The sequence below is a fragment of the uncultured Algoriphagus sp. genome, assembly GCF_963974835.1.
In the GTDB taxonomy this organism is placed as follows: domain Bacteria; phylum Bacteroidota; class Bacteroidia; order Cytophagales; family Cyclobacteriaceae; genus Algoriphagus.
In genome coordinates, this window is sequence record NZ_CAXBET010000007.1 from 173014 (window position 1) to 230684 (window position 57671).

Annotated in this window: 55 protein-coding genes (1 of these 55 running past the window's edge); 54 read left to right on the forward strand and 1 reads right to left on the reverse strand. The window is 35.8% G+C overall.

Features of this window, described 5'->3' with window-relative positions; genetic code table 11:
• The 27 genes from AACZ73_RS14750 to AACZ73_RS14880 form a co-directional block, all read left to right on the forward strand.
• A protein-coding gene (locus AACZ73_RS14750) for a penicillin acylase family protein (RefSeq protein ID WP_339878982.1) crosses the window boundary here: on the forward strand, positions 1 to 2160 show its 3' portion. It extends 252 nt beyond the left edge of the window; the window shows 2160 of its 2412 coding nt (coding positions 253-2412); its start codon lies beyond the left edge, outside the window; it ends in the stop codon at positions 2158 to 2160.
• Between the two features lie 4 nt (positions 2161 to 2164).
• Positions 2165 to 2539: a hypothetical protein gene (locus tag AACZ73_RS14755; protein WP_339878983.1), complete on the forward strand. Its 375-nt coding sequence runs from the start codon at positions 2165 to 2167 to the stop codon at positions 2537 to 2539.
• Positions 2540 to 2648: 109 nt separating this feature from the next.
• Positions 2649 to 3167 (forward strand): ArsR family transcriptional regulator, encoded by a 519-nt coding sequence (locus AACZ73_RS14760; RefSeq protein ID WP_339878984.1) that lies wholly within the window; start codon positions 2649 to 2651, stop codon positions 3165 to 3167.
• A 153-nt stretch (positions 3168 to 3320) separates the two neighbouring features.
• Positions 3321 to 5942, forward strand: a complete 2622-nt coding sequence (locus AACZ73_RS14765) for an SLBB domain-containing protein (RefSeq protein WP_339878985.1) — start codon at positions 3321 to 3323, stop codon at positions 5940 to 5942.
• A 482-nt stretch (positions 5943 to 6424) separates the two neighbouring features.
• A complete protein-coding gene (locus AACZ73_RS14770; protein WP_339878987.1) occupies positions 6425 to 7528 on the forward strand; it encodes a Wzz/FepE/Etk N-terminal domain-containing protein in 1104 nt (367 codons plus the stop codon).
• A 26-nt stretch (positions 7529 to 7554) separates the two neighbouring features.
• Positions 7555 to 7962: an FdtA/QdtA family cupin domain-containing protein gene (locus AACZ73_RS14775; protein WP_339878988.1), complete on the forward strand. Its 408-nt coding sequence runs from the start codon at positions 7555 to 7557 to the stop codon at positions 7960 to 7962.
• 2 nt (positions 7963 to 7964) lie between these two features.
• The gene (locus AACZ73_RS14780) at positions 7965 to 8384 is read left to right on the forward strand and encodes an FdtA/QdtA family cupin domain-containing protein (protein ID WP_339878990.1); all 420 of its coding nucleotides are present in this window, start codon (positions 7965 to 7967) and stop codon (positions 8382 to 8384) included.
• Positions 8385 to 8505: 121 nt separating this feature from the next.
• Positions 8506 to 9561: a DegT/DnrJ/EryC1/StrS family aminotransferase gene (locus tag AACZ73_RS14785; protein WP_339878992.1), complete on the forward strand. Its 1056-nt coding sequence runs from the start codon at positions 8506 to 8508 to the stop codon at positions 9559 to 9561.
• Complete coding sequence (locus AACZ73_RS14790) at positions 9562 to 11046, forward strand: oligosaccharide flippase family protein (protein ID WP_339878994.1); 1485 nt, start codon at positions 9562 to 9564, stop codon at positions 11044 to 11046.
• 31 nt (positions 11047 to 11077) lie between these two features.
• Positions 11078 to 12049 (forward strand): glycosyltransferase family 2 protein, encoded by a 972-nt coding sequence (locus AACZ73_RS14795; RefSeq protein ID WP_339878996.1) that lies wholly within the window; start codon positions 11078 to 11080, stop codon positions 12047 to 12049.
• A 19-nt stretch (positions 12050 to 12068) separates the two neighbouring features.
• Positions 12069 to 13061 (forward strand): glycosyltransferase family 2 protein, encoded by a 993-nt coding sequence (locus AACZ73_RS14800; RefSeq protein WP_339878998.1) that lies wholly within the window; start codon positions 12069 to 12071, stop codon positions 13059 to 13061.
• On the forward strand, positions 13058 to 14047 hold the full coding sequence (locus AACZ73_RS14805) for a glycosyltransferase (RefSeq protein ID WP_339879000.1): 990 nt from the start codon (positions 13058 to 13060) through the stop codon (positions 14045 to 14047). The genes AACZ73_RS14800 and AACZ73_RS14805 overlap by 4 nt, the downstream gene beginning before the upstream one ends.
• Before the next feature lie 15 nt (positions 14048 to 14062).
• Entirely contained in the window at positions 14063 to 14800 is a 738-nt protein-coding gene (locus AACZ73_RS14810) for a glycosyltransferase domain-containing protein (RefSeq protein ID WP_339879002.1), read from the forward strand.
• Positions 14797 to 15783 carry an EpsG family protein gene (locus AACZ73_RS14815; protein ID WP_339879004.1) on the forward strand — a complete coding sequence of 329 codons (987 nt, stop codon included), beginning with the start codon at positions 14797 to 14799 and terminating at the stop codon, positions 15781 to 15783. Before AACZ73_RS14810 ends, AACZ73_RS14815 begins: the two co-directional genes overlap by 4 nt.
• Positions 15784 to 15787: 4 nt before the next feature.
• Positions 15788 to 16672 (forward strand): glycosyltransferase family 2 protein, encoded by an 885-nt coding sequence (locus tag AACZ73_RS14820; protein WP_339879006.1) that lies wholly within the window; start codon positions 15788 to 15790, stop codon positions 16670 to 16672.
• A 9-nt stretch (positions 16673 to 16681) separates the two neighbouring features.
• Positions 16682 to 17509 carry a glycosyltransferase family 2 protein gene (locus AACZ73_RS14825; RefSeq protein ID WP_339879008.1) on the forward strand — a complete coding sequence of 276 codons (828 nt, stop codon included), beginning with the start codon at positions 16682 to 16684 and terminating at the stop codon, positions 17507 to 17509.
• On the forward strand, positions 17502 to 18590 hold the full coding sequence (locus AACZ73_RS14830) for a DUF1972 domain-containing protein (protein ID WP_339879010.1): 1089 nt from the start codon (positions 17502 to 17504) through the stop codon (positions 18588 to 18590). Before AACZ73_RS14825 ends, AACZ73_RS14830 begins: the two co-directional genes overlap by 8 nt.
• A gap of 2 nt (positions 18591 to 18592) precedes the next feature.
• Positions 18593 to 20272 (forward strand): capsule assembly Wzi family protein, encoded by a 1680-nt coding sequence (locus tag AACZ73_RS14835; RefSeq protein WP_339879012.1) that lies wholly within the window; start codon positions 18593 to 18595, stop codon positions 20270 to 20272.
• 357 nt (positions 20273 to 20629) lie between these two features.
• Positions 20630 to 21934 (forward strand): nucleotide sugar dehydrogenase, encoded by a 1305-nt coding sequence (locus AACZ73_RS14840; RefSeq protein ID WP_339879014.1) that lies wholly within the window; start codon positions 20630 to 20632, stop codon positions 21932 to 21934.
• A gap of 314 nt (positions 21935 to 22248) precedes the next feature.
• Positions 22249 to 22440, forward strand: coding sequence for a hypothetical protein (locus AACZ73_RS14845; protein WP_339879016.1), 192 nt, complete (start codon positions 22249 to 22251; stop codon positions 22438 to 22440).
• Positions 22441 to 22932: 492 nt separating this feature from the next.
• On the forward strand, positions 22933 to 23403 hold the full coding sequence (locus AACZ73_RS14850) for a nucleoid-structuring protein H-NS (protein WP_339879018.1): 471 nt from the start codon (positions 22933 to 22935) through the stop codon (positions 23401 to 23403).
• A gap of 27 nt (positions 23404 to 23430) precedes the next feature.
• On the forward strand, positions 23431 to 24009 hold the full coding sequence (locus AACZ73_RS14855) for a hypothetical protein (protein WP_339879020.1): 579 nt from the start codon (positions 23431 to 23433) through the stop codon (positions 24007 to 24009).
• Positions 24006 to 24848: a hypothetical protein gene (locus tag AACZ73_RS14860; protein ID WP_339879021.1), complete on the forward strand. Its 843-nt coding sequence runs from the start codon at positions 24006 to 24008 to the stop codon at positions 24846 to 24848. Before AACZ73_RS14855 ends, AACZ73_RS14860 begins: the two co-directional genes overlap by 4 nt.
• Positions 24835 to 27285 (forward strand): leucine-rich repeat domain-containing protein, encoded by a 2451-nt coding sequence (locus AACZ73_RS14865; protein ID WP_339879023.1) that lies wholly within the window; start codon positions 24835 to 24837, stop codon positions 27283 to 27285. Before AACZ73_RS14860 ends, AACZ73_RS14865 begins: the two co-directional genes overlap by 14 nt.
• A gap of 261 nt (positions 27286 to 27546) precedes the next feature.
• On the forward strand, positions 27547 to 29070 hold the full coding sequence (locus AACZ73_RS14870; protein WP_339879025.1) for a hypothetical protein: 1524 nt from the start codon (positions 27547 to 27549) through the stop codon (positions 29068 to 29070).
• Positions 29058 to 30536 carry a hypothetical protein gene (locus tag AACZ73_RS14875; protein ID WP_339879026.1) on the forward strand — a complete coding sequence of 493 codons (1479 nt, stop codon included), beginning with the start codon at positions 29058 to 29060 and terminating at the stop codon, positions 30534 to 30536. The genes AACZ73_RS14870 and AACZ73_RS14875 overlap by 13 nt, the downstream gene beginning before the upstream one ends.
• 2 nt (positions 30537 to 30538) lie before the next feature.
• On the forward strand, positions 30539 to 31693 hold the full coding sequence (locus tag AACZ73_RS14880; protein WP_339879028.1) for a hypothetical protein: 1155 nt from the start codon (positions 30539 to 30541) through the stop codon (positions 31691 to 31693).
• On the opposite strand, the gene AACZ73_RS14885 is transcribed toward AACZ73_RS14880, so the two are convergent.
• Positions 31654 to 33027, reverse strand: coding sequence for a hypothetical protein (locus AACZ73_RS14885; protein WP_339879030.1), 1374 nt, complete (start codon positions 33025 to 33027; stop codon positions 31654 to 31656). The two genes, AACZ73_RS14880 and AACZ73_RS14885, sit on opposite strands and share 40 nt — an antisense overlap.
• A 347-nt stretch (positions 33028 to 33374) precedes the next feature.
• On the opposite strand from AACZ73_RS14885, the gene AACZ73_RS14890 reads away from it, so the two are divergent.
• The 27 genes from AACZ73_RS14890 to AACZ73_RS15020 all read left to right on the forward strand — a co-directional run bounded on the left by AACZ73_RS14890 (position 33375) and on the right by AACZ73_RS15020 (position 57563).
• Complete coding sequence (locus tag AACZ73_RS14890) at positions 33375 to 33728, forward strand: four helix bundle protein (RefSeq protein WP_339879032.1); 354 nt, start codon at positions 33375 to 33377, stop codon at positions 33726 to 33728.
• Between the two features lie 120 nt (positions 33729 to 33848).
• On the forward strand, positions 33849 to 34355 hold the full coding sequence (locus tag AACZ73_RS14895) for an ArsR family transcriptional regulator (protein WP_339879034.1): 507 nt from the start codon (positions 33849 to 33851) through the stop codon (positions 34353 to 34355).
• Between the two features lie 111 nt (positions 34356 to 34466).
• Positions 34467 to 35294, forward strand: coding sequence for an ABC transporter permease (locus AACZ73_RS14900; RefSeq protein WP_339879036.1), 828 nt, complete (start codon positions 34467 to 34469; stop codon positions 35292 to 35294).
• Between the two features lie 135 nt (positions 35295 to 35429).
• Positions 35430 to 36338, forward strand: coding sequence for a glycosyltransferase family 2 protein (locus AACZ73_RS14905; RefSeq protein WP_339879038.1), 909 nt, complete (start codon positions 35430 to 35432; stop codon positions 36336 to 36338).
• Positions 36339 to 36446: 108 nt separating this feature from the next.
• Complete coding sequence (locus AACZ73_RS14910) at positions 36447 to 37049, forward strand: GNAT family N-acetyltransferase (RefSeq protein WP_339879040.1); 603 nt, start codon at positions 36447 to 36449, stop codon at positions 37047 to 37049.
• A gap of 170 nt (positions 37050 to 37219) precedes the next feature.
• Complete coding sequence (gene rffA, locus AACZ73_RS14915; RefSeq protein ID WP_339879108.1) at positions 37220 to 38452, forward strand: dTDP-4-amino-4,6-dideoxygalactose transaminase; 1233 nt, start codon at positions 37220 to 37222, stop codon at positions 38450 to 38452.
• Positions 38453 to 39017: 565 nt separating this feature from the next.
• The gene (locus AACZ73_RS14920; protein ID WP_339879042.1) at positions 39018 to 40088 is read left to right on the forward strand and encodes a hypothetical protein; all 1071 of its coding nucleotides are present in this window, start codon (positions 39018 to 39020) and stop codon (positions 40086 to 40088) included.
• On the forward strand, positions 40085 to 40975 hold the full coding sequence (locus AACZ73_RS14925; protein ID WP_339879044.1) for an NAD-dependent epimerase/dehydratase family protein: 891 nt from the start codon (positions 40085 to 40087) through the stop codon (positions 40973 to 40975). Before AACZ73_RS14920 ends, AACZ73_RS14925 begins: the two co-directional genes overlap by 4 nt.
• Positions 40972 to 41583, forward strand: coding sequence for an HAD hydrolase-like protein (locus tag AACZ73_RS14930; protein WP_339879046.1), 612 nt, complete (start codon positions 40972 to 40974; stop codon positions 41581 to 41583). Before AACZ73_RS14925 ends, AACZ73_RS14930 begins: the two co-directional genes overlap by 4 nt.
• Positions 41584 to 41587: 4 nt before the next feature.
• The gene (locus tag AACZ73_RS14935) at positions 41588 to 41983 is read left to right on the forward strand and encodes a methyltransferase domain-containing protein (protein ID WP_339879048.1); all 396 of its coding nucleotides are present in this window, start codon (positions 41588 to 41590) and stop codon (positions 41981 to 41983) included.
• A 56-nt stretch (positions 41984 to 42039) separates the two neighbouring features.
• Positions 42040 to 42297, forward strand: a complete 258-nt coding sequence (locus AACZ73_RS14940) for a hypothetical protein (RefSeq protein WP_339879050.1) — start codon at positions 42040 to 42042, stop codon at positions 42295 to 42297.
• A 92-nt stretch (positions 42298 to 42389) separates the two neighbouring features.
• Complete coding sequence (locus AACZ73_RS14945; RefSeq protein WP_339879052.1) at positions 42390 to 42914, forward strand: hexapeptide transferase; 525 nt, start codon at positions 42390 to 42392, stop codon at positions 42912 to 42914.
• A gap of 183 nt (positions 42915 to 43097) precedes the next feature.
• A complete protein-coding gene (locus AACZ73_RS14950; RefSeq protein WP_339879054.1) occupies positions 43098 to 44123 on the forward strand; it encodes a hypothetical protein in 1026 nt (341 codons plus the stop codon).
• A gap of 405 nt (positions 44124 to 44528) precedes the next feature.
• Positions 44529 to 45146: an acetyltransferase gene (locus AACZ73_RS14955; RefSeq protein WP_339879056.1), complete on the forward strand. Its 618-nt coding sequence runs from the start codon at positions 44529 to 44531 to the stop codon at positions 45144 to 45146.
• 186 nt (positions 45147 to 45332) lie between these two features.
• On the forward strand, positions 45333 to 46049 hold the full coding sequence (locus AACZ73_RS14960) for an FkbM family methyltransferase (protein ID WP_339879058.1): 717 nt from the start codon (positions 45333 to 45335) through the stop codon (positions 46047 to 46049).
• 2 nt (positions 46050 to 46051) lie between these two features.
• A complete protein-coding gene (locus AACZ73_RS14965) occupies positions 46052 to 46798 on the forward strand; it encodes an FkbM family methyltransferase (RefSeq protein WP_339879060.1) in 747 nt (248 codons plus the stop codon).
• Entirely contained in the window at positions 46770 to 47537 is a 768-nt protein-coding gene (locus AACZ73_RS14970) for a glycosyltransferase (RefSeq protein ID WP_339879062.1), read from the forward strand. Before AACZ73_RS14965 ends, AACZ73_RS14970 begins: the two co-directional genes overlap by 29 nt.
• Positions 47527 to 48249 carry a hypothetical protein gene (locus tag AACZ73_RS14975; protein ID WP_339879064.1) on the forward strand — a complete coding sequence of 241 codons (723 nt, stop codon included), beginning with the start codon at positions 47527 to 47529 and terminating at the stop codon, positions 48247 to 48249. Before AACZ73_RS14970 ends, AACZ73_RS14975 begins: the two co-directional genes overlap by 11 nt.
• The gene (locus AACZ73_RS14980) at positions 48249 to 49469 is read left to right on the forward strand and encodes an ABC transporter ATP-binding protein (RefSeq protein ID WP_339879065.1); all 1221 of its coding nucleotides are present in this window, start codon (positions 48249 to 48251) and stop codon (positions 49467 to 49469) included. Before AACZ73_RS14975 ends, AACZ73_RS14980 begins: the two co-directional genes overlap by 1 nt.
• On the forward strand, positions 49451 to 50218 hold the full coding sequence (locus tag AACZ73_RS14985) for a methyltransferase domain-containing protein (RefSeq protein ID WP_339879066.1): 768 nt from the start codon (positions 49451 to 49453) through the stop codon (positions 50216 to 50218). The genes AACZ73_RS14980 and AACZ73_RS14985 overlap by 19 nt, the downstream gene beginning before the upstream one ends.
• 2 nt (positions 50219 to 50220) lie before the next feature.
• The gene (locus tag AACZ73_RS14990) at positions 50221 to 51126 is read left to right on the forward strand and encodes a glycosyltransferase family 2 protein (protein ID WP_339879068.1); all 906 of its coding nucleotides are present in this window, start codon (positions 50221 to 50223) and stop codon (positions 51124 to 51126) included.
• The gene (locus AACZ73_RS14995; protein ID WP_339879070.1) at positions 51123 to 52031 is read left to right on the forward strand and encodes a glycosyltransferase; all 909 of its coding nucleotides are present in this window, start codon (positions 51123 to 51125) and stop codon (positions 52029 to 52031) included. The genes AACZ73_RS14990 and AACZ73_RS14995 overlap by 4 nt, the downstream gene beginning before the upstream one ends.
• A complete protein-coding gene (locus tag AACZ73_RS15000) occupies positions 52028 to 53179 on the forward strand; it encodes a glycosyltransferase (protein ID WP_339879071.1) in 1152 nt (383 codons plus the stop codon). Before AACZ73_RS14995 ends, AACZ73_RS15000 begins: the two co-directional genes overlap by 4 nt.
• Complete coding sequence (locus AACZ73_RS15005) at positions 53176 to 54063, forward strand: glycosyltransferase (protein WP_339879073.1); 888 nt, start codon at positions 53176 to 53178, stop codon at positions 54061 to 54063. The genes AACZ73_RS15000 and AACZ73_RS15005 overlap by 4 nt, the downstream gene beginning before the upstream one ends.
• Positions 54056 to 55168: a glycosyltransferase gene (locus tag AACZ73_RS15010; RefSeq protein WP_339879075.1), complete on the forward strand. Its 1113-nt coding sequence runs from the start codon at positions 54056 to 54058 to the stop codon at positions 55166 to 55168. Before AACZ73_RS15005 ends, AACZ73_RS15010 begins: the two co-directional genes overlap by 8 nt.
• Positions 55165 to 56262, forward strand: a complete 1098-nt coding sequence (locus AACZ73_RS15015; RefSeq protein ID WP_339879076.1) for a glycosyltransferase family 4 protein — start codon at positions 55165 to 55167, stop codon at positions 56260 to 56262. Before AACZ73_RS15010 ends, AACZ73_RS15015 begins: the two co-directional genes overlap by 4 nt.
• A complete protein-coding gene (locus AACZ73_RS15020) occupies positions 56259 to 57563 on the forward strand; it encodes a glycosyltransferase family 4 protein (RefSeq protein ID WP_339879077.1) in 1305 nt (434 codons plus the stop codon). Before AACZ73_RS15015 ends, AACZ73_RS15020 begins: the two co-directional genes overlap by 4 nt.
• Positions 57564 to 57671 lie beyond the last annotated feature (108 nt).

Consider the following 57671-nt stretch of genomic DNA (forward strand, 5'->3'; position numbering starts at 1 on the left):
TATAGGGCGCAGGGATATATCACAGCAAAACATCGCTTGTGGCAAATGGAATTCCAAACCATGGCAGCGGCCGGAAGAATCTCAGAGATTGTGGGGCCATTAGCCATCGATTTGGATAGAATGACCCGAAGGAAAGGCTTGGCTTATGGAGCTGAGAAAGGGATGAAATTTATTGAAGAAACCGATCCTGAGTCATTAAAATTATTGGAAGCTTATGCGGATGGGGTAAACCAATACATTGACCAGCTGTCAGCTGCTAGGTTACCTGTAGAATATAAAATATTGAATTACCGTCCAGAACATTGGTCATCATTCAAATCCATTCTTTTATTGAAATACATGACTGACATGTTGGTGGGAGATCGTGATCTGGAGTATTCTAATCTGAGAAAGCTATTGGGAGATGTCATGTTGGACAAACTCTACCCAGAATATCCCATCGGAGTAGATCCAATCATAGAGTCTGGTCATAAATGGGACTTTGATCCGTTACTAATTTCCCGGCCGGATAGTATAAATTATGCTGATGATCAATTGATAATAGATCCTTTGCCACAGCCTGAAGAAGGAACTGGTTCTAACAACTGGGCAGTTTCCGGATCCAAAACTGAAAGCGGAAATCCTATCTTGGCAAATGACCCTCACCTAAGTTTAAATCTACCTTCGCTTTGGTATTCTATGCAATTGACCACTCCTGAGCATTCTGTGAAAGGAGCAACTCTGCCCGGAGCATTAGGGGTGATTTCCGGATTTAATGAAAATATTGCTTGGGGGGTCACTAACGCTACTAGAGATACCCGGGATTGGTACAAAATCACCTTTCAGGATGCGTCCAGAAAAGCATTTCGATATGGAGAAAAGTGGGAGCAGACCAGCTTCCGGATCGAAGAAATAAAAGTTAAAGGTGAAGAAGTTTTTCATGACACTGTGGTCTACACTCATTATGGACCAGTTGTTTATGACAAAACTTTTAAGTCAAATAGGCAGGATGTAAATTTCGCATTGAAATGGAACGTGCATGAAGGATCAAACGAGCAGAAAACATTTCTTCTTCTGAATGCAGCTAAAGATTATGAGGACTACAATGCAGCCTTGGATAACTTTACCGCCCCTGCTCAGAACTTTGTCTTTGCATCAAAAAGCGGTGATATAGCGATGAGAATTCAGGGTAAATTTCCGTTGAAATGGAAAGGCCAAGGGAAGTTCTTCATGGATGGATCCGATCCCCAAATGGAATGGCAAGGATATATTCCCAATGAGCAAAATGCAAATACGTTAAACCCTTCCCGTGGATTTGTGAGCTCTGCTAACCAGCACCCTACAGATTCCACTTATCCGTATTATGTCTTTGATAATAGCTATGAGTTTTATAGAAACCGCAGACTGAATAGCCGTTTGCAAGAGATGACAAATATCACTATTGAGGATATGCAAAGCCTACAGTTTGATGATTATTACTTACATGCTGCGGAGGCTTTACCCATCATGTTGGATCTCTTGGGTGAATATGAAAATCAATCGGATGCTAAAAAATATATATCCTTACTGAAAGAATGGGACTATTATGCAGATCCAAATCAAAAAGCTCCAACCTTGTTTTATATCTGGTGGAGAAAAATATACAGTGAAATTTGGAAGGAATTATCACAAAACAAGGCTCCGATAGTTTTGCCTACTTATTATCAAACAGTTTTGTTTCTCAAAAATGAGCCGACCGGGGAGCTGTTTGATTTTAAAAACACAGCGGAGATAGAAACTGCAGCAACTCACATCAAGCAAGGTTTCATCCAAATGATTGAAGTAATGAAGACTTGGGAAGCAGAAGAGGGTGATTTTTCATGGGCTAACTATAAACGAACTAGTATACAGCACCTTGTTCCGCAATTCAAATCGTTCTCGGTGCAGAATGTATATACGGGAGGAGGAGCAGGGATCTTAAATGCAACCAGTGAGAGACATGGGGCAAGCTGGAGGATGGTGGTAGAACTGGGTTCCGAGGTCAAAGCGTTTGGTATATATCCAGGAGGGCAGTCCGGCAATCCAGGAAGTAAATTCTACAGTAATTTCATTCAGAAGTGGGCAGACGGTGAATACCTTAATTTCGATCTTAGGAAACCCGATCAGACAGAGGGTGTATTGTTTCAAACTATTCTAAAATAAAGCTATGAAGTTTATATTTTTTACTTTTCTCACGGCTCTAATTGTACTTGTATTTAATCCGTTTCTGCCATATTGGTCGGTCATGCTTCTTATATTCATTTTCGCCGCAATTATTGGTAATAAGGGAGCTGGTGCCTTTTTTGCCGGGGGCTTGGGGATGGGATTAGTGTGGTTAGGGCAAAGCATTTATATAAGCACAGTTTCGGGTAGTTCATTGCCAAATAAAATGGGAGAATTGATGGGCTTTGGAAATGAAATTGCGCTATTTGCAATTACCGGAGTATTAGGATTTTTATTAGGTGCATTTAGTGCTTTAAGCGGAAGTTTTTTTAGAAAATTGTTTAAAAGAAAGCCTGATAATATTTATGGAGGATATTGAAATAATTAATAATTAGTTATTTGCCTTCACTCTTAATCAAAAAGACATTTTTTATTTTTCCAATTCAAACCAATGAGTACCTTTGTTACTCACTACCAAGAGCAGTTTTATGCTTGAATCCTTAATTACTTCAAAAACAAGGTTGAGGTTGCTTGTCAAGTTTTTTGTGAACTCCAAGACACAAAGCCACTTGCGAGGATTGGCAGACGAATTTGGTGAATCAACAAATGCAATTCGTAAGGAGTTGAACAATCTGACAAAGGCGGGGATATTGGTGAAAGAGTCGGATAAAAATAAAATTGCCTACAAGGCAAATGTTCAGCACCCTTTTTTCACAAACATTCAGGATATCATTCGTAAATACTTAGGCTTAGATAAGTTGCTTGAGCAAATTCTAGAAAGAATGGGCGATGTAAGCCAAGTGATTTTAATTGGGGATCTATCGAAGGGTATCGATTCCGGGAAAATTGACGTTCTGGTTACCGGTGATAATCTGAATGAGAATTACATACTAAATCTATCCACTAAAATTGAAGAATTGATAGATAGAAAAGTGGTATTGACATTGCAGGCTGGGCGGATAGGATCCACTGGGCTAATTTTGTTTGACAAAGAAGTGGGAGCTTAAGAAGCTCAAAATCTTAAGTATTAAAATTTTTGATAGGCGCATTTGTGACTGAAAGGGCGAAGCTGTATTTAACTGCCTAAGAATCGATATAAAATAAGAACTTAGCAGCATAATTAATTTGTGAAAATTCCAGTGAACACAAAATTTATTGAATTGAAAAAAGTCTCTAGAAATAATATTTTCAAAAATTGCCTGCTTTTGGTGATTTTTTTCCTGATAGCTGTGGTGGCACAAAGCCAGAGTCTGTCCGATATCCAAAATCTTAAAGTGGATGATTTATCAGATGCTCAGATTGAGCAATTGATCAAAAGAGCAGAGGCAAGTGGTATCTCTACTACCCAATTAACTGCACTGGCACGCGAAAGAGGGATGTCTGCCATTGAAGCAGCTAAATTAAGTGCCCGAATCAGCGAACTTCGGATGTCTGCAAATTCCCAGAACGGGTTTTCCGATGAAATGGGATCTAGATCAGTTAATGGTTTTCATGAAGAGGATATGTTTGATTCCATAAGAAGATCTGATCCATACTATGACTTGACAGTGAAGCAGAAGAAGATTTTCGGATTTAAATTATTTCATAATAAGGATCTAAACTTTAGCCCAAGCCTAAATATTCCAACACCACAATCGTACGTCATTGGTTCCGGAGATCAATTGCTACTTGATGTTTATGGCGCTTCTCAGCAATCCTACGATTTAAGTGTAAGTCCTGAGGGGAGGGTTTTTATACCAAATGTTGGCCCAGTGCAAGTAGGAGGATCCAGCATTGCAGCTGCAACTGTGAGAATTAATTCTGCTCTTGGAAGAATATATTCAGGTTTGAATGGTTCTAATCCCAATACTTTTACTCAATTAAGATTAGGTAATATCCGTTCTATCAAAGTTTCTATGGTTGGGGAACTAACTAAACCAGGCACTTATACTTTACCTTCTTTTGCCACAGTATTTAATGGTTTATACGCAGCTGGTGGTCCAAATGAAAATGGGGCATTTAGAAAGATCCAGGTATATCGCGACAGTAGATTAGTTGCGACAGTTGATATCTATGAATTTCTTTCCAAAGGAGATCAAAGTTCTAATATTACTCTTCAGGATAATGATGTGGTAATCGTTCCACCGGTAGAAACCCGTGTTGAAATTATTGGTCCAGTACGTAGAGAAGGCTTATTCGAAGTAAAACCTGATGAATCCTTGGATGACTTGTATGTCTATACAGGAGGGTTTACTAGCTTGGCTTATAAAGACAGGGTGACAGTCCGGCGTATTGAAAATAATCAGCGTAAAGTGGTGGATGTTCCTTCCAGTGAGTTTGATTCTTTTTCGCTTGAGGATGGTGATGAAATATTAATCGGTGAAGCCCTTGAACGATTCTCAAACAGGGTTCAAGTATCGGGATCAGTGACCCGTCCAGGTGAATATTCGTTGGAAGAAGGCAGCCTGACCGTTAAAGGATTAATTGAAAAAGCACAGGGTCTTAAGCCTGAGGCATTTTCTACCAGGGCAACACTATATAGGACTAGTTCAGATCTGACATTGGCCGCTGAACCTCTTGATTTAAAAGGCATTCTAGATGGAACCGCAGCAGATATACCATTGAAAAATGAAGACCTGTTATTCGTTCCAAGTAGGTATGATATTCAGGAAGAGTACTATGTGAAAATATCCGGAGAAATTAATTACCCGGGCACTTATCCCTATGCTGCCGAAATGACTGTAGGTGATCTAATTTTAAGGTCCGGAGGAATGTTGGAATCTGCCACAAATTCTTCAATCGAAATTTCCAGCAGAGTTAGGGATGCCACATCAGGAAAGATTGCTGAGATAAAAACCTTGTCAATTGACCCAAACTTGGAGTTGACGCCGGAAGAAAGAAATCAACCACTTAAACCTTTTGATCATGTTTTTATTCGAAGAAGTCCGGGATTTGAGAGGGAGCAACTGATAACTATTCAAGGTGAAGTGACTTATCCAGGTGAGTTTGCTATTGCAGGAGCTAATGAAAGAATCTCAGATGTTATTAAGCGTGCAGGAGGGATTACTCAATTCGCTTATCCCAAAGGTGCAAGCCTAATCAGAAGGACAGTTTATTATAAAGGGCCAACAGATGAAGAATTGAGACAAAAAGAACTTGAGGCCCTCAGGGCAAAGCTGGATCCGGAAAATAATAGGAATAACAATGAGGCAGAAGAACTTTTGTTTGAAAGGATTGACAAGAAAATTGAACTAAGGGAACTTGAGGAACTTGAAAGTGAGGAAGCTCAGCGGAAACGGAAATTATTTGAAATGATTCCTGCTTTTGATACACTCAGACAAGATTCTACTATTACCTCTATGCGATTAAAAGAGCAGGACTTTGTCGGTATAGATTTAGCATATATTTTAGCACATCCAGGGTCAAAAGAAGATTTATTATTGTTAGAAGGGGACGTCATTCAAATTCCAAAGGAACTTCAGACTGTGAGAATGGTAGGAGAGGTCTTATTACCTACCACCACTAGATTTAATGAGAATAGTAGTCTTAAAAAATATATCAGTAAGGCTGGAGGATTTACTGGGGATGCTAGGAGAAGTAAAACTTATGTTGTATATGCCAATGGCGACGCGAAGAAAACAGATAATTTCTTAGGTTTGAAATTTTATCCCAAGCTAGAGCCAGGTGCAGAAATCGTTGTTCCTAGAAAGCCAGATAGAGATAGGCTTAGTGCCGCAGGTTGGATAGGACTAGCTTCTAGTTTAGCGACATTAGGTATTTTAATTGATAGATTATTACCATAGATTTCAAAAAATATAAGCAATTGAACGATATATATTTCTGTTAAAAGTAGCAAAATTAAATAGCTTCATTTTCAGTTAGGTAACTTGTTATATTACCATATATATTTTTTAATCTAATCCTCTAGTTTTGAAGTTAAATTATTGAGATTTTCATTTTCAGGAAGCAAATTGTCAAATAGCAAAAACATTATTCTATAAAGAAATTTTTAAGGTGAAAATTATTTGAAACATTAGGTTTGATGAGTTAAAACTTTATCTATTAATTTTAATTGATTTGAAGACTAAAATAATTTTCATCAATGCATTAAGACTTATTTATAGAACTTTAAAAAAGTGTGAGCTTATTTTAAGATTTGATGATTACAGCACTAAGTAAATATTTACACGCTGATTCTTATATAATATCGCCAGATTGTTTAATCAAGACGTGCGTAAAATTATCTTCGCTAATTTCTTTTTGATATATACATTATAAAATTAGAATGAAAAATCAACGCAAAATAGATTTGGTTCTATTGATAAAGAAAATCTGGAGTGACAGAATTCTAGTAATAAAGATTGTTGCTCTCTTTTTTGTTGTAGGTTTATTTATTGCCATATTTTCTCCGAGGGTTTATACTGCGAAATCTGTGTTTATTCCTCAAAGTGGAGATACGAACAAGTCTTCTAGTTCCTTAGGTGGATTAGCTTCTTTAGCCGGAATTAATTTGGGTGAGTTTTCCAGATCTACAGATGTGCCACCTGCACTTTATCCCCAATTTTTGGCTTCAACAGAATTCATGATGAAATTGTTGCTTGTTCCTGTCACTATTCCCGGAACTTCACAGCAGGTAACTTACCAAGAATACTATGAAAAATATTACAAGACAGGAATCTTTGGGATTGTTAAGAAATATACTTTAGGTCTTCCAGGAGAATTAATTAAAACAATACAGAAAAAACCAGAGTTCGTTGTACAATCTCATTCCGAAGTACCTTTGTTTGAGCAACTTACTTTTGAGGAATTCGAACATTTTAATAGATTAAAGGGACAACTTAATGTGGAAAGCAAGGAAGATGAAGGTATCGTTGAACTTACTTTTAAAATGCCGAATCCTCTGATGGCTGCTGAAATGGCTCAAGCAGCAGAATCTTTATTACAAGAACAAGTAATAAATTACAAAATACATAATGCGAATGTTCAATTGGAATTTATGAAAGAAAGATTTGAAGAGCGTAAAAAGGAATTTGAGCAAACACAAAAAAAGTTAGCAAACTTTAGAGACAATAACCAAAATATTATTTCAGCCTCACTTATAAATTATGAGCAAAAGTTGCTGGCTGAGTATGACTTTAGTTTTTCCATATATACAGAACTAGCTAAGCAATTGGAGCAGGCCAAAATTCAAGTTGCCAAAGACACTCCTGTTTTTTCAGTGATACAAAAAGTAACTATACCAATTCAGAAATCCAGTCCAAATCGTCCATTAATATTAATAGGATTTGTTGTATTTGGTGTAGTGGCTGCATTGGCAACTTGTTTGATAAAGCAGATGCTATTTTATCTCAAGATAGATTGGAATGATTTGGGACATCAATCAGAATAAAGAATCCTTCTATATGATTCAAATAAATGCAACAGCAAAATAAAATGATAAAAATATTGGAACTTCCAAAAATTCTGGATAAACGTGGAAATCTTACATATTTAGAGAACAATAATCAAATACCCTTTGAAATTAAACGAGTATTCTGGACATACGACGTTCCTGGCGGTGAACAGAGGGGTGGGCATGCTTATAAAACTCAAGAGGAAATTATTATTTCATTGAGCGGTAGCTTTGACGTGATAGTTACTAAGAAAGACGGTTCTATTGAAAAAGTATCGATGAACAGATCTCATTACGGGTTATATCTTCCCGCGCTCACATGGAGACATATAGAAAATTTTTCTACTAATGCGCTTAGCTTACATTTGTCAAGTTTGGCATTCGAAAAATTGGACTATATAACTGATTTTAATTTATTTAAAGATTATTAAAGATGAGAAACACTTCTGTATTCAGCTGTACGCTTTTGGAGTTGCCTAAAAATCATTCATTAAAGGGTAATATAACTGCTATTAATAATTATGAAGATGTTCCTTTTGATATAAAGAGAGTTTATTTCCTTTATGATGTTCCTGGAGGTGAGAGTAGGGGCGGACATGCGCACAAAGAGCTACAGCAACTGATTTTGGCAGTCAGTGGAAGTTTTGATTTGATTATTGATGACGGTAGAGTTAAACGTACCTTTCATCTATCTCGCCCAAATTTTGGAGTTTATGTTCCAGCAGGGCTTTGGAGAGAACTTGATAATTTCTCTTCGGGTTCAATTTGTTTGGTGTTGGCCTCTACCGAATTCAATGAAAATGATTACATAAGGTTATACTCAGATTTTAAAAAATATAAGTTACATGAATAAAATTTATTTTAACTATAAAACAATCAAATCTCGTCAAGAGAATTTTCATTCAGCATTGCACCGATAGATGAAAGTACCTTTTCTTAATTTTGACCCAACTCATTCTGCAATCAAGAATCAAATGGTGCAAGCATTTGAAAAAGTGTATGATAGTCATTGGTATATTATGGGCAAAGAATTGAAATCTTTCGAAGAAGAGTATGCGAATTTTAATGAGGTGGCATATGCAATAGGTGTAAGCAATGGACTGGATGCTCTTTTTCTTTCACTCAAAGCTCTTGGTATAGGAAAGGGTGATGAGGTTATTGTCCCATCAAATACGTTTATTGCTTCGTTATTGGCAGTTTCATCAGTAGGCGCTACGCCTGTTTTGGTTGAGCCTGACGCATTCAGCTATAATTTATCTCCAAAGAATATCAACGAGCGAATTTCTAAGAATACCAAAGCGATTATGCCAGTACATTTATATGGACAAGCATGCGAAATGGATGAAATCAAGCAAATTGCGGATTCCAACAAACTTTTTATAGTAGAAGACAACGCTCAAGCACATGGGGCCACTTTTAAAGGAAAAATGACTGGAAGCTGGGGAGATTTGAACGCAACAAGTTTTTACCCTGGAAAAAACTTAGGAGCAATAGGTGACGGCGGTGCAGTGACTACTAATAAGTTAGAACTTGCAGAAGAAATTAGAATGCTTCGAAATTATGGGAGTAAAATTAAGTATAATAATGAAGTTCGGGGCCATAACATGAGACTTGATGAACTTCAAGCGGCTCTCTTATCGGTTAAACTTGGACATCTGTCCAATTGGACTTATGAGCGAAATATAATAGCTAAATTATATGGAGAAATGCTTAAGGATGTTGCAGAAATTACTTTACCATTTGTACACACAGATGCCACACACAGCTATCACTTATATGTGATTAGAACTAAGAAGCGGGATGAATTAAAAAATATGCTTTATCAAATGGGAATTGAAACATTAATTCATTACCCGATTCCACCCCATATGCAAAAAGCTTATGCTTATCTTGGCCATAAATCTGGAGATTTTCCTTTAGCTGAGAAACTTTCAAAAACAAGTTTGAGTTTGCCAATTTGGCCAGGTATGTCTCCATCTCAGGTTGAATTTATTTCCCATCAGATTAAATCCTTTTTCAAAAGGAACTAGATGGAGGAACAGAGGAAAGGATTTATTCAAATCTTAAAAGCCTCTTCGATCTTTGGGGGAGTCCAAGTTGTCACTATAGTTTTTACTATTTTTAGGACAAAGGCTGCAGCTATGTTATTAGGGCCTTCGGGAATGGGTATTGTTGGACTATTAAGTTCGTCCACTGATTTTTTTGGAGCAGCTACAAATTTTGGATTGTCTACTTCCGCAGTTAGGAGTCTAGCCTTAGCTCAGGATGAAGATACCGAAATAGATCTCGCCAGAACTATTGCAATTATCAAGAATCTTGCGCTAACTACTGGATTTGTTGGAATGGTAGTAATGATCATGTTCTCAAATCTTCTTAGTAAACTTGTTTTCGATAGTCTGGATTATAAATGGGCTTTTGTAGCTCTATCGATTACTTTGTTTTTAAACCAATTACTGGCAAGTCGCACTGCTCTAATTCAAGGTTTTAGAAAATTACCTTTGTTGGCTCTATGCACAATTTCTAACTCGGCCTTTTCTTTGCTTATCACAGTTCCGCTCTATTATTTTTTTGAAAAAGATGGTATTGTAGTGGCGCTGATTTTGATCTCTGTAGCTAATTTTCTTGGGGCTCTTTATTTTTCATCAAAAATAGATTATCCTCGAGTAAAAGTTGATTTATTACGGAGTATTAAAGAGGGAAGAGAAATATTAAAACTTGGATTTTTTATTGGTTTTTCCGGATTATTAGCTCTTGGGTCATCATATGTTCTACGATTATTTATAAACGAGGTCGGATCTCTAGATCAAGTGGGACTTTACAATGCGGGATTTGCCATGATTAATACTTATGTAGGTTTGGTATTTACCGCTATGACTACTGATTATTTTCCAAGACTTTCAGCTGCGGCTTCACAGAAATCGGCATTTTCTGATGTAGTAAATCATCAAATGGAAATAGCATTTCTATTATTAGGACCAATTCTTTGTTGGTTTATTGTTCTTATAAATCCTATCGTAGTATTTCTATACTCTGACGAATTTAGCGCAATAAATGAAATGATTGTTTGGTCCGCTTTAGGAATGTTGTTCAAGGCTATAGGTTGGACTTTGGGATATATAATATTGACGAAAGGGAGTTCTAGTTTCTTTTTCCGGAATGAGCTCATAGCACTCACTTATCAACTAGCATTAAATCTGGCTGGATATTACTTTATGGGATTAGCAGGAATAGGAATTTCTTTTTTGATAGGATATGTTATTTATGCTGTTCAGGTAATATTCGTTTCATATTGGAAATTCCCATTCATATTTGATTTTAAAATCATAAAAAAGTTTGTGATTTTTTTTGGCTTAATTACCCTTGCTTTAATATCTTTTTATTTAGAAGATTCTCCTATTCTTCGATATTCAATGGGAATATCGGTTGCAGTAATAGCTTCATTTTTTTCTTTTAAAAGGCTTAACACTGCATTGGATTTAGTTACAAAAATAAATAGCCTAATTAAGAAAAAATGACCATAAAATTTGTGTCTATACCAAAGCTAAAATGAGAATTGCGAATACTCATATGCCCTTAGTAACCGTAATAATTCCCGCTTACAATCACGAGCATTTTGTTAGAGAGTGCTTGAATAGTGTAGAAAAGCAAACGTATTCTAATTTAGAGCTATTGATTATAAATGACGGATCTGTGGATGATTCAAACAGGATCATTGAAGAGTGGATTGTTGTTCAAAAAAGGCAATGGGTAAGATTGAAATATATTCAACAAGAAAATCAAGGTCTTACGGCCACTTTAAATAGCGCTATTATATGGGCCGAGGGTAAATATATTTCTCCAATAGCTTCAGATGATATTCTATGTGAGGATAAAATTGAATTATTGGTAAAAGTACTAGAAGATAAAGGCGCATCTCATGCAGTAGCCTTTGGAAACGCTATGTTTATTGACGAAAGTGGAAGAGCCATTTCAAAAGAAATTCTAGATTCTAAGGGAAATATTCTGGATCGTCATACCTTATTTTTGAATTATTACGCTTATGGAAGAAATTTAGCATGGTCCAATCCGGCGGTTTTTGGAAGTTACTGTTCTCTACTTTCAGGAAATTATTTGCCAGCAATGTCATGTATAATTAATACTGAAGCAATAAAATCTGTGGGTGGTTGGACTGCCAAAAATACTGTAGAAGATTGGGAGCTCTGGCTAAAATTGGCTAAGAATTATAAATTTATTTTGGTTGATAAAGTAGTAGCATTATACCGATGGCACGACAATAATACTTCAAAAACAAAAAGAGAAAGAATTTTGAGGGACTCTATTTGGCTCTTGGAAAAAGAGAGAGAATATGCTATGAAGTCCAAACTTCATCGATTTTTTTTCCCATTGTACTTATATAATTTAAAACGACTTAGAGAAGTTAATCCTCGAGAAGCTTTTGTAAAAAGTTTAAGATTATTGAAAGACTGGGAATTTTATTACTATTGTTTGTCGAAAATTAAGCAAAAATTAATTGTTTAAACCTTTAGTTTCAATCGCTATGACAACCTATAACGGGGAGTCATTTCTGGCAGAGCAGATAGATAGTATTCTTCATCAGGATTATCCTCACATTCAGGTGATTGTTGTTGATGATTGTTCTACTGACAAAACGGTAAAAATCCTTAAAAAATATGCTTCGTTAGGAAAGATCAACTTTTACCAAAATTCTGAAAATTTAGGATATGTGAAAAACTTTGAGAAAGCTATAAAATTATGCTCAGGCGAGTTTGTAGCATTGGCCGATCAAGATGATTTATGGAAAACTACTAAGATATCAAGGCTAATTGATGAAATTGGTAACAACGTGCTGGTTCACACGGATGCTATTTTGATAGATGCTGAACGCAATGTGATTGCAGATTCCTACAGCTTATATGCAAACAAAATGGTTCATCCTAATTCTATTTCTGATGTTTTGTTAAACGGAAGTGTTACAGGTTGCACAGCGTTAGTACGTATGTCTTTTCTGAAATCTGCTTTGCCATTTCCACAAGGACTATATGTTCATGATAAGTGGTTAGCTATTTTGGCATATCTTGAAAATGGGCTTATTTACCTTCCACATCAACTAGTGGAGTATAGACAACATAGTAAAAACTCTATTGGTGTATCCCGATATAAATCACCATTTAGCCAAAAATTTAAAAGACTATTTTCACACGAAAAATCAAAAATTAACCACTTACCTTTTAGAAACGCCCTTATAAAAGAGTATACGTTGGTAAACAGACTTTTGGAGAAAAAATCCTTAACTGAGAAATCCATAGCATCTATTGAGAAAGTGAAGACTTTTTATCGCTATATATTGCTGGGAAAAAATTTAACTTTTGTAATTACTTATTTTTTTGCTAACATTTCTTCATTTGAGAAAAACAAACCTTTTATTCAGAAGATTTATTATTTCTACTTGATTTTAAATTCTTTCAAATATTCTAGAAAATTAGGTGTTGAGGCTGAGAATGAACTTCAACTTGTTGATAGCAAGCTATGAAAGTAACTGCGGTTACAGTTACCTATGGTAACCGATTTTCATTAGTGAATCAAGTCATAGACTCCCTTTTGAGAGAGCAAGTGGATGAAATCTGGGTAGTAGACAATAACTCGTCCTCTATTTCCAGAACTGAACTTATTGAAAAGGTAAATAACCATCCAAAGATCAAACTTATTTCCTTCTTAGAAAATTTAGGCTCTGCCGGAGCCTATCATGAAGTATTTAAGAAAGCATTTGAATCTACCGTAGACCAATTTTTTTGGTTGATAGATGATGATAATGTTGCTTTACCTGGCGCACTTTCTTCCTTAATATTATCTCATTCACTTCTAAAAGACGATATGAGAAGTCCTGTATTATATAGTTATAGAGGTGATGCAGGTAAAGAGGATCCCATAGCAGTGACAACCGGATTAATTAAAGGACCAAGACCCAATACATTTTGTGGATTTCAACTAGCAGACCTTTTTCAAAAAAATAAAAAAGCTAAGTCAAACTCAGAATTTACAGATCAAGTAAAGTACCCAGTGATCTCTGTTAAATGGGGCCCTTATGGGGGGATGTTCACAAATTTGGCGAACTTTAAAAAAATAGGTTTGCCCAGAAAGGAGATGGTATTATATGCCGATGATCAGGAATATTCATTTAGATTTTTTCAAAACTCGATTCCCCAGTATTTAATCTATTCTAGCAAACTAAAAGATATTGATCATTCCGTAGGAGAAGGAGGGGGGTATTTTGGAGCAAAAACTTCACTTTTTAAAATATTTTATGGATTAAGGAACACAGCTTATTTATCTAAAAAATCCGCTAACAATATTTTAATTTATACTATTAACAAGTGGGTGTTTATTTCTATAATGGGACTTTTGGCAGTAAAAAATTGCTTGATATCACCTGCAATTGTTAAACAAAGATTTCCTTGGATTTGGCGCGCCATGCGCGACGGCGAAAAGGGGAAATTGGAACATGTATTTTTTAACTAACCTAATACTCCTTAAATGAAAAAGTGGGTAATATATACAGCCCTTTTTGGAGACTATGATCAATTAAGAGAGCCTGAAGAGTTGATAGATGAATTTGACTTTATTTGCTTCACAGATCAGGTACAATTGAGATCTAACGTGTGGAAAATTATTTTTATAACAGGCCAAGATCACTCTCCTTCCTGGTTGAACAGAAAGTATAAAATGCTTCCCCACTTATTTTTGAGCAATTATGAAATTAGCATTTATATGGATGTTAGCATTCAACTCCTCAAAAGTCCAAAGCAGCTTATTGTTCAAGAATTAGGAAATAATGATATGATTTTAGCGCAACATAGACTCAGGAACTGTGTGTATGATGAAGCAAGGGAATGTGTGATATTTGGGAAATCTTCCTATATAAATACAGTTTCCCAACTTAGAAAATATAAAAGACAAGGATTTCCCGTTAGCTATGGTTTGTTCGAAAATGGGGTTTTGATAAGGAGGCATAATTCACCTCCGTTGATCAGATTGATGGAGGAATGGTGGGAGGAATATAATCAGGGTTACTTCAGGGACCAATTAAGCTTACCTCCAATATTGTGGAAAAATGATATGTCCTATCCTTTAGGAACTTATTCCATTAATGATGGTGAATACTTTAAACTTTTTCCGCATAATACAGAGAAATTAAACCGCTGGAATAAAGTTAAACTTTCTTTAAGAATTCGGTTGAGGAGGTTTTATTATTCTTTTCTTTCATTTGGATGAAATCTACCTACATCACATATGATCAAATTTTATGGGGATTTATATTATTACTGTTAATTCCAATTGTTGGTTTCCGTATGATGGGTCTAGATGCAGATTATTTTAACTACCTGAAGTTTTTTAAGGCTCAGAATGATCTAGAATTACTGACTAAGGAATTTGGTTTTAGATTTTTACTTGGATTTAATTCCTTTGTGTTTAGATCAAGCATAAACACTTTTTTTTTGATTTTTGCCAGTTTGGGAATATCTATAAAAGTTTGGTCATTTTCTAAACATTCTCCTATTCCTATTCTTAGCTTCATCCTTTATTTACTTTCTTATTTCTTGCTTCATGATTACACTCAGATAAGGGCAGGGGTGGCGTCTGGTTTTTTTTTGTTAGCTCTGCCCGATTTATCTAAAGGTGACAAGTCTACTTATTTTTTCAAAGTGGTGATGGCATGCATGTTTCATTGGACAGCATTAATTATGATTCCGCTGTATTTTTTTATAAGAAAATTTTCATTACGTTTTTTTGCCTTGTTACCATTGGTAGGGATTTTGATTTTTCTACCACGAATTAATTTTGAACAATATATATTATCTGCCTTATCAGGCTTTCCTGCATTGGCCCTATATTATGCTACTCATTCTGGACATGATTCTGCAATCAATATATTTAATGCGATTAATATGGCTTTTTTAGGCTTGTTTTTCGTGATTTGCTTTGTGATTTATTATATGAAGGACGAATTCTCTACATTAGAAATTAGTCTTTTTAAAGTCTTCAGCACATCAATTTTTTCCTTCTATTTTTTCGCTATTTTGAATAAACCAGTGATGGCATTTCGTGTTTTTGAATTTTTAAATATTTCACTGTTGCTATTGATACCGTATTTGGTTGATAAGTTTAAGCAATGGTATCTAGCCTCAGTAGGTTTTCTGCTTTTTTTCTTTTTTTATTTTATGCATTTAATCCTCAATGTCCGAGTTATTCCATAAGTACATGAAAAAAAATGTAGACTTAGTAATAGTAACTTATTTGCCAAATCGTGATCAATTAAAAAAAGGGATAGAGTCGCTAAAATTTCAAGTTCGAAATATTATAGTAGTAAGTAATGGGCCTGATGATTTCTCAAATTTTGGAATTATCTATATTCATATTCCATTGAATGAAAATCTCGGTATTGGTAAAGCACAAAACAAAGGGATTGATATGGCAATAAGATTAGGAGCTGATTTTATACTTACTGCTGATCAGGACACTATTTTCCCATTGAATTACGTTGAAAATGTGCTTGGAATTTACGAAGAGTTGTCATCTGAAGGAAGAAATATAGCTGCTCTAGGACCGATCTTTCGAGATGAGAATCATAAAGGAAGAATTCATTCCATGGTTAGATTTAAAAAATTCGGTCTAGCTAAAATCCATCCCGCTAAAATTCCGGAATCAGTATCTCATTTTATTTCTTCTGGTATGGTAATTCCAGCCAGCGCCTTTCTGGTAATAGGAAAAATGAAAGAGGATTTTTTTATGGATTGGGTAGATACAGAATGGTGTTGGAGAGCACAAAAGCATGGCTTTGAGAATTTGCAAATACCCACCCTTATAGTGTCTCATGAATTAGGGCAATATACTAGGTCACACTTAGGTGTTTCAATTACGACCCATAGCAAAACCAGAGAATATTATAAGATACGTAATGCAATTTTACTTTTGAAAGATGTGAACTACAGAACACTTCCTATATTCATATATCTTAGTAAGTTTATTGCAAAAAGCGTTGTAGTAAATTTGATCAAAGGCCTTAATGATTATCGGAATTTAAAGGTAGTTTATGCGTCAATATTACACGGTATAATTGGAAGAACAGGTAAATGGACATTTTAAAAAATATTAATGGTTGACATTTTAATTCCAACATTTAACGGAGCTAAATATCTTGATGCGCAACTTCAGTCTATTTTCAATCAAGATTACAAGTTTTGGAGAATAATATTGAGAGATGATGGATCGAGTGATAATACTAGGGAAATCATAGCCTATTGGAAGAACATATATCCAGAGCAGATTCAAGAACTAACTGATGGAAAGAAAGGATTGGGAGTTTCTCAAAGTTATGGATATTTAATAAGTAAGAGTGAAGCTCCTTACATAATGCTTTGTGATCAAGACGATTATTGGCATCCTCAAAAGATAAGCAAGAGTCTTCAGGCGATTCAAACTGCTGAAAAAGAATTTGGAAAAAGCTTGGCCATTATGGTATGCTCGGACCTTGAAATTGTGGATAGCGATTTGAAATTAGTTAGTCCTTCCTTTTGGAAAGATCGAAATGATGATCCTAGACTATTAAATGATTTTGAAAAACTAATTGCTCATAGCGTAGTTACTGGGAATACCATCATGCTGAATAAAAGTGCAGCAATCTTGGTAATTCCAGTTAAGACTAATTTTTTTCTATTTGATCAATGGATCTCTATAAAAGTAGCACGTTATGGAAAAATCATCTTTATAGACGAACCCTTAGTCAAATACAGACAACATTCTAGTAATGTCTTGGGGTCATTCAGGATGTCTAAAACATATTTATTTCATAAAGTAAAATTCTTTCCTTTTTATATACGTTCATGGATCAAGCTTAAGAAGGAACTTGATATGGATTTTTCAGTAGGTAAGGTTTTAGGATTTAAAATTCTGTATAATCTGAGAAAAGCTATAAATGCATAAATTAAAACTAGCCATCATTGGTATTGTAGGAGTTCCTGCAAATTATGGTGGCTTCGAGACACTTGTTGAATATTTGTTGGATGATCTTCCCAAATTGTATGATATTACCATTTATTGTCAGGCTGTTGATGATTCTGAGAAGTTAGACAGGTATAAGGGAGCCAAATTGGAATATATAAATTTGAAAGCAAATGGAATACAAAGCGTTATTTACGATTCAGTTTCGCTTTGGAAATCAATTAATGGTTTTGATTATATTCTATCCCTAGGTGTTTCAGGTTCTTTAGCAATTCCATTATTAAAGCCTTTTACTAAAGCTAAAATAATCTCACATATAGATGGGCTTGAATGGAAGCGTGATAAATGGGGAGCTTTCGCAAAAAGATTTTTAAAATTTTCAGAATCTATTGCAGTAAAGTATTCTGATGGAATCATTTCAGATAATAAACATATTTACAATTATGTTCATGAGGAATATAACAAAGAGTCATATTTAATCGCATATGGAGCAAATCATGTAAGCACTGTTGACCCAGCACCATATATAAAGAAATACTCCTTTATTACTTCCCCCTATATATTTACTGTGTGCCGCATTGAGCCTGAAAATAACATTGAATTACAACTCAAAGTCTTCTCTGATAATGATCTAAAGATTCCATATATTATTGTAGGGAATTGGAGCTCAAGTGAATATGGAATGCGTTTATATGAAAAGTACTCCACCAAAAATAATGTTATTTTATTTAATCCTATCTATGCAAGTAACGAATTAAATGTCTTAAGATCAAATTGTCATTATTATCTTCATGGCCATAGTGCAGGGGGCACTAACCCGTCCCTTGTTGAAGCGATGTATTTGGGTTTACCAATTATAGCATATGGTGTTAATTATAATAGAGAAACTACTTTTAATAGCGCAATCTATTATGATGATGCAAGTGAATTGTTAAATCAGATATTAAAATTGGATAGTTACGATAGAGAGGCCATGTCATCGAATATGTATAAAATTGCAAAAAAAAACTATTCTTGGAAGGCAATTAATAAGAAGTATATACAAATGCTAAAGTCTATTTGAGGTTGAAATACATTTATATTTTAGTTCTATTTTTTCTTCTAGGTTTTAAAACAATTAATTTGTTAGCTCAGACTGTACCTGCTGGTTTTCCTGTTTTAGAGGAAAGCCTTCGAAGAGATCAATTGTTAGGAGATAAAGGTTTAGCAAATTATTCTTTTGGATTAAGACCTATAGAAAACTTGAAGATAAATTCTTTTAAAACTTATAGTGACTCACTTCCTATCAAACAGAATAAAGTCGAATTGAAATTCTTACCTATATTGAGTACCACAGTTTATAATTCTAATAGGCCCTATGGTTGGGGAAACTTTTCTATGATGAATAGTACTGGTTTACAATCAATGGTTTCTCCTGGAGTTTATGGTAAGCTATTTTTTATTAAATTTCAGTTGAGACCTGAATATGTAGCTAGTCAAAATAAGGCTTATCAGGGATATGGGGAAGACTTTAGTGATATAATTAATAGGAATCGATTTAGACTTTGGAACTATGGTGATTATCCGGAAAGATTTTCTAAAAAATATAATTCTTTTTTATGGTGGGGCCAGTCATACATAAGTTTTAATGCGGGTCCTGTTGCTTTGGGACTATCTACAGAAAATATATGGTGGGGACCAGGACAATTTAATTCCTTAATATTTACTAATAATGCTAGAGGTATGAAACATTTATATCTCAAAACAAGCCGGCCTACCAATATTTTTATTGGTAAGTTGCAAGCAGAAATTATTGTGGGTAGAGCTGAAGATTCCGGCATTTTACCGTCTCAGAATCAGCAATTAAATAGTAAATATGCACTTCCTTTTACAGGTGACTGGAGATACGTTAGTGGGATTAATATTATATTTCAACCAGTAATTCTTCCTGGATTATTTTTAGGGTTCAGCAGAACATTTCAACAATATAATGAAATGGTGGAAGACTCATTTAAGGGAAGGCTGCCCATCTTTGAAGGATTTCAAAAGAAAAAGTTGTTTACTAATGAAAATTCAGTAGAATATGATGGTAAAGGTCAGGATCAACAGGTAGCAATATCTCTTAGATACTTTAGTCCCAAAGCAAATTTTGATTTGTATGCGGAATATGGTAGAAGAGATCATAGTTATGATTGGAGGGATTTTATCCTTAATCCAGAACATGCACGAGCATATTTACTAGGATTTACGAAGTTGATAAAAACTGGAAAGAAAAATGTTTTTTATCAAGCAAGAGGTGAAATCGTGCATCAGCAGGAATCTGTTAATCGATATATAAGGTACGAGTTTCTCAATACTTTTAATGCTAGCTGGCACACACACTATCAAGCAAGGGGATTTAGCAATGAAGGGCAGGCAATGGGGGTAGGAATAGGTACTGGAGCTAACGTGCAGATATTGGAATTAGCTAGAATATCCGGGCTAAATAAATTCGGAGTTTTATTCCAGCGTTTGGAAAACCAACAAGATTTTTATTATGGTTCGTTTGCAGAAAATCCTAGTAAGCGGCCATGGATTGATTTCAGTTTTGGCATACTTTACGATAAACAATGGGGCAACCTTATTCTCAGTACTAAGACGCAGGTTATTCATGGCGTAAATTATCAATGGAATAATAATTCACGATCCACTTTGGGATTTCCTCTTGGCCAAAAGCTCTGGACCTTCTCAGGAACAGTAAATATAATTTATCAACTTCATAAGTAATAATTAATATGATTATCTCCAATGGTGCCAGTCTACTTTGATTTTTTGCTTATTTGGTCGGGAAACGGAAGACCGAAGTTGCCTGAGTTATAACTTAAACATATCCAAGATCTCTTATCCCTCTTTACTTAGTAAAAAAGTGTTATACCTATTAATTAATAGCACTTCAAAGCTATTTAGTTCAATATATAATCTACTATCATTAATATTGGCTTTATTTAAAGTAATATATAATGATAATACACGGAGTATCTTCCATGTAATTTCTAATAATTTTTAAAAAATATAAAAATTGTGTGCTCAATTATAAGAATTGAATAACCTTTATAAATTACGTCTTGTGTAATTAAACCACCTATGAATTTAGAATTAAAAGAAGTAAAGATTGCCATTATAGGATTAGGCTATGTAGGTCTACCATTGGCTGTGGAGTTTGCCAAAAAGTATCCTACAGTAGGTTTTGATATTGAACCAAAGCGTGTTGCTGAACTTAGAGAGGGAAGTGACAAAACTCTAGAAGTGGAAAATGATTTACTTAAATCAATTTTAATCACAAATTTTTCTCAGTCAATTACTAAAGGACTTATTGCTTCTACTGACCCGGCTGATATCGCAGATTGCAATGTTTACATTGTAACAGTTCCCACCCCCACAGATAAACACAATCGTCCAGTTCTTACTCCCATGCTGAAAGCATCTGAAAATATTGGTCGAAATCTGAAAAAGGGGGATGTTGTCATTTATGAATCCACAGTCTATCCTGGTGTTACAGAAGACGAATGCGTTCCTGTACTGGAAAAAGTGTCGGGTTTAAAGTTTAATATTGACTTCTTTGCTGGATACTCGCCGGAGCGGATTAATCCTGGAGATAAAGAACACACTGTTACTAATATTCTTAAAGTAACTTCAGGATCAACTCCCGAAACTGCGGAGTTTGTGGATCAATTGTATCGCTCCATCATCAGTGCAGGCACTCATAAGGCTTCTTCGATTAAAGTGGCAGAGGCTGCTAAAGTGATTGAAAATTCACAAAGAGACATTAACATTGCTTTTGTCAATGAGTTGTCCAAGATTTTTAATCTTTTGGGAATTGACACACATGAAGTTCTGGAAGCAGCAGGTACCAAATGGAATTTCTTACCCTTCAAACCGGGTTTGGTCGGAGGGCATTGTATTGGAGTGGACCCGTTTTACTTGGCTCAAAAGGCTCAAGAACTGGGATACCATCCAGAAATCATCCTGGCTGGACGTCGGCTAAATGACAGTATGGGAAAGCATGTCGCTACAGAAGTGGTTAAACTTATGATGCGAAAAGATCTAAAAGTTATAGATGCCAAAGTTCTCATCCTTGGTTTTACCTTCAAAGAAGATTGCCCGGATGTACGTAATACGCGCGTTATTGATATTTATCAGGAGCTTGAGACTTATGATATCAATGTGGATGTATTTGATCCTAGAGCAAATCCTGCTGACGTAGAAGATGAGTATGGAATTAAAATCCTTGAAGGAAGTCAATCTCCAGAGTTAAGCGAATACTCAGCTGTGATTTTAGCTGTGGCTCATAAGGAATTCAGAGATCTTAAAATCAAAAAGTCTGACCATCAGGTAATTTATGATGTGAAAGGATTTTTGGACAAATCATTAATTGATGCCCGTCTTTAGGACGATATTTGGTTATATAAAATTCAAGTTCATTTGTATAAAAAAGCGGAGGCCAATAGTATTGCCTCCGCTTTTTTTTGAAGGATTATTTTAAAAGTCTTTTTTAAGTAGTTAAATACTCTATAGCGTTAATGTACTCTATTTCCTAAAATATTTGGAAAAATAATCTAAGGGATTAAGCGATCATAGAGCCTTTATAATAAGAAAGTACTGTATTTGGTAAAACTTCATAAATCATTTTATATCCAGATACATCATATTCTATTTTTGTATATCCGCTTTATACCAGTAAGGTGTCAAAAGCAAAATAAGATATGTTAAACTTAAGAATTGAGGCCACTTCTGCCTGTCCCGCCACTGCGGGAGTCATCGGTCATCGGTCTTCCAACCTGATAAGCAAAGAATCTAAGGTGACTGGCATCATTGCGGATAATCATATTCTATTTAAACTGATCTTCAGAATCATAATCTCATTTGTTAATCCTCCGCTTTATGCTATTTATTAGCTTAAGTCTATCAATTTTCTCTATTGCAGCTGGAAATCCGCCCAGCAGTGAATAGAAATAGTAATAAAAAGACCCAGAGAAGATCCCTGGGCCTTTTTGTTAGGCAAGTGCCTAATAAACTTAACGCGAACTCAAAGTTGTGACCTATAACTTGAATTTAAAATACCCTGAATAGGGTATTTTTCTTATGTTTTTGACTTAGTGAGAAAGGAATTTTCATAATATTTTTATTTACAAAAATCCTTGGATCACTTATTGATATAGTGGTGTGCATAATTTGAAAGCTATTATTTAAGTTAGGGAGCACCACTCTCCTGACTCATACACCGCTCAGAGTAAAATTGAAATTATTAAAAAAAGCATTCTTGATTTGGAATAGCATTTGCGACTTAATCATATGATTTTATTTACTTTGTACCCAAATCAAAAAGTAGGGGAAGTCCCTGTTTAAAAATTAAAAAAAAACCTCATCATCTTAATCTAATCCCCAAAATGAAGCAAAATTTGTTCTCTATTTCGGTAAATCGCTCACTTATGATTGCCTTGGTCGCTATGTTGGCGATGGGAGCATGTAAGAGTAAAAAGAAAGCTGTACAAGAACCTGCACCTCCTGCACCGGTTGAGCAAGTAGAACAAACAGCTCCTCCTGCAGCTCCGGAATCATCAGCAGAGGAATTAGCAGTAGAAAAACTTGAAAATTATTTCAATAGCGTAGCTGCTGCCGGCAACGCATCCATGGCAAACCAAACAATTCAGGAGGTTTTAGCAATGTTCTCAAATCAGGAAACTCCAGTATTGATTGTGATCCATGAAGAAAATGGTATCAAAGATTACGATGAGCCAACTACGATTAAGAAGTATTTGGAGTACTTAAAAGACACAAAGAAGAACCTTAATTACATCAGCGATATCCGTATGGACGCTAATGGTAAAGTCTCTGAATTGGAGCTTAGAAGAAAATAATCGCTCATCTGAAAAAATAAAATAGATATGAAAAATAAAATGATTCTTTTTCTGGGCCTTTTCCTTGCTACTTCAGTTAGCGTATTGGCTCAGTCCGAAACAATTAGCCCGGCGAGAAAGCAAGCAATTGATTCACTTGCACTTGAAAAAGTAAAAGATTTGAGTAAGTACATCAGCATCATTGGAAGCAAAGAAACCCAATTCTCTGAAGCTAATAGAGTAATGGATCGTGCTGAAGAACTTTTTTCTCCTGGTGCGGAAATGGGAGTTTCAAGTATCAACTCAAACGAAATCGCATATTATAAGGTAAGACGTTATTTTGAGCGTTTGATGGCTTTGAACTACGACAGAGTAAATATTACCTGGTACGATATCCAGTACATTTCGGATCTTGAAAGACAGCCTGACGGTAGATATGTTGGAGTGATTACTGTATTCCAACGATTTGAAGGAACCTCTATCGAAACAGGTATGAATTACAAAGACACTACTAAGAAAGACATCACTATCTACGTTGAGAAAAAGCAAACCCAAATTGCCGGTAGAACTATCGAATTTTGGGACGTCATGCTAGGTGACGTGAGAGTGACAGAAACCTCCGCATGAGAATAGTAACCTTTATCTTTGCGATATTCATCGCAAGCATCTCAATTGTCTCGGGGCAGGGCATAGGCAGCCCCGGGACAATTAAAGATGATGGCAAATTTGCCGCCTCTACCAAACAACTAAACCAATTCTTCAGAAGATTCAATGGTGAAGAATCACCCACAGATGGAAACGTAAGGTTCTATCCTGGAGATTCCTCTTACCATAACGCTGCTTTAAGAAGTGGATTTCTGAAGATACTTTTTGACAATCAGACTTCCTCTGTAAATCAGGATTTAAAAACTCAGTTTACTAACAATGTGCTTTCGCCTAGCTATCCTCAATACATAAACTTCCACAAAGAAGGTTGGTATGCCGAGGTTCAGGCCGATTTTATCTTTAAAGGCAAAAGAGAGAAAGCTACCCTAATCTTAAAACTTCAGGCAGAAGGGCTGGGGTATGAGTGGGTAATAGATGAGGTTTCCTTTCCCCCATTCAAAAACATATTTAACAAACCGGTGGGAGGTTCAAAAGACTTTTTGCATCCTTTGAGCCATGAGCTGGGGTTTATGAACCTCAGAAGGGCTTTTCAGGATTCGAAAATGCCCGAATCATTTACTGAATCAAGTTTTAAACCTGATTATCTGACCTTGTTTTTGTATGAAATGAAGCAAAACAACATCCGGTACGAGACTGTTACTGATGTCAAATTTCACTTCTTCCAAATTGAAGGCTGGTATTTTGAAGTACAACAATTCAACCGCCCTGGTTTTAATACAGGATGGCTGATTTCTAATCTTGTCAAACTCAACCCTGGCGACAAGGAAACTATTCAGAAATACATTTATGATCAGAACTAAGTCAATATATCTAAGTTTATTCCTTTTCTTCCTGAGCTTCTACGGAATGGCTCAGACTATAAAGGGTTATACCAAAGCTGAAATAGATGATTATTCGGCCAAAGTAGAAGATCAAATCCGCTTCTTGGAATATCTGCTCAATACCATAGGCTCTGCCGAGACGCAGCCTAGAGATAAGGACGTGGTGATTAGAGAAAGTTATCTGAAGATTTTCCGTGATGGGGAAGTTCAGGTAGAAGATGATCTCTTATTGGATAGAAAGGTGGTAACCAACAAAAATGTAACATCCTACCTTAAAGACATTGAGTTTTTCTATCGGGACGCCAATTTCAAATTCAAAATTAGAGATGTAAAGCCTCACCAGAAAGAAAATGGTGACGTGTTTTTTACGGTCTCCCTGGACAGAACAATCACTGCCACCGGGATAAACAATGAAAAAGTAACGAACACCAAACCTAGATTTGTGGAGGTCAACCTTGATCCCAAAACCCAGGAACTGAAAATAGCCAGTGTCTATACTACCAAAGTTAGTAGGGACGAGGAGTTAGCAGAATGGTGGTCAGTACTTAATACCCATTGGCAGGCTTATTTTAGAGATCGCTTTGCATTAAGCGAATACGATTCCATAAATGTGGATGTTCTCTACAGATTTGTAGAGGTAGATTCTCTGGATATTTCTGGTACGGATTCTCTTTTGGATCTCAGTCCTATGGAAGCTATGCGGAATCTGAAGTATGTGAATCTAAGCAATACCCAAATCACTGAACTCGGTCCTATTTCAAATGTGACCTTTCTGGAATACTTGGATGTGTCAAATACCCCCACTTCAGACATTCAGTTTATCAAGTATTCCGATAGACTTAAGCATTTGGATATTTCCAAAACCCAGATTAGGGATATCAGTGAGCTGGTTAATCTAAAGTCGCTTAGATCCCTGCGAGTGGAGGAGACTCCAGTTATGAGTTTTGCAGTGCTGAATGAATTTGACAGTTTGAAAAGCCTGTTTCTTGCCAAAAGCGGGTTTAATAATCCGGATAATATCAAGGATCTATCAAAACTCGAAGATTTAGATTTAAGCAATAATTACCTAGTCAACTTCAGCCAACTATCTGAATTGGCTTCCCTTCAGAATTTAAATCTTTCCCATACCAATATTCAGGATCTTAGTCCATTGTCAGGACTTGAGCAACTTGAAATGCTGGATATCACAGGTACGCAGGTGGCAGATATATCAGCATTGAACGGCAAAGCTGAATTGCATAAAGTCTTGGCGGATGATACTAAACTTTCTGTACTTTCTTCAGATAATTTTATCCGGACAAACCCAAAGGTATTACTCATTCATCACGTGAAAGATTTGGAAAGTTGGTGGGCAGGATTGTCTGATGCCTGGAAAGCAAGCATGAAAAAGGCCAATCCCATGATTACTTCTGATAACCCTAGTGTGGAAACACTCACTTCTACTATAGGATTGGAAGAGCTGGATTTGAGTGGGGCCGGGATCAAAACTATAAATCCTATCACGAGATTTGCAAAACTTACCAAAGTAGACTTTTCCGATAATCCTGTCACAGACGTGATTTCCCTCACTGAGGTAAAGACCTTGAAAGAAATAGTCGGAAGAAATTCCCAAGTGAAAGATATTTCTCCCCTCAAATCAAATGAGGAATTGGTTAAAATAGATTTGGATGGAAGTCCAGTATCCAGCATCATGGATGTGCTGAGTCTTCCTCAGTTAACCTATCTTAATGTAAATGGATCTGAAATAGTAAACGATGAGGTGCCGCAGATCATAATTCAAAAGCCGAATTTGACCATTGTTTACAGAACAGAGGAGTTGAATACATGGTGGGAATCTTTGGATGGGGTTTGGAAGGAAATATTTACTAAGGAGTTTTCTTTATCTAATGATCCATCTACTGAGGAGCTGCATGCAATGACAGAAGCTTCCTCGCTGACATTCGAGCGGGTATCTGTTGGAGATGTACAGGCCCTTACCGCATTTGTGAATCTTAGATCTTTGGTGATTTTTGATGCACCTCTGGGAAATATCTCTCCTCTGCAAGAACTGAAATTACTGGAGAAATTGAAAATTTCACAGGTACCGGTAACGGATTTCTCTCCTTTGAAAGGCCTCTCAAATTTAAAAGAACTCGATATCAGCAATTCTGGAATTGAGGATTTAGAGCCATTGTCAAGTCTGGTGAGCTTGGAAACTCTGAATATTTCCGGAACTAATCTTAAAACGCTGAAAGGACTTGAGCCTTTGATTAACCTTCAGGAACTGGATGTGGCAAGTACTAATCTTCGATCTCTGAAGCAAATAGAAGGACTTCCCAACTTGAAAAAACTTTCTTGTTTCAATACCAGACTGAATAGTAGAGCGGTGGATAACTTCAAAAAATCAAATCCTGAATGTGAAGTCAGGTACTATTGAGGGAAAGGGAAAAGGGATTAAAAAATTAGATAAAAAATCCCTTTAAAATTTTCTAAGAAAAATTGTGTTGGAAAAGTTGCTTAATCACCCTGACATAAAGGTATGTAGACGCTATTAAAAAAAAATACCCTGTACAGGGTATTTTTTTGTTTAGGCATGGGAAAGTTCTCCACATAATGGTATTATTGTAAGTTGTGATTTACTTATTTTTATTTTAAAATTATAAATTTAGATCTTGAGCATTACTTATTTGCATTTGACTTGAATAGGACTTTAGCCATTCTCACACTTTTTTCGCTTGTACTTATCCTTCTAGGAGTCAACCGGGGTTTTGATATTTCTGATGAAGGATTGTATGTTTTATTGGCTGTTCCAGATCAGGAAAATTTTGCTGGCATTTTTAACTACGATTTATTCTTCAAGCTTTTTTACAAGATCACAGGAATTGAGTTTGGGATAATTGGACTTAGGTTACTTCGCTTAATTCTATATGGTTTTGGTGCTTATGCCCTGACTCTCTTTTGGAGAAATCTTACTAACTCCAAATTTTCAATCAACATATATTTTTTATCCCTGGCAGGTCTGTTTGCAGGGTATGGTTTCTTGCCTCAAAGCCTTTCCTATAATTCCATTTCCGTAGTACTTTCCTGCTTTTGGTTATGCTTGATTTCAAAAAAGGATAAGGCTGATATTCATTACATCTTCATGGGAATATTGCTGGCAAGCATGCTATATGTAAAAATTACAGCGGTACTTGGGCTTGGGCTACTTACTTTAACGTCAGCGACATTTGACAGGAATTTCAAATGGTATCAAATAGTTGGTTTACTAGCTCCATTCCTCATTTTTGAGATATTACTATACTCTTCCTTAGGCGACTTTTTGGTCTCCAGATTATCGGGTGCCTCCCGTATGATGGCAGCGCGTCCTGATTACTCCATACTATTGTTGTTCAAATATGCAGGGGTTGGCTTTTTCTGGATTGCTTTGACTGCAATTCCCTTTCTGATTGCATCAAGATTTCAAAAATCAATGCCAACAGTAAGACTGTCCTTACTTGGTATAGCAGTATTTATGTTAGTCATTATTTGCTATTACACCTCAATTACTCAGGAGTGGAATCACATAGTCCTTCTTCTTACTGTAGCTATCCTGGCATATTTTTCCACTGAAATTGACTTGAAATCCATCTCCAGGAATCAGCAATTTCTTATACTTGTTCTCCTATTTTTACCTTTTGTTCTTCATTTCGGAAGCAATGTCTATTGGCTTCGCTTAGGCATCCATTATTGGGTATTTTGGATTCTGGCCACTTTTTTCCTCTTTGAACACATGAAGTTTAATCTCATAGAATATGTAAAATTAGTAGTGGGGTTAATTTCTTTACTCTTGGTGTTAAATGGCATCTGGATTCATCCATTTGAACAAGAGCCGCTGTGGGAAGCAGATCAAAAATGGAATTATAGTAATGAAGATTACTTATTTCTGTCCCAAAATCAGATACTTGTTTTAAATGCTATTAAGCCTCTGGTGGAAGGGGAGGACCAACTCTTGGCATTGTATAGAATTCCAGGAATTCCATTTCTATTAAATAAAACTTCTCCAAGTTCCCCAGGATTCTGGACAAAAAGTCAAACCGAATATTTTTTTCCTTCTACTTATCAAAGAGACTTGCTTATAGTCAACTCCCTAGATTCCTTACCTTCCTTTGTGAAAAATGATTATTCGACAAAATATGTCCAGCTTCCGGATAGCAAAGAAATTAAGGTGTTATGGAGAAAGTAAAATCTAAGACTTTCTTTTTATTCTGGTCATTATTAGGCTTAGGTGCTCTAATTTTCATTTGGTTTTTACCCTGGAGATTTCAGGTCAATGATGACGTCATTATGATGTGGCTGGTTTCTGGGGCTTATACCGGCACGCCAGAATCCTACGCGGTATTTATACATCCACTCCTGAGCTGGACTTTTTCAAAACTCTATACGTTTGCTCCTACCATTCCTTGGTACCCCTTCACCTGGTATTTGGTCATTTATTTGAGTTACTTGGTGTTTTTAAAAGCTATAGAGAAAAATTTCAATTCCACTTCAGCAAAGACTGTCTGGGTTTTATTTATTCTTGGTTTATTAGTCCATTTCCTCTTTTTTCTACAATTTTCTATAGTCTCAGCTTTTGCCATCTCAGCTGGTTTTGCATTTAGATTGAATCATGATAGTAGGATTTTCAACATATATGCTGCAGATCTTTTGATCCTTTTCGGAGTGCTGATAAGAATGGAAGTTTTGTTACTTTTTCTACTTGGATTGCTTGGACTTCAGCTCCTTTTTAGAAAGCTTCACATGGCGAAACTATTGTTAATTCCTATGCTTTTCCTTGCTTTGGGTTATTGTTTCAATTTGTTGTGGTTAAATATCAATGGACTATCTGAGTTTTATGAATTAAATAAACTTCGCTCCTTGGTATTTGATCATCCAGCACTTCAGATGAATAAAAGTGCTTATTTAGTTTCTGATCCTCAGTTATTTAGTTTTTCAAATGGGCTAATGGATTTTCAGACAGATGATCTAACAAAAAATAAGTTATTGGGTTGGAAAGATTTACTTGACCAGTCAAGGTTTGAAAGTATGGATTTTAAAAACATCTGGTTTTCCCTGTATTACTATATACTAAATGAAAAGTATTTAATTCTGATAGCATGTGTGTTTGTCACTTTTCGCATCCTGGAAACTTGGAAGAGTACTATGATTAATATCCTAATATTTGCGTTGGTAGCCCTTCTTCTTTCACCGTTCTACTTGCTTAAAATTCAGGTCTATGTGATTTTTTTCCTACTGTTTTTGCTGTGGTCTTTGACTGCTGGTGATACTGAGAATGCTAAACTAGCATATAGTAAGCTATTCGCTAGTTTCCTTTTGGTCATGATTGGTGTTCATATATATAATTTTCTAAGCAATGTGAAAAGGGATGAAGCTAATAATAAAATTATGAGTTTGCTGAAGGAATCTAATAAGAGTTTTAACGGAGAAATAATTCTTATCGCCTCAAATGAGGTATATGCTCATCTAACCCCGGGTAAACCTTTCAGCTTTCAACTATTAGGCTGGCCCACACTATTAGAGAATAGTAAAAATCATGTTCAGAAGGTTAACCGGAAATATCTTATTGATAAAGAAATTTTTGATACTAATTTCCAATATTTCAAAGAACTGCAGCAAAGATCTGAAGGATCAAATCAACTTATTATTTTTTAAAAATGCGTAGTTTCAAATTTCTGTTCTTCGATGGAATAGTCTTCTTACTTTACTTATTTACCATTGGGTATTTTATTAAATTTTTTGGTTTTATTGATATCAAAGATCATAATTTACTCTTAAGCAACTATTTATCGGCAGGTTATTTCCCCATACCTCCGGGTTACTATTTTTTAGTATATGCATTGGATATGCTGATAAGAATTAAATACCCTTTTGTAGTAAGCTCTGCATTAGTACTGTCCTTTTTTCTTTGGTGGAAGTATAAGTTGCTGTTTACTGAAATTAGCAAATCAATGGGGAGGAAAGGACCCAAAAGCTTTCTGCTTTCACTATCTTTTCTATTTCTATCTCCTATTTTCATTCCTGCTATTGATGGGGATTTTTGGTACTTAGGTAAGTTTACCCAAACGATATGGCATAATTCTACACTAATATGTGTGTTTCCCTTTTGTATAATCCTTATTCTACAGACCTTAAAATGGTTGGATTCTAAGGATAGAACTCACCTATTCTCCATGTCCGCACTTTGTTTTTCTATTCTATTGATCAAGCCTAGTTTTCTCTTTTGCTTTATTCCAGCTTTACCCATATATATACTGATAAGAGACAGGAAGCTTTCTACACAGTTTATTCATTCTCTGCTTTTTATTTCCGTGATCTTTCTGCTTTTATTTTTGGAGAAATACCTGATATTTTCTTGGGATCCCATGATAAATAAGTTGTATGCTGTAGATGAGATATCTAAGGTGGTGATTAACCCATTGGGTGTGTGGCTTAATTTTTCAAATGAACCATTGTTTGATCTCATTAGTAGTTTCCCACTACTGCTGTTCTTCTTGATATGCTGGAAAAAATCGGCATTTGAAACTCCCTACTTCAACTTATCCTTGCTTCTCTTGGTTTTTGCGTTGTTGGTATATCTATTATTAGCAGAAACCGGATGGAGAGAGTTCCATGGTAATTTTTACTGGCAGATTCCTATTGCTTTGCTTATCAACAGCCTGAGTATTCTGCTGGCGGTTATTCGCAGTTTCCGATTGGAAGGCAGAAAGTGGACTCCTAAGTATGTTGCTATCGCTTTAGTGTATGTGATTCAGGTAGCAATGGGACTGTGCTACTGGTTGAGAATATTCGTTGAGCGTACACTGAGCTGACCATTTTTCTCCTCAATAATATGGCTAGGTGCGAGCATGTTCATTTCATAATAAGGGAGAACATAACGTATTACTTCTCCATTTTTTGCTTGAATTGGCAATTGGGAAATTGAATATGAATGAAGTATAACAGAATCAATTTGGACGAGGGTAGTATGCATGGTCTCGATCTTCTCTGTGATTTCTATAGGGATTTCAAATGTTTCCGGATTTACTCTGTAGCTGATGAGAGTGTTTTGAAATGGTAATATCAATACAAAGGAAGCCAAGTTTATCGCTACAAACGTCTCTGCAGACCAGCGATGTTTTGGATTTGAAATAATCCCTAAATTAAGGAAAAGACATATTGGCGTGTACATTCTTAAATCCACCCAAGTGTAATTTTTATATAGTATGAGATTAAAAATGATAATAATTAAGAGTACAACAACCCCACCCATCATCAGCTTATCTTTCCTGTAATATAGAATGGAATACAGCAAGCTTGCCGCTACCCAGATTTTTTGCAAAGTATAAAAATGTCCCTCTGTATAGTACAGCGCAAAATATATGTTTCTTTTTAAGTTGAATACCAATGTATTCAATGCTTTCCAATATTCCTGCTCTTGGATTTTTTCATTGATTCCTGAAAAGGTATTGGGTACCTGCTCATGAAAAAAATATTGGAACAGGAAGGGTAAGGCAATCCCAAGAATTAAATAGACAGGCTTTAAATTACAATTATTTGGTCTAGGTAGCATTATTACTCCATATAACGCAAAAAACCAAGTGGTTCTGATTGATCCTAAGAGTAAGATGAATACTAGAAGAATAAGTAAATCAATGGGTTTAGTACTTTTTAAATAGTTTTTTGTAAGTAAAAATAATCCTATAGCCCCAGCTAGCTGTAGGAGTTCAGGGAGATATGTTACGGAGTAGAAAAGGGTAATCGGACTTCCAAGGATCAAAAGAGCTTGAAAAACTTTAACGCTAGCGCTGTTTCCTTTGCTCAATATTAAGGTTATAACCGCGATTAATAGAACACTTATGTTAATTAAAGGTATACTTAAACCTCCCCAGCCTATTAGTTTAGAGATTGTTCCATAGATAAGTGGATAAGCTGGTCCATGGGCATCTACCCCGAAGACTCTGGAGCCTACACCGCTATATGTGAATATCGCTTTTAGATTGTTTGTGATGTAAAAGCCTTCTGAGTTTTTAAAATAAAAATGCTCATCTCCGTAGTATGGGGCATAGTTTGAATTCAGGAAAGAAAAAAAATAGACGTAAACTGCAACAACTCCTGCCAGTGCCATCAGCAGATAGTGCAGTTTATTAATCTTTCTGAAATTCATTACTCCTATGGAGATTTTTATTGAGTGCCCAAATGATTATTTGATTGATAAATATTGACATTAATTAAGTAATCTCCAATTTCACTTCATTCCATTAGCCGCATAATCATTTGCAAAACTCATTTACCCGAGTAAATTTGTTACTCGGTGAGTAAGTTTTTTACTCATCACCGCTAGTTTCTGGAATGGGAGTGAAGGAGCGAAGCTTTCCGCCGAAGGCGGAATTTGTAATGAATAATTTTTTTGAATTTAAAATTCATTCAGTAATGTGCTGTAATTCATTGTCAATTAATTGATTAGTAGTTAATTTAAAATGTTCAATTTTTCAATTTTAAATTATTTAGAGCATGGCAAACATTATTGTTGAAAAATCCTTCCGGTTTGCTCAGGAGATTATTACAGTTTATCTGGTTTTAAGAGAAAAAGGGCATTTTAAACTTGCGGATCAACTTGTCAAATCAGGCACTTCAATTGGTGCCAATATTGAAGAATCTCAAGCTGCTCACTCTAAGCTAGATTTCATATCCAAACTCACAATTTCAAATAAAGAAGCAAGAGAAACTAGATACTGGTTAAGACTTTTGGAAAAAAAAGAATTTCTCGGAGACCATCCTTCATATTTCTACTTGACATCAGAAATAGAAGAAATAATCCTACTACTTAATTCTATTATCAAGAAATCCCGCGAAAACTTTAAATAGATAACCTATTACCGGGTGCTCAATAAAAGTCCCCCCATTTTGAATTCTTAATTCTTCCATTTTAAATTTTACATTATTAATTCATTTTAAATTTTTAATTCTTTCATTTTAAATTAAATAGTGCTCGAATCCCTAGTCACCTCTAAAACACGAATTAAGCTTCTCCTGAAGTTCTTTTCCCACGCTAATTCAGGATACCTGCGCTCCCTTGCCAAAGAGTTTGACGAATCTACCAATTCCGTAAGGGTAGAGCTGAATAGGCTTACAGAGGCAGGATTATTGGTGGCTGAAGATGAGGGAAAAACCAAGATGTATAAGGCGAATACCAGCCATCCATTTTTCGAAGAAATCAAAGGGATGGTATCGAAATTTCTTGGTCTCGATGATCTGATGGAACGGATAGTCAAAAGGATGGGAGCCGTGGAAAGAGCATATATTATCGGCGACTATGCCAAAGGGGTCGATTCTGGAACTATACAGATGGTGCTTATCGGAAAAGAGCTCGACAAGGAGTACTTGGAATTTATCAAGGAGAAGACCTACGAAAAAGTCCAGCGCAAAGTGGAAGTATCCATCCTAGACACTGACCCTGGAGACATTCAGGGTATTCTGGTGTACGGGAAGTAAATTTCAAATTACTAATTGCCTCATTTTAAATTCTCTATCCCCCTATTTTACATTTTACATTTTTCAATTTTAATTCACTCATTTTAAATTTTAAATTTCTAATTTCAAAATTTGAATCCTAAGGATAATATCAAAATCATCCAACCAACCTCGGGGTGGCAACTCATAGACTTCAAGGAACTTTGGCGCTACAAGGATCTATTGTACTTCCTGACGCTCAGGGGAATCAAGGCAAGGTATGCGCAGTCAGTATTGGGAGTGGCGTGGGCAATTATCCAACCACTGTTTACCACCGTTGTATTTACGATTGTTTTTGGCAATCTGGCAAAGGTAGATTCCGACGGAATACCTTATACCTTATTTTCCTATTTGGCACTTTGGCCATGGAATTATTTCTCAGGAACTCTCACTGAGTCCGCCAATTCCTTGATACAAAATGCCAATATGATCACCAAAGTTTATTTCCCAAGGATGGTACTTCCCCTAAGTTCCATACTGTCCAAATTGCTGGATTTTATTATTGCATTCGTAGTGGTAGTGGGAATGATGATTTATTACCAAGTTTCTCCAGGCTGGGGTTTGTTGTTCCTTCCTTTGTTGATTGTCCAACTCCTCATGTGCAGTCTGGGGATGGGAATGATGCTTTCTGCCATGGCAGTGAAATACAGGGATGTCAAGCATGCCCTTACTTTCGTGGTACAACTCCTTCTATATGCCGCACCGGTGGTCTATAGCACTACAGCAGTGCCTGAGGAGTATCAGAAATTTTATGTACTTAATCCAATGGTAGGTGTAATCGAAGGCTTTCGTGCAGCCTTTCTGGATCGCCCTATGCCTTGGGAATGGATCTGGCCAGGGAGTATTGTCGCACTTTTCCTTTTCATCTTCGGTATGATGTACTTCCGTAGAATGGAAAGGATTTTTGCTGACGTAGCGTAGCAAAATGTTGTCCACTTCCACTAATTATAACTGAATTCACTCCGACAACCAATAACCAACAACTACCAACAGGAAATCATATCTTAATTAAGGGCCTATCCCAATTCCAAACTATTCCATTTTAAAATTAAAATCTTGCTCTCCATCATCTCCCCGGTCTATCGCGCTGAAAACACATTGGATGAACTTACTTCTAGAATCAGGAAAGTTTTAGTGGGACAGGAAATAGAGATTATACTTGTGGATGATTACAGTCCGGATAGTTCCTGGGATAAGATAGAACAGCTCGCAGAAATTCATCCGGATATCAGGGGAATCAAACTTTCAAGGAATTTTGGACAACATTACGCCATCACCGCTGGGCTGGATTCTGCCAGAGGGGAATGGATAGTAGTCATGGACTGCGATTTGCAGGACAGACCTGAAGAGATCCCATTATTGCTGGATAAAGCTAATGAGGGATTCGATGTGGTATTGGCCAGGCGAACAAATCGCCAGGATGGATTTTTCAAACGATTTGCTTCGAAGATTTTTTACAGAACACTCGCCTGGCTTACAGGTTCCAAACAGGACGAGCGTATAGCCAACTTCGGTATCTATCATCGCAAAGTGATTAATGAAATTGTGGGAATGCGAGAAAGCATCCGCTACTTTCCTACCATGGTCAAGTGGGTTGGCTTCCGGCAGACTACGCTGGATGTAGTCCATGCGGAGCGCGGGGAAGGTAGCAGTAATTACAACTTTAAAAGCCTATTCAATCTGGCGGTGGATATCATGCTGGCTTATTCAGACAAACCTATTAGACTGACTGTGAAATTGGGATTGATAGTGGCACTTACCGGCTTTCTCTTCGCCCTGTATACTTTATATAGATACCTGCATGGAGATATAGTGGTGGAAGGATATGCCAGCTTGATTATTTCACTTTGGGTTCTTACAGGATTCTTACTGATTACCTTAGGAATAGTGGGACTTTATATAGGTAAAACCTTCGAAGGTGTGAAAAACAGACCCATTTACATTATCGAAAAAACAATCCACTAAAACCATAACCAACACCCAACAACCCCCAACCAACACCCAACCTCCCTGAACCCAATAATCAAACAGCTTTCTTTCGATTCCAACCTCTTCGGCTATCCAGTAGGAAAAGTGACAATCGACGGTGATTGGAATGAGGAAGACTTTTTGAATGCTGCCGAGAAGTTCCAGTTGATCTACCTCTTTTCAAAAGAACCCCTTGAATTCACAGATCCACATATTCAGCTAGTCGATACTAAGCTAACTTTTAAAAATAAACTAGGTAGCCTTCCAGCCGTTCCAGATATCACTACCTATAATGCCGGGTTGAGCCAGGAGTTAGAGGAACTAGCGTTTTTGAGTGGGGTGTATTCCCGCTTTAAAATCGATAAGAGACTTGAAAATGATGAATTCGAAAAACTATACAAGCTCTGGATTAAGAAAGCATGGGAATCCCATTCAATATTAGAGGCCAGTCCGCTTCAAGGTATGGTGTCATACGCTGTAGAGGGTAAGTCTGCCGCTATTGGTTTAATAGCTGTTGCTGAAAAAAGACAGGGTAAAGGATTGGGCAGGCAGCTGATGAAAGCGGCTGAAGTGAAGGCTTTTTCACTTGGAGCAAAAACTATTTCCGTTAGCACCCAGCAATCAAATACCCCAGCTTGTAGGCTTTACGAGTCCTTAGATTATACTCTAATTGATACCGTCTTTGTATATCATTACTGGAAAACTTAATACTATTCAGATCATCTCTGATAACACCAGAAAACAACACACCAACCAATAACCAACACCCAACTACCAACAACCAACAACTAACAGCCAAAAACTAACAACCAATAACCACCACCGAATTCCAAATTTTAAATTCTCTCATTTTAAATTTCCCACTTCCCATTTCCCAAATCCCTATCCCCTTCAACAAACCCTACCTCACAGGGAACGAACTTAAGTACATTAAGGAAGCGGTGAGCCTAGGCAAAATCTCAGGTAACGGAGAATTTACCCGCCGTTGTCAGGAGTTTTTTGAAAAGAGGTATGGCTATCAGAAATGTCTGCTAACCACTTCCTGCACTGATGCGCTGGAGATGGCCGCTATCTTGTTTGATATACAACCGGGAGATGAGGTCATCCTACCAAGCTTCACCTTTGTATCCACTGCCAATGCCTTTGTATTGCGTGGAGCAAAAATTGTCTTTGTTGACAGCAGGGCAGATCATCCTAATATGGACGAATGCCTGATAGAGGAATTAATTACTCCAAAAACCAAGGCGATTGTAGTGGTGCACTATGCAGGTTTGGCCTGCGAAATGGATGTGATCATGGATATCGCGGAGAGGCACGGTTTGAGGGTGGTGGAGGATGCGGCTCAAGGCATTGATAGTTTTTATAAGGGCAAAGCGTTAGGAAGTTTAGGGCATCTGGGAACGATGAGTTTCCACGAAACCAAGAATATCCAATGTGGGGAAGGAGGGATGCTGATGATCAATGACCCCTCGCTAATTAAAAGAGCAGAAATACTCTGGGAAAAAGGAACTGAAAGGGTGGCTTTCTCCCGGGGGGAAATCAGTAAATATGGCTGGGTGGATATCGGAAGTTCTTATTTGCCATCCGAACTCAATGCCGCTTACCTCTGGTCACAGCTGGAGAATTTGGATAGGATTCAGGAAAGAAGAAAGGCAATATGGAAAGACTACTTTAATGCTTTCAACAACGATTTCGCTAAACCTACAGTTTTGAGCGCTAATTACTTGGGGGTAGTTAAAAATTTAAAATTTAAAATATCTAATTCCTCGCATTCCACCTCCAACTTCCAACCTCCAACTTCCAACTTCCACCTCTTCTACATCCTCTTCCCATTTCTAGAAAGCCGAACAGCTTACGCAGCAGACCTAAAAGAACAAGGAATCCTGGCCGTTTTTCACTACCAAAGTCTTCACAAATCCGCATATTCCAAAAAGCACTTTCCGGATCAATACAATAGAGAATTACCTAATTCCGATCGTTATTCAGACTGCCTTTTGAGATTGCCCTTATTCTATGAATTACCGGAAATTTCCAGTCTTCTCGACGACTGCAGAGAGAAAAGATCTCATCACCGACAACTGACAACTGATAACAGAAAACCTGGGAACTGACAACCAAAGTTTGCAATTCATAAACAACCGAGTAAATTTATTACTCAGTCAAGGTTAATAGCTTTCTCGGCACCCTTCTAGGAATAATGAAATATGTGCAAACTCTAATTTTCGAATGGGAGTGAAGGGGCGAAGCTGTGATCTTTTTCACTACAAATTCACAGTACTTTTATACCATTTGTTCAATAGTATGTAAATCGCATGTAAGTTTCTTTTTATCAACTAGTTTTGAAATTTCCTTTGGAAATGAATGGAGGATTAAAAACTGAATAGTATAAGCAGTGCTGCAAATCAACACTCCACACGATTCTTAGAAATTTTTAAATGGGGTTTGACCCTGCCTTTTTCCAAAAAATTAGTGATTTTAAAAAAGGAAATTAGCTGAAAAAGTTCAGGAAAATCGACTAATCTTTGCATTTAATACTTTGACCCCATTTATTTAGTTAATTTCTTTGGGGAACAATGGAATTTTCAAAAACTGCTGAATGGGTATGTTAAGCTTTAAAAAATTGTTTTTAAAGTGGCAAATTAAGGGGTTACAGCGAGTTAACATCATTTAAAAAGTATGAAAAAAATTTTAATAGGTGGAGCGGGAGGAGCTCCATCGGAAGGAGTTATTAATTCTCTACTGGACAACAGAAATGGAGAAGAAATTATTGGAATGGGAAGTGAGCCTACCGATCTGGTTCTATCCAGAGCGGTTCGTAAATACTTCGTTCCTTACGCAGATACACCAGAATATAAAACTGAGTTGCTTAAAATCCTTCGTATTGAGAAACCTGATTTAATTCATTTTCAAAACGATTTGGAAATTTTTAACGCGTCTCTTTTTCGTGATGAGATTCATGCTGAAGGAGTCAAAACCTATATGCCTGATCATGAGGTAATAGATACTTGCGTGCATAAGTATAAAACATATCTTAAACTCGAAAGTGCTGGGATTAAGGTGCCTAAAAACATCATGTTGAATGATGAGCAAGATCTTATTAGAGCTTTTAAGGAGTTGGGTGATAAAGAAGGTAAAATTTGGCTTCGAACTTCTTCCATTGGAGCTGGAGGAAAAGGGGCATTGCCCACAAATGACTTCGAATTTGCAAAGCATTGGATCACCTTTTTCAATGGCTGGGGAGATTTTTGTGCAGCGCAAATGCTTTCCCAAAAAACAGTAACATGGCTTTCCATTTGGCATGAAGGTGAACTCATTGTAGCCCAAACCCGAATTCGCAAAGGATGGGTTCATGGCAATCGTACTCTTTCAGGCGTCACTGGGGTAACTAAAGTTGGACAAACCTACGCTGATCCTTTGGTGGATGAAATTGCAATGAAAACCATTTTTGCAGTATCGGATAAGCCACATGGAATATTTGGTGTAGATATGACCTACGATGTAGATGGAATTCCCAATCCAACAGAAATTAATATCTCACGATTCTTCACTACCGTTTTGTTTTTCACTAAAGCGGGTCTCAACATGCCAGCGATATTTAAAGACCTTGTTTTATACGATGAGTTTCCCAATCTGGAAAAGAAAATCAATCCACTTCCAGAGGGACTTCTGTGGGTAAGAGGAATGGACACCAAGCCACGCTTGATGATGCCCGGTGATATTGAAAGGGAAGTAGAAAATTTGTTATGATCTTAGTTACTGGAGCTTCTGGGTTTATTGGGAAAAAATTAATTACTGCATTGGTCAATGTGTATGGAGTTGATCACATTTTGGCACTTACATCAAAACCTATTTCAGAATGCCAATACCTGCTACATGATAATTATTCATTCGATCATGATTATGTGATAAAAGCTGGATATGCTGATGTGACTACCCTATTACATGCTGGCGCTTTCACACCCAAAAATTCAGCAGAGGGAAATGATGTGGTTTCATGTACCAGCAACATCAACAATACCATTAAGTTGCTTCAGTTAAAATTGCCCGCACTGGAGAAGTTTGTTTTTTTGAGTACACTGGACGTATATGGAAAGGACGCGAAGATTAGTGAAGACTCTCCCATTGATCCAGTATCATTGTATGGACATTCAAAATTGTATTGTGAAAAAGTAATTGCCTCATGGGCGAAAACCAATAATAAAATTGCTCATTTGCTTCGTGTAGGTCATATTTACGGTCCAGGCGAAGAAGCCTATCAGAAATTGATCCCGGCTACTATGCGTAAATTGTTGGAAGGTCAGCCTTTACAACTTTGGGGTAGTGGCAATGAACTACGTTCCTTTTTATATATAGATGACTTGGTAAATTCAATATTAAAATCCTTGGAAACTAAGGCTGATTTAGGAGTCATAAATTTGGTCAGTGGAAAAACAATCTCTGTCCGTGAATTGATCCATACACTTATGGGAATTAGTGGTATTGATTCCACAGTAGAAGAAGTAAAGATGACTACTGAAGGCAGAGATCTTATTTTCGATAATACCAAAATGCAAAAGGAATTGGGATTGAAAGAAACCTCTTTGCTACAAGGGCTAACAGCTGAGTGGGAATATATGAAACAGTTCAGTCGATGAATATTTTCTTTGATCTGGATGGAACCCTTGTAGATGCCAGCGATAGATTATTTAAACTTTTTAAGTTTCTAGTACCTAATTCTGAACTCACCAAAGATTCCTATTGGAAGCTTAAGAAAAATAAAATTTCACACGCAGAAATATTGCGAAATCAGTTTAAGTATTCAGATCAGCAAATAAAGGAATTTGAGAATACGTGGTTACACATGATTGAATTGCCGGAATGGATTGCTCTGGACAAACCAGTTGAGAATAGTACCCTTTTTTTATGGGAGCAAAAAAAAATACATTCTTTATTTGTGGTTACAGCAAGGCAGTCCGAAGAGCAAGCATTAATGCAGATTCAGCGGTATGGGTGGGAGTCAATTTTTGAAGATGTACTGGTAACAAAACATCAGCGGGAGAAGTCAGAAATGATTTTGACAAAAGAGATTAATATAGGCTCTGACTGGATTGTGGGAGATACGGGTAAAGATATTGAAACAGGGAAGAGGGTAGGATTATTGACAGCGGCGGTGCTTTCGGGTTTTTTGAATCAAGAAAAACTGCTGGAGTATAAACCAGATATAATAGTAAATAGTGTGGTTGATCTAGTATTTGACGAATAAACGTATGGATCCTTCAAAAGATAAGGTGATCGAATCAGCAAATTTTTACGGAAAGTCTTTTTTGAATTTCGATTACCAACTAGCCGATTATAACTTTCAATCGTTGAAGCCTTTCTTTAAAGGAAAGAAGGCGTTGGAGCTTGGGCCATGTTCAGGCTATATGACGAAATCGTTGATTAAAGAATTTGATTCCATCGATTTAGTGGAAGGTTCTGAAAAATTGCTAAATCAGATTCCGGATTATCCGAATGTCAAAAAATTTCACTCATATTTTGAAGAATTCGAACCTACAGATACATACGATTCCATTATCATGAGCCATGTGCTGGAACACATCAAAGATCCGGTTCTAGTATTACGTAAATTCATAACTGGCTACACGAGGAAGGAGTCTTCTTAATATCTGTTCCCAATGCTAAATCCTTACACCGAATAGTAGCTGTTGAAATGGGATTGTTGAACTCAATTTATGAATTAAACAGCAGAGATCATGAGTTAGGACATTACCGGGTTTACGATATGGATACGTTAAAGTCCCATGTCACGGAAGCTGGTTTTAAAGTAAAAGAGACAGGTGGTATATTTTTGAAACCAGTGTCAAATGAACAAATTGAACAACACTGGACAAAAGAAATGATTGAAGGTTTTTATAAAGCAGGTCAACACTTTCAGGAAAACTGCGCCGAGATTTTTTTGGTATGCGTGAAATATTAAGTGCAAAATTCGATTGCTTTCTTTTAAGCAAAAGATAAAAATCGAATAACCTTTGAAAGAATCTTGAAAATAAATCAAAATAACTCCACTGCATGATCATAGCAGGAGTAGGTGGACATGCGCTTGAACTATTGGATATTCTCATTTCAGAGTGTAAAACCTATGGTCTTCTCTTCTTTGATGAAAATAAATCCTTAAAGCTATTTGAAGGAACATATCCAATTATCCACATTGAAGAGGAAGTTGCAAAAGTATTTCATGAAGATCCCGGATTTATTCTGGGCACGGGAAATCCAAAAGTCCGGTACCACTTTTATCAAAGATTAGGCAAGCTGGGCGGAAAACTTACTACTGTACAAGGACAAGGTGTGGTGAAAAGTGGATTTAGTAAAGTAGAAGAAGCTGATATTTTCAATCTGTGCTTTATTGGACCAAATATACAACTGGGTAAAGGTTGCCTGATCAATACCGGCGCTCAGATTCACCATGAAGTGGAAATTGGAGATTTCACAGAGGTAAATCCTGGAGCTGTAATATTAGAAGGAGTGCAGATTGGAAGCTTAAGTTCCATAGGTGCCAATGCTACCATTCTTCCGAAAGTTAAAAGTAGGGAATAACGTAGTAATAGGAGTAGGTCTTTCGTAACTCGGGATGTAGTAGGAGTACTAGGGAGAATTATTCAAAAGAATTAATGCTGAAAAACTCAACTATCTTCTATCTCTTCCGACAGATAGCGTAGTTTTAAGCGAAGCCAACATCTCGCATACTATAAATGAAAATTAATTCATCTATTTTCAATTTTGAAAAAGTTTTTAATTAATATATTAATATTCATTATTCCATTTGGAATACTTTGGGTCATCACCTATTTCACCTATTCAACTGATAAAGGAGACTTAATAAGAATAGGATATATACCAAATTTATTTCCTAATTACAGAGATAAATTTGAGAAGGAACTGTCCAGAGAAATTAAGTTTGAGAAGTTATCAAACAATCCAATTAAGAGAGAATATGATATACTTACGATCGGAGATTCATTTTCAGAGCAGGGTGCTGCTGGTTATCAAAACCTTTTAGCTTCTATGCATGGAAAATCAGTTTTGCATATAGATAATTCTTATCATAGCAATCCGTTTCAAGCATTAATAGCTTTGCAGAATGGGGATTTTTTTGAAGAGTTTAAAATAAAAAATGTTATTCTAGAGGTTGTGGAAAGACATTTTATTCAAAATTCTATGGAATTGAAAATAGATTCTTCAATGAATTATAACTCATTTCAACCCATTAAGTCAAAAAATGTGGAAGATGAGGAAGTAGATAAAGTCCTAAATCAACTTCTCAAATTTCCATATTTTACACTTTACAGGAAAATATTTCCGGATAAATTGATTTCATTGGTTTATGCCAGAGAGTTAAAAAATAATCCATTTTCACTCTCTGATAATACACTATATTTTTATCACCTGGACGTGGCTAATATAGCGCTCAATAATTCAATGGATGAATTGGAGAATATAAACAGTCTACTAAATGATTTAAATACTGACCTGGATAATAGTGGGACAAATTTAATTGTGTTTCCTGTGCCTGATAAATATCATTTTTATAAAGATGATTTAGAAAATACAGATGGATTTGATACCCCATTGTTATTCTCCAACTTTGCTAAGTTACAGAAAGAATATGCATATGTGGATTTGATGGATTCCAAAGACAAAGGTGAATTGGATATGCTTGATTTCTATTATTATGATGATTCCCATTGGTCTCCTGAGGGGGCCAAAGAGGTTACCCAGCAATTAGTGAGAGTGATTGATAATTAATTCGGTCAAATTAGCTTGAAAGTAGATAGCTATTTTAATCCTTTGCTGAGTCGATTTCTTACTTATGGTTGTTCTGGTACACTGGGTTATATTTCGAACGAATTTCAAAGCTTTAGAAAAGTTTGCTATGCCGTTTTCGTAGGTGGGGAATATAGATTTCTTGGGTTAATCGCGGCAGTTTCGTAGTGGATTAAGGATATGGAATGAACATGTCAACAGATCACGGTAGAGAGTCCTCAGCCTTTCCGTCATTGCAATCATCGAAGAAAACAGCCCGTCCCGAACTCGTTTGGGTTAAGCATTCCCTCATACATCAGCCCATCTTGAATCCTGTCCTTAGCCATTTAAACTACTAACAACTAGCAACAACCAACAACCAACAACCAACAACCAACAACCAACAAAATGATCATAGCAGGAGCTGGAGGACATGCGCTGGAACTATTGGATATTCTGATTTCACAGGGAAACACAGAAGACCTTCTATTTTTTGATGACAATAAACCGGATTCACTTTTCCAAGGTACTTTCCCCATCATCCGCAGCCAAGGAGAACTACAAAATGCCCTTCAGGAAGATTCCCGCTTCATTCTGGGTACAGGAAATCCAAAAATCCGCTTCCGCCTGTACGAAAGACTGATCAAGCTAGGAGGGAAGCTTACTTGCGTGACAGGGCAGGGAGTTCGGCAAAGTAACTATAGCACCATCACTGATGCGGATATATTCACAGGTTGCTTTATCGGACCAAACACACAATTGGGAAAAGGCTGCCTAATCAATACTGGCGCCCAGATCCATCATGAAGTACAAATCGGTGAATTCTCGGAAGTAAATCCAGGCGCTATCCTCTTAGGAGGAGTCAAGGTGGGCAGCTTTTCTTCTATAGGAGCGAATGCAACCATACTGCCGCTATTGTCTATAGGTAATAACGTAATAATAGGTGCCGGAGCTGTAGTAACCCGGGATGTGCCTGATGGGGTTAATGTGGTAGGAGTGCCTGGGAGGATAATCTCAAATATATAGTGCTATTTAACTCCATTACCTTTCTCGTTTTCTTACCAGTAGTTTTTCTATTGTACTGGTTTGTATTTCAGAAAAATTTAAAGTTTCAGAATGCATTTTTATTGGTGGCGAGCTATATTTTTTAACGTTGATCAAAATAGGGTGATTTTAATAGTAGAATTATTTTGTATGATTAATTAAGCAAGAATGTTTAAAATTTCAAATAGAATTATATCAAAAATTACAAAGTTTGGAGGTAAAAGATCTTTTTCTCAATGCGGTGAAGATCTTATAATTAATTATATTTTTTCCGCTAGAGGAATAAAGACCCCATTTTATTTTGATATTGGCGCCTATCATCCTGAGAAATTAAGTAACACAAATTTTTTCTATTTAAAAGGATCAATTGGGGTGAATATTGAACCAAATCCTGAGAACTTTAAATTATTTTTGAAAAAGAGAAAAAGAGATGTTAATATTAATATTGGAATTGGAGTTAATGATACCGTTCTTGAATACTATAATTTTCATGATTCAACTTTAAATACATTTTCAACTAATGAATACGAGAATTTTAATAAATTATATATAGACACTGGTTCAAATAAATACAAATTAAAAAGTAAAAGTTTGATTGAAGTGAAAGAGGTTAAGAAAGTAATTAAAGAATTAAATCTCACCAAAATAGATTTGTTGAGTATTGATGCAGAGGGATTAGATTATGAGATTTTAAAAAACTGGGATTTTTACTATTGTTTGCCAAAAATTGTTTGTGTAGAGTCAGTTGAATATTCTCATAATGGTACGGGAAAGAGAAGAAATGAATTAGTTAATTACTTGATAAAAAAAGGATATTTAGAGGTTGCCTTTACTGGTTTGAATTCAATTATGGTCGAAGCTTTATTTTATAATAAAGGTGCTTAAGCATGAAGATAAATCTTATAGCAGTTAAAAAAATACTTCATAAATTTTTTAAAAGACTAGGATATACTATTACAAATGATTCTGTATTTAAAGGGCAATCCTCGAGTTTCTTCGCTAGCCATAAATGGCTAATTGAACTAGATTTCCTGACTATTTTAGATATCGGTGCAAATAAGGGCCAGTTTGCTTCAAAATTTAGAATGCTTTTTCCAAATGCATTTATATACAGTTTTGAGCCTATACAGGAAATTTTTGAAATTTTAAATAATAGATTTTCCAAAGACTTAAAGTTTAAATCTTTTAATCTTGGCTTGGGTTTAGAATCAGGAGAATTTGATTTCTTTCAAAAAGATTTCTCCGATTCCTCTAGTCTGATGCGATCCAAGGATCTCCTCAAAGAAAACTTTCCTCAAACTCAAAATGAAAGTAAAATTAAAATTCAAGTAGAAAGTCTTGATAATATCTCCAATTGTATCAATCTGGAGTTACCTATGCTAATCAAAATTGATGTTCAAGGATTTGAAAAAATGGTGATTCTAGGAGGAAAGCAAACTATTAAAAAAGCATCAGTATTAATCGTTGAAGTCTCCTTTTATGAACTTTATGAGGATCAAGAGTATTTTGATTCTATTTATTCGCTACTATGTGATCTGGGATTTAAGTATATGGGAAATTACGATCAATTGTATTCTCCTAATGATGGGTCAATTCTGCAGGCAGATGCAATTTTTTTTAAAGAAAATGGCTGAAGGAATTGAACTTTCTATTGTTATACCAAATTTCAATTCAGGCATTTTATTGGATCATACTTTAAAGAGCATTTTTTCAAAGGAAACTTCGCTCTTATTTGAAGTTTTGATAATGGATAATTTATCAAGGGATAATCCACTAGTATATATAAATAAATATCCAAAGGATGCTATTAACTTTTTTTCCTCAGAGGATTCAGGAATCTATGATGCTATGAATAAAGGAATAGGGCTGGCAAGTGGGACTTGGCTTATGTTTTTGGGTGCAGGGGATAAATTACTACTTGATCAAATAAATATTGCGGTTCAAAGTGAAAATAGTGAATTTGATTTGGTTTATGGAAATGTAATTGTGTCTAAAAGTAATAAATTATATGATGGTTCTTTTAATTTAATGAAATTGTTATACAAAAACATATCTCATCAAGCTATTATCTATAAGTCATCTGTTTTTAATAAGATTGGCATGTATGATTTACATTATAAAATTTGGGCAGATTATTTAATGAATTTGGAAATTTTCTTTAATAAAAAAATGAATAAAAAATATCTTGAATTGGTATTTTGCACATTTCAAGGAGAAGGTATTTCAGATCAAAAAAAGGATTTTAGGTTTTCTAATCGCAAAAAATATATTTACTTAAAGTTATTAATGAAATACTTGAGCTGGAGTAATTTTTGTGTAGTTTGTGTTTATTTTTTTAATTTGTTTATAACTAAACTAAAAAGTGCTAAATAGTTCAATATTACTTTTAACTTCAACAATTTCTCCTCAGGATTGGCATTTTGTTGGAAGAAAAGGTATTGATGAAAGAGAAGAAGATTATTTTTTAGCATTATCTTTTTATAGTAAATTTAATTTGCCGATTGTTTTTATAGATAATTCAGGTCATTTCAGTAAACGAATAAATAGTGTTATTTCCAATATTTCGGAATCTGAGTATCTGACTTTTTTAAGTAATCATAGTAATAAAGGAAAAGGTCATGGCGAACTTGAAATTATAAAATATGCATTTGAAAATTCGAAGTTAATCAATAAATATGATAATATAATTAAAATTTCTGGAAGGTATATAATTTCAAACTTTATTCATTTCCTTTCTAATTTAACATTTAATAATAAAATACATTGTTGTAATTATTCTAGGAGATTTTCATGGGTAGATACTAGAATTATGATATTGGACCATTATTTTATTAATAATTATCTTTTCCCTACAATGGATAAATTTTTAGATGAACCTTCATCTATATTTTTTGAAAGAGTATATGCTAGATCAATTCATTTGTTTCAATATGATGGTGGGAAGATTTTACTTTGGCCTACATATCCCTTTTATAACGCAATTAACGGAGAAAATGGAAGATCTATTAAGTTTTCATTTTTCAAAAAAATCAAGTACCGTTTGTTCTACAATGTTAAAAAATTTGTTTTCAGCCAGACAATTTAATGAGTGTAATTAAAGTACAGAATGTTTCTAAGCGTTATAGGATTGGCCTTAAGGAGAAAAAGTCTGAAACCCTAGCTGGGCAGCTTGCTAACTTGATCAAATCTCCATGGAGCAATTTGAAAAGACTTCGTGAGATGAGTCGATTTGGCGCTGAAGACGAATCAATTTTCTGGGCATTATCAGATCTAGATTTCGAAGTAAAGCAGGGGGAAGTTCTGGGTATCATCGGAAAGAATGGAGCAGGAAAATCTACTTTGCTGAAAATATTATCACAGATTACTGATCCCACTTCCGGCAAAATAGAAATTCACGGTCGTGTCGCTTCTCTTTTGGAAGTTGGTACTGGTTTTCACCCAGAGTTATCTGGTCGTGAGAATATCTATATGAATGGAACCATTTTGGGGATGACACGAAGGGAAATCGATTCGAAACTTGATGAGATTATTGATTTTTCTGGAGTAGAGAAGTTTATTGATACACCTGTGAAGTTTTATTCCTCTGGAATGAAGGTTCGATTGGGTTTTTCTGTGGCTGCCCACTTGGAGCCTGAAATATTGATCATTGATGAAGTATTGGCAGTTGGAGATTTCGAGTTTCAGAAAAAATGCCTTGGTAAAATGGAAGATGTGAGTTTAAACCAAGGAAGAACCGTCCTCTTTGTATCACATCAAATGGATGCAATCAAGTCGTTGTGTAAGACAAGTTTAGTATTAGAGAAAGGAAAGATAAATTTCATTGGTGATATAGCAACAGGAATTAATATGTATGTTGGTTCATACAAGGTCAACCATTCTGTTAGTTTTTATTATGAAAATAATAAGCCAAGTATAACCAAAGTGGATTTTGATCCTACTTATTCTGGTTTAAGATTTTTAATAGAGTATAAGAGCCCTTTCTTTATTACAAAGCCTGTTGTTGGAATAGTCTTATTTAATCAAGAGGGTAGTCCCGTTTTCGGTTCTAATCCTAGATTTCATAAAAGTGATAGTCTTCCATTAAGTTCAAAGGAAGGGGTAGTTGAGGCGTTGGTCGATGGTCCAGAATTACATTCGGGTATATATAAAATTTCGATTTGGTTAGGTGATATCTCCGTTGACTTTGATGTGAAGCAACATGCATTAACATTCGAATACATTTCAGATAGTCAATATGTACAGAAGCCAAATCCATTAAAAATGGGATCCATAGACAAAGTTTTTAAATGGAATTATTTGAGATGAAGTCCAATAGTAGGTTAAAATATGAACATTCGGAATCTGTTCATAACACTCAAGCCTCAGAGATATTAGTTCCCTACATTTTATCATTACTAGATCCAAAATCGGTTTTAGATGTGGGATGTGGTATTGGTACTTGGTTGCATGTCTTTAGGAATTATGGAGTTAAGGATGTTTTTGGTATTGATGGAGGATATATAGATAAGAGTCTACTTTCAAAATATCTTCCCCCAGATTGTTTTCAAGATGTAGATCTAGAATGTTCATTTGATCTCGGAAGAAAGTTTGATATGGTACTATCCTTGGAGGTTGCTGAACATCTGTCTATTAATGCTGCAAGAGAATATGTTTCCAGTTTATGTCTACACGCGGATATAGTAGTTTTTTCCGCTGCCGTCCCAGGACAGGATGGACAAAACCATTTGAATGAACAGTGGCCAAAATATTGGATTGATATTTTTAATAGTCATGGATTTGAGGTTTTTGATCCATTTCGTAGAATTTTTTGGAATGACTCTCGTATTGATCCTTGGTATAGGCAAAATTTATTTTTGTTTTCAAGATTGAATCTGAATTTAGATAAACCTTTTATTTCCGATATTATTTTGCCAGATTATTGGGGGCAAAAAACCAAAAAACTTGCTAGATTAAAGGATAATTTGGAGAGAATACGCGATGGAAAAGTTGGTTTTTTCTTCTATTTAAAGGGACTTTTTAAAAGCTTGAAATATCTTGGTAGGAAAGTAAGGTAGAAGTGATTTCAGTCGTTATTTGTACATTTAATCGTTTCAATCTTTTGAAGAGTACATTAGATTCTCTTATCGATCAAACTAATAAAGACTTTGAATTAATTATAGTCGACAATAATTCAAAGGATGAAACTTCAACGGTGGCAGATCTGTATTCCTATTTTTTTGCAGAATTTAAATATATCGTCGAACTAAATGCTGGTCTTTCCTATGCTCGAAATAGAGGGGTTTTAGAGTCAACCTATGAATATGTGGCATTCATTGATGATGATGTTCTTTTACCATCGACATGGGCGGCGAACGTTTTGGAAGTCTCAGTTAATAAAAGTCCTGATATATTTGGAGGTCCAGTTTTTCCTTATTATCCAAAAGATAAACCAGATTGGTATAAGGATGAGTATATTTCCTTTTACTGTGGAAATATTCCTAGATATCTAAACGAGAATGAAACATTAATTGGATGCAATTTTGTTGTCAAGAAAGATGTTTTTGAGAGAATAGGATGGTTTAGAACTGACTTGGGAATGATAGAAAACACAATTTTATATTCCGAAGAGACAGAATTTCAGATGCGGTATAGAAAAATAAACAAAACCAGTTTTGTTTATTACTTTCCGAAAATTTCAATTTATCACTATGTTAGACCAGAGAAGATGACTATTATCTGGAACATTCGAGCTTTCATAGGTAAAGGTAAATCCAACTATTTAAAATCCGAAGCTGCAAAAACCTATAGACAATCTAATTTTCGATTTTTTGTTTTAATTAATGAATTAATCAAGATCTTTGTAATTGCCTTGTATGGTATTTTTTTTAGATCAAGAAAAGATTATCCAATTTTTAGTAATTTTTTGATGGAAAGATTAGCTGGGAATTTCAAAAAACTCGGATGGATTTTTGCTCAAATTTGAATGTTTCACCAAGGCCATTAGTTACGGTGGCTATCATCACTAGAAATAGGTCCGAGTCACTTAGAAAGACTTTAGAGGCTGTCTCAAAGCTGAGTTATTCGAACTTAGAAATTGTAGTCGTAGACAATGATTCTTCAGATAATACTAAAAGCGTTGTAAATGAGTTTGAATTTTGCTATTTATTTAGTGACAAGTCGAATGGTTTTGCAAAGACAAGACAGATAGCAGTGGATGCAGCATCTGGGGAATTTTTATTATGGTGTGATGATGATGTAATTCCAATTATTGGTTGGGTTGAGGCATACATAAATAGGTTTCAGAAAGATGATGAAATAGGTTTGATAGCGGGTAAAATTGTAAATCATGGTTTTCCAGAATACATGCGTTTTAAAGGCTTACAAATTATCACTTCAAATGGATTTTTAACTCGTGTTGATAATCCCGAAACTGCCACTATTTTTTCCAATCTTAACATGGGACAGCGTATGTCTGCTATGAAATCTATTGGTGGATATGATCCTTTTTTTCGAGGTGGTTATGAAGAAGTAGACTTGAATTTATCTTTTAGAGCAGAAAATTGGAAAGTGGTCTACGAAGAGAATGCTGTAGTTGATCATTATCATTGTTTTATTAGTTATAAAAAAGGTCGATTTTTCTTCGGTAGTCAATTAATGAGATTATACTTTTATTTCAAACATCGAAGTGTGATTAAGAATGAGGGGTTTATTCAAGCTGAATTGTCAGCTTTTGGTATTGATATTATGAAGAGCGTTAAAATATCACTTGCAGGAATTAAACGAAGAGATTTAGGGTATTTTTTTATAGGCTGTCTAGAGGTCTTTAATGCTATTACTTCCCGATTAGTTATACCTTGGATCATTTGGGAAACAAAAAAAACTAAATGAAAATAGCCTATGTTGCCCCCTACACTACTATACCGTCAAAGACGGCGAATAGTGTACATGTTATGAAAATGTGTGACTCATATGTCTCCTTAGATAATGTTGAAGTTTTTTTATTTGTTTCGAGAAATAAGACCTTATCTAAAAATCAGGATGTATTCAAACAATATGAACTAATACATGAATTTCCAATTATTGAAATACTAATCAGTAGATATAATTTCTTTCGTATTCTTCAGTTTTTTCTTTTTTTTCCAATTTTTCTGAAGTTGAAACAGGTCGATTATGTTCATACAAGAAATTTGTCTGTCGCTTTAGGTTGCGTACTATTTCGTATTCCGACGATTCTAGAATTACACGATTCCCCTGTGTCAAACAAGCGTGGATTTAATATTTTCAAAAAATGTATGAAATCTAAGTTCCTGGTGCGTCTTATTGTTATTACTGAAGCCCTTAAGAAACATTTAATAGATATTTTTCCCTCTTCATCAAATAAGTTATTGCATTTGCCAGATGGTGTTAGTGAAAAGAGTTTAAAAGTTAAAAATGTGACAAAGAACGATCGAGATAGTTTAGGTATAAAGTTCGATTTTTGTTGTGTTTATACAGGTCATTTATACAAAGGAAGAGGTATTGATTTGATAATAAATTTGGCGGAGTTAGCTCCTGATATTGGTTTTTACATTGTTGGCGGAAATGATGAGTCGGTAGCTTTCTATAGGAGAAAATGCGCCGAGATTTTTAATATCCATTTTGTGGGTTTCGTTAATCTAGAGTTAGTTCGTAAATATCAACTTGCTGGTGATATATTGTTAATGCCTTATGAAAATGAAGTTTTTGTTTCTGGATCAGCAGGTAATAGTACATCCCCTTTTGCATCTCCATTGAAAATGTTTGAATATATGGCTACTGGAAGAGTAATTATTTCGTCTCAATTGCCAGTGCTATATGAAGTTTTAAGAGAGGGTGAAAATGCAATAATGATCGAATATGATGATGTAAATGGATGGTTGACTGCTATTCGAAGACTTCAGAAGAATCCGGAAATTGGGGTATTTATTGGAGAAGCTGCAAAAAAAGATGTCGCATGCTTTACGTGGGAAAACCGTGTCAGAACTATTATAAAATATTTAAAGATCTCAAGTTCATGATTCGATTCGGTGGTTTTTTAATAACATATAATCGCTCTGAAACTGTATTGAACACGATTGAAAAAATCTTTAGTCAATCCCATCCTCCAGATTTTCTCTGGATCATCGATAATTCTGAAAATTTTGATACGGATTTCGCCATTTCCAGACTTCAAGATTCTCGAATCAAATATCTTCGCATGGGCTATAATGCTGGACCAGCTGGAGCGGCTGCCAAAGGGTTGGAATTATGCACTAAAGATGGAGCTGATTGGATTTATTGGGGAGATGATAATGACCCTCCATTCAGAACTGATTGTTTTGAAAAATTACTTAGTATTTCTGATGAGCACCCATTTTGCGGTGTATTAGGTGCTGTAGGACATTTTTTTGATAGAAAAAAAGGAGTGATCAAACGTATTCAAACTCGACTTTTAGAAAAAAAGGATTGGGTGGAAGTTGATAGTATCGCAGGAGGTATGTGCATGTTGGTTTCTAAAGAATTGGTAAACGCTGGGGTTTATCCGGATAAGGATCTATTTTTTGGTTTTGAAGAACTTGATTTTTGTTTGAAAGCAGCCAGAAAGGGCTTTTCACTAGTAGTGAACTGTGAGCTCTTTTTAGATGCAAGAAAGCAATCGGGACGATTGGAATTTGAGAGGCCTGCCTACCAGATTAAGAAAAATCTAAATCGTGAGTATTACAGTTTAAGGAACCTCTTGTATATATCAAATTCTTTAACATTGAATACGATGAGGAAGAAATTATTTGCCAAGTGGACTGCCAAAGCATTCTATGGCTATAGGTATGGTTTAAGATATGGATGGACTAATATGCGTTTAATAATTTTGGCCTTTTACCATTATGCGAGAGGTATAAAAGGCAAAACATTACCCATTGAATAAACCCACTATCTTATTTCTTATTGATGGACTGCAAACTGGGGGTGCAGAGCGGAGTCTGCTAGAATTATGTAAACGCTTTATTCAGTTGATTCCTACTGTAGGGGTATTATCTAACTCACTCGAACTCAAACCTGAATTTGATAAACATAATATTCCTGTTTTTTCCGTCCCTATACCCCGCAATTACAGATTCAGAAGAAATTCAGTACAATTAAGAATGTTAGTTGATACAGTTAAACCCGACATTATTCATTCTTTCTTATTTCATGCTGATATGACTCTGCGGTATTTAGAGTTTAGAGGGCCAAAAGTCACTGGATTAGTAAGTAATTCATATTCCCGAAGAAGGTTAACCCAAGTACCATTGAATGTGGCTTTTAAAGTTATTTTATTGAAATTTTGGGATAGATTCACTGCATCTAAAATTGATTTTTTTATTGCTAATTCGGAAGTAATAAGAGAAGCATACATCAAAGAGCTTTCCTATAAAAGTGGGAAAGTAGCAGTTATTTATAGAGGAAGAAAAATTGATGAGTTTAAGAAAAAAAACAAATCAAGTGAGTATAAATTTCAACTCAATATCATCTCAGTAGGTAGGTTGGTGCCATCTAAAGGCTTCATTGATTTATTGGAAGCCTTCTCTTTGTTTCAGAAAGAAAACAGGAAAGTTACACTCACGATCTGTGGGGAAGGCCCACAGAGGCAGGAACTGGAAAAGCTAATTCGAGACATGGAATTAAGTTCAACAGTGAAGCTTGTTGGCTCAGTTGATGATATTCCTGATCGACTTCGGAATTCAGATCTTTTTGTTTTCCCTACTTATTACGAAGGTTTACCTGGAAGTATAATAGAAGCTATGCTTTCAGGTATTCCTATTATTTGTTCAGATATCCCAGAGAACAAAGAATGTCTTAAAGATGGGATGTGTTTATTTCACAGAGTTGGAGATGCCCAAGATCTATTTGAGAAAATGAAGGAAGCCAATTTGCTTACGGATTGGGATATTCGCACAGAAAAAGCTTATCAGTATGCTAGTAAGCATTTCGATATCGATAAGATAGCAAACCAATACGAGGAAACCTATCTCAAGCTTTTAAATAGTTGAAAATCCTCCAACTGATCCAAAAACAACAGCTCAGAGGTGCAGAGATTTTTGCTGCGCAACTGTCTGAGGAATTATTCCTTATGGGGAATGAGGTACTTCTGGTGAGCATATTTGAGGGGAACCAAAAATTACCATTTTCTGGCAAACACGTTTGTATTAATGCTGAGGCTTCAAAAAGATTGTTCGATAGAAAATCCTGGAAAAAATTAGCCAATTTGATTGCAGAATTTCAGCCTGATATCGTACAAGCAAATGCTGGAGATACCCTAAAGTATGCTGCTTTTTCCCGCATATTTTTTGGTTGGAAAGCGAAGTTGGTTTTTAGAAATGCCAATCTTATTTCTGGTTTCATAACCAACCAATCCAAAAAAGTATTTAACCAGTTTCTACTTAGACAGGTAGCTGGTATTGCTTCTGTATCAGCTATCTGTGCGGATGACTTTATTCAGACATTTTCCTTCCCAGAGGATAAAGTATCTGTGCTTCCCATTGGAGTTTTAAAAGAAAAGCTTGTTTCCAGTCTTCCTAATGATATATCTGAATTGCTGGATGGTTCTGAATTTCTGATTCATGTTGGGAGCTTTGTTCCAGAGAAAAATCATAAGGACCTCTTTATCATTTTTGATCAAGTTCTTCTTGCCTATCCCAACCTGAAATTACTGTTATTAGGAGAGGGGCCATTAAAAGCTCAATATCAAAAGCAATTAGCAGATAGACCTGAGATTGTATTTCTAGGTTCACGATTGGATGTCGATTCTATCCTTCCCTTTGCAAAAGGATTGCTTTTACCATCCTTAATTGAGGGTTTACCTGGAGTGATCTTGGAAGCAATGAATAACAATGTGCCTGTGGTCAGCTATGGTGTAGGAGGGATTCCCGAACTTGTAATACCGGAAAAAACAGGTTGGCTAGTGCCAGTAGGAGAGAGTGAGAAGTTTGTAAATGCCGTAAGTCAGATTCTTTCAATGAATGATAAAACAAAATCGAGAGTGACAGAAAATGCGAAGAAAGTAGTACTTCAGCAGTATCAGATACCTATAATAGCGAAAAAATTCGAGTCATTTTATTCCAAAATACTCGCCAACTCAATTTGAAAATTTTATTCATTGATACTGAACCTATCAGGAGAGGAGCTCAGATTTTTATTTCTGAGCTTTCTTCGTTTTTGGATCCACTGGGACACCGAACTAAGATAGTTTACTTATATCAACTTAAGAATGATTCTGATGATTCAATTGCATTATCTCCAAACGTAACTTATTTACATGGAAAGAAGGATAGTACCTTTGAAAAAATGCCGGGAGTCGACCCTGTATTAATCAGGAAGCTACTTAAAGAGATCAATATATTTTCTCCTGATGTAATTGTGGCTAACGGTTCCAGAACTTTAAAATATTCTGCATCTGCCCGACATTTCTATAGGGGAGATGCACTATGGGTAGCTAGATGGATTGATGATGCTGAATTTTGGAACCCTGGGATTGCCTCTAAATTGATGTACAGTAAATTAATCTTGCCTCAGTTTGATGCTTGTATTGCAGTCAGCCAAGCCTCTCTGGATTCCATGATCCGCCATTATAATTTCAAAAAGCCTGGAATAGTAATTCACCGGGTATTCGACCGCGTCAAATTCAATAATGCTCCAACTAGAGAAGATGCCAGAAGGAAGTTAGGTTTGGACAATGCCGATGAAGTTTTGCTTTTTCTAGGCAATCTTTCACCTCAAAAGCGCCCAGATCGGTTTTTAGAGAGCATTCAAAAGCTTAACGAAACCCGCCCTCACTTAAAAGCTTTAATTGTGGGAGATGGACCATTAAGAAAGGAATTGGAGAAAGAAGTATTAAGTATCGAAAATCAAGAGTCAGGAGACAAGAATCAAGAGTGGGGAGACAAGAATCAAGAGGCAAGCAGTGAGGAATCTTCCGTCTTCTATCTTCCGTCTTCTGTCAACCCTCACCCCACACCTGTCGGCGAAGGAGGATTGAACATCGGTCATCGGTCATCGGTCATCGGACATCGGGCATCCAACATCTTTTTCTCAGGTTACCAAAAAGACGTCTCTCCATACCTTTCCGCAGCAGACATCCTGGTCCTCACTTCAGATACAGAGGGGCTTCCTGGAGTAGTACTTGAGGCAGCATATTTCGAAGTTCCCACAGTTGCGACTGAGGTGGGAGGGATCAAAGAATGTTTGATTGATGGAGAAACAGGCTACTTAATTCCAGACCGCTCTGTAGATGCTTTTTGCCAAAAAATAAACCTACTTTTTGATTATCCTCATCAAAGAATTCAGCTAGGCATAAACGCTAAAAAATTTACTTCTGAGCACTTCCAAATGGAAAAGGTTGCAAAGCAGTACTTAGACTTTTTTAGGCAGACTAATAATCACTATTAATTCACCATCTAATATCTTGGATTCCTGAAACAATGATGGACTTTATATTTTACTACCACTAATGAAAGTCCGGGCGGAGTCTAGGAGCTAAAAAGAGCCTTCGACTCC

Coding starts and splice junctions, on each gene's coding strand:
- AACZ73_RS14795 (WP_339878996.1), top strand. CDS start 11,078: ATGAGAATTGCGAATACTCATATGCCCTTAGTAACCGTAATAATTCCC.
- AACZ73_RS14865 (WP_339879023.1), top strand. CDS start 24,835: ATGATCAGAACTAAGTCAATATATCTAAGTTTATTCCTTTTCTTCCTG.
- AACZ73_RS14875 (WP_339879026.1), top strand. CDS start 29,058: ATGGAGAAAGTAAAATCTAAGACTTTCTTTTTATTCTGGTCATTATTA.
- AACZ73_RS14805 (WP_339879000.1), top strand. CDS start 13,058: ATGAAAGTAACTGCGGTTACAGTTACCTATGGTAACCGATTTTCATTA.
- AACZ73_RS14965 (WP_339879060.1), top strand. CDS start 46,052: ATGAAGATAAATCTTATAGCAGTTAAAAAAATACTTCATAAATTTTTT.
- AACZ73_RS14770 (WP_339878987.1), top strand. CDS start 6,425: ATGAAAAATCAACGCAAAATAGATTTGGTTCTATTGATAAAGAAAATC.
- AACZ73_RS15005 (WP_339879073.1), top strand. CDS start 53,176: ATGATTCGATTCGGTGGTTTTTTAATAACATATAATCGCTCTGAAACT.
- AACZ73_RS14825 (WP_339879008.1), top strand. CDS start 16,682: ATGGTTGACATTTTAATTCCAACATTTAACGGAGCTAAATATCTTGAT.
- AACZ73_RS14800 (WP_339878998.1), top strand. CDS start 12,069: ATGACAACCTATAACGGGGAGTCATTTCTGGCAGAGCAGATAGATAGT.
- AACZ73_RS14960 (WP_339879058.1), top strand. CDS start 45,333: ATGTTTAAAATTTCAAATAGAATTATATCAAAAATTACAAAGTTTGGA.
- AACZ73_RS14890 (WP_339879032.1), top strand. CDS start 33,375: ATGGCAAACATTATTGTTGAAAAATCCTTCCGGTTTGCTCAGGAGATT.
- AACZ73_RS14925 (WP_339879044.1), top strand. CDS start 40,085: ATGATCTTAGTTACTGGAGCTTCTGGGTTTATTGGGAAAAAATTAATT.
- AACZ73_RS14985 (WP_339879066.1), top strand. CDS start 49,451: ATGGAATTATTTGAGATGAAGTCCAATAGTAGGTTAAAATATGAACAT.
- AACZ73_RS14935 (WP_339879048.1), top strand. CDS start 41,588: ATGGATCCTTCAAAAGATAAGGTGATCGAATCAGCAAATTTTTACGGA.
- AACZ73_RS14810 (WP_339879002.1), top strand. CDS start 14,063: ATGAAAAAGTGGGTAATATATACAGCCCTTTTTGGAGACTATGATCAA.
- AACZ73_RS14980 (WP_339879065.1), top strand. CDS start 48,249: ATGAGTGTAATTAAAGTACAGAATGTTTCTAAGCGTTATAGGATTGGC.
- AACZ73_RS15000 (WP_339879071.1), top strand. CDS start 52,028: ATGAAAATAGCCTATGTTGCCCCCTACACTACTATACCGTCAAAGACG.
- AACZ73_RS14775 (WP_339878988.1), top strand. CDS start 7,555: ATGCAACAGCAAAATAAAATGATAAAAATATTGGAACTTCCAAAAATT.
- AACZ73_RS14815 (WP_339879004.1), top strand. CDS start 14,797: ATGAAATCTACCTACATCACATATGATCAAATTTTATGGGGATTTATA.
- AACZ73_RS14885 (WP_339879030.1), bottom strand. CDS start 33,027: ATGAATTTCAGAAAGATTAATAAACTGCACTATCTGCTGATGGCACTG.
- AACZ73_RS14785 (WP_339878992.1), top strand. CDS start 8,506: ATGGTGCAAGCATTTGAAAAAGTGTATGATAGTCATTGGTATATTATG.
- AACZ73_RS14845 (WP_339879016.1), top strand. CDS start 22,249: ATGTTAAACTTAAGAATTGAGGCCACTTCTGCCTGTCCCGCCACTGCG.
- AACZ73_RS14760 (WP_339878984.1), top strand. CDS start 2,649: ATGCTTGAATCCTTAATTACTTCAAAAACAAGGTTGAGGTTGCTTGTC.
- AACZ73_RS14840 (WP_339879014.1), top strand. CDS start 20,630: ATGAATTTAGAATTAAAAGAAGTAAAGATTGCCATTATAGGATTAGGC.
- AACZ73_RS14850 (WP_339879018.1), top strand. CDS start 22,933: ATGAAGCAAAATTTGTTCTCTATTTCGGTAAATCGCTCACTTATGATT.
- AACZ73_RS14855 (WP_339879020.1), top strand. CDS start 23,431: ATGAAAAATAAAATGATTCTTTTTCTGGGCCTTTTCCTTGCTACTTCA.
- AACZ73_RS14955 (WP_339879056.1), top strand. CDS start 44,529: ATGATCATAGCAGGAGCTGGAGGACATGCGCTGGAACTATTGGATATT.
- AACZ73_RS14780 (WP_339878990.1), top strand. CDS start 7,965: ATGAGAAACACTTCTGTATTCAGCTGTACGCTTTTGGAGTTGCCTAAA.
- AACZ73_RS14860 (WP_339879021.1), top strand. CDS start 24,006: ATGAGAATAGTAACCTTTATCTTTGCGATATTCATCGCAAGCATCTCA.
- AACZ73_RS14880 (WP_339879028.1), top strand. CDS start 30,539: ATGCGTAGTTTCAAATTTCTGTTCTTCGATGGAATAGTCTTCTTACTT.
- AACZ73_RS14945 (WP_339879052.1), top strand. CDS start 42,390: ATGATCATAGCAGGAGTAGGTGGACATGCGCTTGAACTATTGGATATT.
- AACZ73_RS14930 (WP_339879046.1), top strand. CDS start 40,972: ATGAATATTTTCTTTGATCTGGATGGAACCCTTGTAGATGCCAGCGAT.
- AACZ73_RS14755 (WP_339878983.1), top strand. CDS start 2,165: ATGAAGTTTATATTTTTTACTTTTCTCACGGCTCTAATTGTACTTGTA.
- AACZ73_RS14970 (WP_339879062.1), top strand. CDS start 46,770: ATGCAATTTTTTTTAAAGAAAATGGCTGAAGGAATTGAACTTTCTATT.
- AACZ73_RS14820 (WP_339879006.1), top strand. CDS start 15,788: ATGAAAAAAAATGTAGACTTAGTAATAGTAACTTATTTGCCAAATCGT.
- AACZ73_RS14830 (WP_339879010.1), top strand. CDS start 17,502: ATGCATAAATTAAAACTAGCCATCATTGGTATTGTAGGAGTTCCTGCA.
- AACZ73_RS14920 (WP_339879042.1), top strand. CDS start 39,018: ATGAAAAAAATTTTAATAGGTGGAGCGGGAGGAGCTCCATCGGAAGGA.
- AACZ73_RS14790 (WP_339878994.1), top strand. CDS start 9,562: ATGGAGGAACAGAGGAAAGGATTTATTCAAATCTTAAAAGCCTCTTCG.